At 41.4% G+C, this 40701-nt stretch carries 44 protein-coding genes, 1 rRNA gene and 1 pseudogene; 2 read left to right on the top strand and 44 right to left on the bottom strand.

Annotated elements, in window-relative coordinates; translation table 11 throughout:
* Positions 1-54 precede the first annotated feature (54 nt).
* The 27 genes and pseudogenes from H625_RS0111875 to H625_RS0111745 form a co-directional block, all read right to left on the bottom strand.
* Positions 55-1032, bottom strand: coding sequence for a nuclease-related domain-containing protein (locus H625_RS0111875; protein ID WP_026860114.1), 978 nt, complete (start codon positions 1030-1032; stop codon positions 55-57).
* 204 nt (positions 1033-1236) lie between these two features.
* Positions 1237-2724 (bottom strand): lysine--tRNA ligase, encoded by a 1488-nt coding sequence (gene lysS, locus H625_RS0111870; protein ID WP_026860113.1) that lies wholly within the window; start codon positions 2722-2724, stop codon positions 1237-1239.
* Positions 2725-2769: 45 nt separating this feature from the next.
* Positions 2770-3246: a 2-amino-4-hydroxy-6-hydroxymethyldihydropteridine diphosphokinase gene (gene folK / locus H625_RS13145; RefSeq protein WP_035785988.1), complete on the bottom strand. Its 477-nt coding sequence runs from the start codon at positions 3244-3246 to the stop codon at positions 2770-2772.
* On the bottom strand, positions 3237-3611 hold the full coding sequence (folB, locus tag H625_RS0111860) for a dihydroneopterin aldolase (RefSeq protein ID WP_026860112.1): 375 nt from the start codon (positions 3609-3611) through the stop codon (positions 3237-3239). Before folB ends, folK begins: the two co-directional genes overlap by 10 nt.
* Entirely contained in the window at positions 3604-4398 is a 795-nt protein-coding gene (folP, locus tag H625_RS0111855) for a dihydropteroate synthase (RefSeq protein WP_026860111.1), read from the bottom strand. Before folP ends, folB begins: the two co-directional genes overlap by 8 nt.
* A gap of 147 nt (positions 4399-4545) precedes the next feature.
* The gene (gene cysK, locus H625_RS0111850) at positions 4546-5481 is read right to left on the bottom strand and encodes a cysteine synthase A (protein WP_026860110.1); all 936 of its coding nucleotides are present in this window, start codon (positions 5479-5481) and stop codon (positions 4546-4548) included.
* 70 nt (positions 5482-5551) lie between these two features.
* Positions 5552-6424, bottom strand: coding sequence for an Hsp33 family molecular chaperone HslO (gene hslO, locus H625_RS0111845; protein ID WP_026860109.1), 873 nt, complete (start codon positions 6422-6424; stop codon positions 5552-5554).
* A 142-nt stretch (positions 6425-6566) separates the two neighbouring features.
* Positions 6567-8666, bottom strand: a complete 2100-nt coding sequence (gene ftsH, locus H625_RS0111840; RefSeq protein ID WP_026860108.1) for an ATP-dependent zinc metalloprotease FtsH — start codon at positions 8664-8666, stop codon at positions 6567-6569.
* Between the two features lie 72 nt (positions 8667-8738).
* Positions 8739-9281, bottom strand: coding sequence for a hypoxanthine phosphoribosyltransferase (gene hpt, locus H625_RS0111835; RefSeq protein WP_425402161.1), 543 nt, complete (start codon positions 9279-9281; stop codon positions 8739-8741).
* Complete coding sequence (tilS, locus tag H625_RS13140; protein ID WP_051239093.1) at positions 9265-10521, bottom strand: tRNA lysidine(34) synthetase TilS; 1257 nt, start codon at positions 10519-10521, stop codon at positions 9265-9267. The genes hpt and tilS overlap by 17 nt, the downstream gene beginning before the upstream one ends.
* Before the next feature lie 71 nt (positions 10522-10592).
* The gene (locus H625_RS0111825; RefSeq protein WP_026860106.1) at positions 10593-10973 is read right to left on the bottom strand and encodes a S1 domain-containing RNA-binding protein; all 381 of its coding nucleotides are present in this window, start codon (positions 10971-10973) and stop codon (positions 10593-10595) included.
* 81 nt (positions 10974-11054) lie between these two features.
* Complete coding sequence (locus H625_RS0111820; RefSeq protein WP_026860105.1) at positions 11055-11444, bottom strand: FtsB family cell division protein; 390 nt, start codon at positions 11442-11444, stop codon at positions 11055-11057.
* A 77-nt stretch (positions 11445-11521) separates the two neighbouring features.
* Positions 11522-11794 (bottom strand): RNA-binding S4 domain-containing protein, encoded by a 273-nt coding sequence (locus H625_RS0111815; RefSeq protein WP_026860104.1) that lies wholly within the window; start codon positions 11792-11794, stop codon positions 11522-11524.
* Positions 11781-12959: a MazG nucleotide pyrophosphohydrolase domain-containing protein gene (locus H625_RS0111810; protein WP_026860103.1), complete on the bottom strand. Its 1179-nt coding sequence runs from the start codon at positions 12957-12959 to the stop codon at positions 11781-11783. The genes H625_RS0111815 and H625_RS0111810 overlap by 14 nt, the downstream gene beginning before the upstream one ends.
* Positions 12956-16426 carry a transcription-repair coupling factor gene (gene mfd, locus H625_RS0111805; RefSeq protein WP_026860102.1) on the bottom strand — a complete coding sequence of 1157 codons (3471 nt, stop codon included), beginning with the start codon at positions 16424-16426 and terminating at the stop codon, positions 12956-12958. The genes H625_RS0111810 and mfd overlap by 4 nt, the downstream gene beginning before the upstream one ends.
* The gene (gene pth / locus H625_RS0111800; RefSeq protein WP_026860101.1) at positions 16419-16991 is read right to left on the bottom strand and encodes an aminoacyl-tRNA hydrolase; all 573 of its coding nucleotides are present in this window, start codon (positions 16989-16991) and stop codon (positions 16419-16421) included. Before pth ends, mfd begins: the two co-directional genes overlap by 8 nt.
* 64 nt (positions 16992-17055) lie before the next feature.
* Positions 17056-17691, bottom strand: a complete 636-nt coding sequence (locus H625_RS0111795; RefSeq protein ID WP_026860100.1) for a 50S ribosomal protein L25/general stress protein Ctc — start codon at positions 17689-17691, stop codon at positions 17056-17058.
* A gap of 115 nt (positions 17692-17806) precedes the next feature.
* Positions 17807-18748 (bottom strand): ribose-phosphate diphosphokinase, encoded by a 942-nt coding sequence (locus tag H625_RS0111790; protein WP_026860099.1) that lies wholly within the window; start codon positions 18746-18748, stop codon positions 17807-17809.
* 56 nt (positions 18749-18804) lie between these two features.
* Positions 18805-20160, bottom strand: a complete 1356-nt coding sequence (gene glmU / locus H625_RS0111785; RefSeq protein WP_026860098.1) for a bifunctional UDP-N-acetylglucosamine diphosphorylase/glucosamine-1-phosphate N-acetyltransferase GlmU — start codon at positions 20158-20160, stop codon at positions 18805-18807.
* A 297-nt stretch (positions 20161-20457) separates the two neighbouring features.
* Positions 20458-20710, bottom strand: a pseudogene (spoVG, locus tag H625_RS13940) (septation regulator SpoVG); the annotation flags it as partial.
* An 80-nt stretch (positions 20711-20790) separates the two neighbouring features.
* Positions 20791-21165: a RidA family protein gene (locus H625_RS0111775; RefSeq protein ID WP_026860097.1), complete on the bottom strand. Its 375-nt coding sequence runs from the start codon at positions 21163-21165 to the stop codon at positions 20791-20793.
* 30 nt (positions 21166-21195) lie between these two features.
* Positions 21196-22026 (bottom strand): pur operon repressor, encoded by an 831-nt coding sequence (purR, locus tag H625_RS0111770; RefSeq protein ID WP_026860096.1) that lies wholly within the window; start codon positions 22024-22026, stop codon positions 21196-21198.
* Positions 22027-22088: 62 nt separating this feature from the next.
* Complete coding sequence (gene ispE / locus H625_RS0111765; protein WP_026860095.1) at positions 22089-22934, bottom strand: 4-(cytidine 5'-diphospho)-2-C-methyl-D-erythritol kinase; 846 nt, start codon at positions 22932-22934, stop codon at positions 22089-22091.
* A gap of 224 nt (positions 22935-23158) precedes the next feature.
* A complete protein-coding gene (locus tag H625_RS0111760; protein WP_026860094.1) occupies positions 23159-23869 on the bottom strand; it encodes an ABC transporter permease in 711 nt (236 codons plus the stop codon).
* Positions 23870-24715: an ABC transporter ATP-binding protein gene (locus H625_RS0111755; RefSeq protein WP_156897240.1), complete on the bottom strand. Its 846-nt coding sequence runs from the start codon at positions 24713-24715 to the stop codon at positions 23870-23872.
* A 174-nt stretch (positions 24716-24889) separates the two neighbouring features.
* Entirely contained in the window at positions 24890-25591 is a 702-nt protein-coding gene (locus H625_RS0111750) for a hypothetical protein (protein ID WP_026860092.1), read from the bottom strand.
* A 17-nt stretch (positions 25592-25608) separates the two neighbouring features.
* Complete coding sequence (locus tag H625_RS0111745) at positions 25609-26514, bottom strand: LytTR family DNA-binding domain-containing protein (protein WP_035785985.1); 906 nt, start codon at positions 26512-26514, stop codon at positions 25609-25611.
* 173 nt (positions 26515-26687) lie between these two features.
* On the opposite strand from H625_RS0111745, the gene H625_RS0111740 reads away from it, so the two are divergent.
* Complete coding sequence (locus tag H625_RS0111740; protein WP_026860090.1) at positions 26688-27251, top strand: NADPH-dependent FMN reductase; 564 nt, start codon at positions 26688-26690, stop codon at positions 27249-27251.
* 48 nt (positions 27252-27299) lie between these two features.
* Here the strand turns inward: H625_RS0111740 and H625_RS0111735 are convergent, their stop codons facing one another.
* The 7 genes from H625_RS0111735 to metG form a co-directional block, all read right to left on the bottom strand.
* On the bottom strand, positions 27300-27863 hold the full coding sequence (locus H625_RS0111735; protein WP_026860089.1) for an NADPH-dependent FMN reductase: 564 nt from the start codon (positions 27861-27863) through the stop codon (positions 27300-27302).
* Positions 27860-28954 carry an LLM class flavin-dependent oxidoreductase gene (locus H625_RS0111730; protein ID WP_371814449.1) on the bottom strand — a complete coding sequence of 365 codons (1095 nt, stop codon included), beginning with the start codon at positions 28952-28954 and terminating at the stop codon, positions 27860-27862. The genes H625_RS0111735 and H625_RS0111730 overlap by 4 nt, the downstream gene beginning before the upstream one ends.
* Positions 28955-29069: 115 nt before the next feature.
* Positions 29070-29336: a Veg family protein gene (locus H625_RS0111725; RefSeq protein WP_026860087.1), complete on the bottom strand. Its 267-nt coding sequence runs from the start codon at positions 29334-29336 to the stop codon at positions 29070-29072.
* 75 nt (positions 29337-29411) lie between these two features.
* A complete protein-coding gene (gene rsmA / locus H625_RS0111720) occupies positions 29412-30296 on the bottom strand; it encodes a 16S rRNA (adenine(1518)-N(6)/adenine(1519)-N(6))-dimethyltransferase RsmA (protein WP_026860086.1) in 885 nt (294 codons plus the stop codon).
* Positions 30296-30850 carry a ribonuclease M5 gene (gene rnmV, locus H625_RS0111715; RefSeq protein ID WP_026860085.1) on the bottom strand — a complete coding sequence of 185 codons (555 nt, stop codon included), beginning with the start codon at positions 30848-30850 and terminating at the stop codon, positions 30296-30298. Before rnmV ends, rsmA begins: the two co-directional genes overlap by 1 nt.
* Before the next feature lie 117 nt (positions 30851-30967).
* Positions 30968-31732: a TatD family hydrolase gene (locus H625_RS0111710; protein WP_026860084.1), complete on the bottom strand. Its 765-nt coding sequence runs from the start codon at positions 31730-31732 to the stop codon at positions 30968-30970.
* Positions 31733-31748: 16 nt separating this feature from the next.
* Positions 31749-33713, bottom strand: coding sequence for a methionine--tRNA ligase (metG, locus tag H625_RS0111705; protein ID WP_026860083.1), 1965 nt, complete (start codon positions 33711-33713; stop codon positions 31749-31751).
* A gap of 225 nt (positions 33714-33938) precedes the next feature.
* Here metG and H625_RS0111700 point away from each other — a divergent pair, with 225 nt between their 5' ends.
* The gene (locus H625_RS0111700; protein ID WP_026860082.1) at positions 33939-34217 is read left to right on the top strand and encodes a transition state genes transcriptional regulator AbrB; all 279 of its coding nucleotides are present in this window, start codon (positions 33939-33941) and stop codon (positions 34215-34217) included.
* A gap of 39 nt (positions 34218-34256) precedes the next feature.
* Here H625_RS0111700 and rsmI read toward each other — a convergent pair whose 3' ends face one another.
* The 10 genes from rsmI to rrf form a co-directional block, all read right to left on the bottom strand.
* Positions 34257-35069 (bottom strand): 16S rRNA (cytidine(1402)-2'-O)-methyltransferase, encoded by an 813-nt coding sequence (rsmI, locus tag H625_RS0111695; protein ID WP_035785983.1) that lies wholly within the window; start codon positions 35067-35069, stop codon positions 34257-34259.
* A gap of 2 nt (positions 35070-35071) precedes the next feature.
* Complete coding sequence (locus H625_RS0111690; protein ID WP_035785981.1) at positions 35072-35329, bottom strand: GIY-YIG nuclease family protein; 258 nt, start codon at positions 35327-35329, stop codon at positions 35072-35074.
* On the bottom strand, positions 35313-36053 hold the full coding sequence (locus H625_RS0111685; RefSeq protein WP_026860079.1) for a tRNA1(Val) (adenine(37)-N6)-methyltransferase: 741 nt from the start codon (positions 36051-36053) through the stop codon (positions 35313-35315). The genes H625_RS0111690 and H625_RS0111685 overlap by 17 nt, the downstream gene beginning before the upstream one ends.
* Before the next feature lie 38 nt (positions 36054-36091).
* Complete coding sequence (locus tag H625_RS0111680; RefSeq protein WP_026860078.1) at positions 36092-36403, bottom strand: initiation-control protein YabA; 312 nt, start codon at positions 36401-36403, stop codon at positions 36092-36094.
* On the bottom strand, positions 36403-37212 hold the full coding sequence (locus tag H625_RS0111675; protein ID WP_026860077.1) for a PSP1 domain-containing protein: 810 nt from the start codon (positions 37210-37212) through the stop codon (positions 36403-36405). The genes H625_RS0111680 and H625_RS0111675 overlap by 1 nt, the downstream gene beginning before the upstream one ends.
* A 9-nt stretch (positions 37213-37221) precedes the next feature.
* Positions 37222-38127 carry a hypothetical protein gene (locus H625_RS0111670; RefSeq protein WP_026860076.1) on the bottom strand — a complete coding sequence of 302 codons (906 nt, stop codon included), beginning with the start codon at positions 38125-38127 and terminating at the stop codon, positions 37222-37224.
* A 1-nt stretch (position 38128) separates the two neighbouring features.
* On the bottom strand, positions 38129-38458 hold the full coding sequence (locus H625_RS0111665; protein ID WP_026860075.1) for a cyclic-di-AMP receptor: 330 nt from the start codon (positions 38456-38458) through the stop codon (positions 38129-38131).
* A complete protein-coding gene (gene tmk / locus H625_RS0111660; protein WP_026860074.1) occupies positions 38458-39087 on the bottom strand; it encodes a dTMP kinase in 630 nt (209 codons plus the stop codon). Before tmk ends, H625_RS0111665 begins: the two co-directional genes overlap by 1 nt.
* Complete coding sequence (locus H625_RS0111655) at positions 39084-40328, bottom strand: Orn/Lys/Arg family decarboxylase (RefSeq protein WP_051239090.1); 1245 nt, start codon at positions 40326-40328, stop codon at positions 39084-39086. Before H625_RS0111655 ends, tmk begins: the two co-directional genes overlap by 4 nt.
* A 116-nt stretch (positions 40329-40444) precedes the next feature.
* Positions 40445-40559 (bottom strand): 5S ribosomal RNA (rrf, locus tag H625_RS0111650).
* Positions 40560-40701 lie beyond the last annotated feature (142 nt).

Raw genomic sequence — 40701 nt, 5'->3', positions numbered from 1 at the left:
CTTTCTCGGGAATGACAGCCGCTCATTGCGGAGCAAACGTCCAAATAAGGAATTTCATGACTGAATTTTATCCTTATACCGCTGATTATGTTTTATTTGTGCAATCGGCTCCTCCCAATCATAATATTTAAAGGTATATGTCGTCTTTTTAGCCCTCAAATTAATATGACAATACTTTTTAAGAAAACGATAAGCACCATCTTCTGAAATTTGATAATCAATTAAATACAGCAGCGACTGTTTAGTTATCGGCTGATTGTAAAACAGAAACTTATGATCGCTCATCGTGCGGAGCAGATGTGTTTCGTTGCTTTCGATACTTCCGCACGATGCACATGTATATTGGAAACGCCCTTTTATCAATTCGAAACTTCCACATGCACCACAGTATAAGCCACGCTGCAGTCTTGAAATATCCACCTCCTCTTCAAAATAAGGGTTTTCTGCTATCGCATTTTTAATATGTCTCACAATACTTTTAGCTTTGTCACCGATACGGTCGTCTTTAAATTCCCTGAAGTAATTTCTCAACTGGTTCAGCATCACTGTTTCGCTCCAAATATGATCGCTTTCGGTCGTTAATCTGAAATCATCTCCCGTAAATATTACAGCGCCTTCCACATTAAAATGTAAACCCGCCTCATCTCTCAGCTGAATAATTTTGCCTTTGGCACGACTCAACTGGATATGTGCATTATCTTTCAACTGTTTACCATTGCGATACCAGGCGTTATTTTCATAAAGGTAATCGCCCGAATAGTTTTTAATTTCATTAACTACTACACGGTCCATGCTGATAACAATACTGTCAAACTGAGTAATCGACTTGCCTGCTTTTAAATGAAGACCCCTTAAAACATAGACACTCTCATGACCAATTTCATCGAATATTTTATCGTACAAGCATTCACCGTCAAAACCCTTCTCAATATTATACAAATTACGTTTCTCTTTAAAATTTAATTCCGTTCTCTTTTCAAGCGCTTTATAATATAAAAATTCCGATGACATCAGACGTTTATTTAAAAACATTCAATCTCCTCCTAGAATAATCTTTCTTACTCTATATAATAGTCGAAAATATCGGTTTTATTTCAAATAATTTACTTAAACACAAAAATAGCAAAACTGGCTCACCTTTAGCCAAAACCTCATTACTTTTTCCTTTTTATGTAAGCTTTCACCATACAAAAAAACACCGCTCTCCCCTAAAGGATTACGGTGTTTCCATATATATTATCTTTCACGCATTGATGGGAATAATAATACGTCTCTGATTGATGCTGAATCCGTCAATAGCATTACCAGGCGGTCAATACCAATGCCGAGTCCGCCTGTTGGCGGCAGGCCGTATTCCATTGCTTCAAGATAGTCTTCATCCATCTCGTGTGCTTCGTCGTTACCTGCATCACGTTCTGCGACCTGTGATTCAAAGCGTTCTCTCTGATCGATCGGGTCGTTAAGCTCTGTAAATGCGTTCGCGTGTTCGCGGCGTACGATAAACAGCTCGAAACGGTCTGTGAAGCGCGGGTCTTCATCGTTTTTCTTAGCCAGCGGCGAAATTTCTACCGGGTGGCCGTAAACGAATGTCGGCTGTACTAATTCTTCTTCGACTTTCTGCTCGAAAAATTCGTTCAGAATATGGCCGTAAAGCATGTTGTCATTAATTTCTACGTTATGTTCTTTCGCTGCAGCTCTCGCTTCTTCAACTGTTGTAATATCGTAGAAGTTTACGCCGGTATATTCATTGACGATATCCACCATGTGCACGCGTTTCCACTCAGGCGTTAAGTCAATTTCTTCACCGTTGTACGTCACTTTCATCGTGCCGTTTACTTTCTCAGCAATATAAGCAACCATTTCTTCAGTCAGTTTCATAATGTCTTTGTAGTCAGCGTATGCTTCGTATAATTCCATCATCGTAAATTCAGGGTTGTGGCGTGTAGAAACACCTTCGTTTCTAAATACGCGACCGATTTCATACACTTTTTCAATACCGCCGATAACGAGGCGTTTCAAGTGTAATTCTAAAGCGATACGCATGAATAAGTCTCTGTCCAGTGCGTTATGGTGAGTGATGAACGGACGTGCCTGAGCACCGCCTGCGATTGAATGCATCATCGGTGTTTCCACTTCCAGGAAACCGATTCTGTCCAGGTAGTTACGCATTTCCTGAATGATTCTGCTGCGTTTGATAAACGTCTCTCTCGATTCTTTACTTGTAATCAGATCGAGATAACGTTTACGGTAGCGTTCTTCAACGTCTTTTAAGCCGTGATATTTATCCGGCAGCGGACGAAGTGCTTTCGTCAGCAGCGTAAATTCAGTCGGCTTAACAGACAGTTCTCCCGTGTTTGTTTTAAACATCGGACCTTTAATTCCAACGAAATCTCCTAGATCTGCCTGGTTCCAAACTTCAAATGCTTCATCGCCGATTTGGTCTTTTCTAACGTAAATCTGAATCTGGCCTGTAATATCCTGGATGTGTGCAAAACCGGCTTTACCTTTACCACGTTTAGTCATAATACGGCCGGCAATTGCTGTTACCGATTCATTTTCTTTTTCTTCAAGCTCTTCTTTTGAAAACTCATCCCAGTCGGCGAGCAGTTCTTCTGTATATGCCAGACGTTCGAATCTTTTACCAAACGGATCCATCCCCTGGTCTCTTAGGTGCTGCATTTTCTCGCGGCGGACAGCTAATTGGTCATTAAGTTCTTCACTCACTATACTCCACTCCTATATATGTTGTAATAATATGTTTTATTAAAGTCACTCTGCTGACTGACTTTTATCTAACTTCTCTTTAATTTTTTCTACTGTCATGTGCAGTGACGGGTGTTCTCTTTTCGGTGCAATTTCATTCAGCGGATCGATAACGAATGAACGCAGGTGCATCTCCGGATGCGGTACTTTTAAGTCTGTTAACTGCAGCTCCAGATCTTCGTACAGCAGCACATCGATATCGATGCTTCTCGGACCCCACACTTCAGTTCTGACACGTCCGAGCTCATGTTCAACACCGAGGACTGTCTCAAGTAAATCGAGTGGAGTTAGATTCGTATCCACTTCTATTGCCATGTTCATAAAGTCAGGCTGATCTGTTTTACCATAGGGTTTTGTTTCATACTGCGATGAAATTTTCGTCACTTCTATACCCGGTACTTCGGATAATTTAGCAATTGCATTTTTTAAGCTGACTTCTCTGTCTCCGATATTGCTCCCGAGTCCGAGATAAGCTATTGCCATGATGTTTCCCGCTTTCCGTGCAGCGTGATTGCCACGCTGTCATAATTTCCATCTATTGGTGGATTAGGTTTAGTAATAGTTGTTTCTACCTCTATTATTTTATCATACCGGTCAAATAATTCCGCATTGATTTTCCCCGCCAGACGTTCAATTAAACTTACCGGCTCGCCTTTAACAATCTCTGCCACCAGATTATAAACTTCACCGTAATGTACAGTTTCCGACAGATCATCGGTTTTTGATGCGTTCGTTAAATCAAGGTGCAGCACAAGATCGGTAATAAAATACTGCCCGAGTACACGCTCTTCCTGAATCGCACCGTGATAAGCGTACGTTTTTATTCCGTTAATATGAATTTTATCCATTAATATCACCTTTTAGTTTCATATAGACATCTGCTGCCTGACGGTTCATTTTCACATTGTGAACTCTGACCGCTTTAACGCCTGCTTCAATTCCAATAATTGTCGTTGCAAGCGTGCCTGCATCACGGTCGTCAGCATCAGTTTCTCCGCCGATCAGTTCTTTGACCATGCGCTTTCTGCTCGTTGCGAGGAGTACCGGGTAGCCTTCAGCTGTAAGTTGCTCAAGGTTTCGCATCACTTCTATTTCTTCTTCTCTCGATTTAACAAAACCGATACCCGGATCCAGCCAGATATTTTCTTTTTTAACACCGTGTTTTAACGCGAGGGCAGCTGACTCTTTCAGCTCTCTGATCATATCTTCTGTGACGTTTTCATAAGTGCTGTGGTCATTATTGTGCATTAAGAAAATCGGTGCATCAAATTCCGCAACTACATCCAGTATTTTTTCATCAAAAATACCGCGCCACTGATCATTAATCATCGTCGCACCCGCTTCCAGTACCGCACGCGCAACTTCACTTCTGAACGTATCGACTGAAATATCCACGGTTACGCCGGCTTCTCTTATCGCTTTTACTACGGGTACCGTACGTTCGATTTCCGTCTCAGCTGTGATTTCAGTATATCCGGGACGCGTTGAATAGCCTCCGACATCAATAATATCCACACCCTCTTCGACCATTCTAAGCGCACGCTTTACAGCTGCCTCGACCGAGTTGTATTTACCGCCGTCGCTGAATGAATCCGGCGTGGTGTTTAAAATGCCCATCACTTTCAGTCTTTCCATTAAAATCTACCTCTGCTTTTACATAAATTGAATAGTCATATTATAACATGTTTAAAGATGAATACTCCCCCAAATATTTCCGTTTTGAAATAATCAAAACGCCAAAAAACTCCGTCTGCATCACAGACGGAGTTTTCTCTATTTTAATTAGTCTTCAAAGTTAAATAATGGTGTTGATAAATATCTTTCACCGTTTGAAGGAAGTATAACAACGACATTTTTGCCTTTGCCGAGATCTTTTGCAACTTGAAGACCTGCTTTAACTGCAGCGCCTGAAGAAATACCACCGAGGATACCTTCTTGTTTCGCCAGTTCTCTTGCAGTGTCCATTGATTCTTCATTTTCAATTGTAATGATTTCATCATAAATATCAGTGTTCAGTGTTTTAGGAACAAACCCTGCACCGATACCCTGGATTTTATGCGGACCAGGTTCTTTCCCGCTTAAAATCGCTGAATCCGTCGGTTCAACCGCAACAACTCTCACATTATCAAAATTTTCTTTTAACACTTTACCAGCACCGCTGATTGTTCCACCTGTGCCGATACCTGAGACGAATGCATCGATTGTAAAGCCTGATGAATTCGCCTGTTCAACTAATTCTTTACCAGTTGTTTTAGCGTGAATTTCAGGGTTTGCAGGATTCTCAAATTGCTGAGGCATAAAGTATTTATCTTTCTCAGCAAGTTCCGCTGCTTTTTTAATTGCACCTTTCATTCCGTCTGCACCTGGAGTCAGAACAAGTTCTGCACCATATGCACGCAGTAAGTTGCGGCGCTCTTTACTCATCGTATCAGGCATTACTAAAATTGCTTTATAACCTTTTGAAGCTGCTACCATAGCAAGGCCAATGCCTGTGTTACCACTTGTCGGTTCCACAATTGTCGTACCGGCTGTTAATTCGCCTGATGCTTCCCCTGCTTCAATCATTGCCAATGCAATACGGTCTTTAACCGAGCTTCCCGGGTTCATAAATTCTAACTTTACATAAACGTCCGCGCTGTTCTCTTCAGTTAACTGGTTTAATTTTACTAATGGCGTGTTGCCGATTGCTTCTGAAATGTTGTTGAATACGTTGCTCACAATTAAACACTCCTATTCCTAGTTAATAACTATGAATAATATACCATTAAAATGCTGCTTTTTCAAATATTTAGTGTGTAATAAGTTCCTGTAATTCTTCTTTCGTAATCCACTCTTTGTTGCGGCAGAAATGACAATCCGCTTCCGCGCCGCCATCTTCTTTAATCATCGACATAATATCTTGTGGATCTAATGCACTGATTGCATTGATAAAACGTTCTTTTGAACAGCTGCATTCGAAGCTGACCGGCATGTTATCAAGTGATCTCCAGTTTTCTGCACCAATTGCTTCATCGATAACCTGTTCAGGCGATAAACCTTCCGCAAGCAGTTTAGATACCGGTGTCATTGTTTTCGCACGCTCATTCAGCCATTCAATTGTTTCATCGCTTGCTGACGGCAATACCTGAATAACGAATCCGCCTGCAGCCTGTATTGTATTATCAGGATTTACTAAAACACCAAGCGCTACGATTGAAGGTACCTGCTCACTTGCATAGAAGTAGTAAGAAAAATCTTCTCCAAGCTCTCCTGAAATTAATTCAACAGAACCGACAAAGTTATCTTTTAAGCCGATATCTTTCGCTACACGTAGAGATCCGTCTGTACCGACAGCGCGTTTCACATCAAGTTTACCGTGGTCGTTTAAGTCAAAGTGTACTTCGGGATTGCCGAGGTATCCTCTGACGTGTCCATGCGCGTCACTGTCGACAACGATCGCACCAACCGGTCCGCCGCCTTCGATTGTAATTGTCGCTTTGTCATCACCTTTAAGCATTGCGCCCATTATAACACCAGCGCTCATCGAGCGTCCAAGTGCAGCAGATGCTGTCGGTAATGAACCGTGACGGCGTACTGCTTCATTTATAGTTTCTGTTGTATCAACAGCAAATATCCTTACTTCATCGTTAAGACCTAAACCTCTAATTAAATAATCACTCATTCTATATTCCTCCATACGGAAATTCTTGTCATTTTATATAATAAACTATGTTCACTATCATGCATAATAAATCATACGTCAAAGATAGTCAATTTCATTGCCTGCCTTATAAAAAAAGCTGCCCAAAAGGCAGCTCAGTTTTCTATCTGTTGTTCTGATCATCGTTATTTCTATCCACTGGACGATTGTCTTCAGTGTCAGTGTCCGGTTTTGGCGGTTCCACCATTTCCGGACGTTCTTCAGGCTGTTCTTCCTGACTGTTTTGTTCATCAGCATCTTCACTGTCCATCTTGTCTTTAACCTCATCATAAGATGCACCGACTTTATCGTCATCCTGTGAATCATTTTCGACAGCAATTGCTTCATCTTCCACCGGTTCATTCTCGAAATTACGTTCCGGTAATTTACCGTGGTAGAACAATCCTTCAATCTGACCTCTGTCGAGTGTTTCAATGTCAAGCAGTGTTTCAGCTATTAATTTCAGCTGTTCCTGATGTTCAGTCAGAATCTGACGGCAGCGCTCATATTGTGTCTTCACAATATTTTGCATTTCCTGGTCAATTTCGTAAGCGATGCTGTCTGAGTAGTTCGAGTCATTCGACATCTCTTTACCTAGGAATACCTGGCCGTTTGATTCACCGAATTGAATCGGTCCGAGTCTGTCACTCATACCGTATTCAGTGACCATGCTGCGTGCAATGCCTGTCGTTCTCTGGAAGTCATTATGTGCACCTGTAGAAACTTCACCAAATGTAATTTCTTCAGAAACACGTCCTCCGAGAAGACCGACAATTTTATCTTCCAGCTCAGGCTTAGTCATGAAGTAACGGTCTTCTTTCGGAAGCATTACTGCATAACCGCCGGCCTGGCCGCGCGGTACGATTGTAACTTTGTGCACTGTCTCTGCATCATCCAGCACCATACCGATAACAGTATGTCCCGCTTCGTGATAAGCGACGATATTACGTTCTTTCTTACTCATGACACGGCTCTTCTTAGCCGGTCCTGCGATAACACGGTCTGATGCTTCATCAACATCACGCATATCAATTTTCTTCTTGCCTTCACGGGCAGCAACAAGTGCCGCTTCGTTTAAGAGGTTCTCAAGGTCTGCACCTGAGAATCCAGGCGTACGCTGTGCAACTGCTGCAAGATCGACTGTATCATCTAAAGGCTTATTGCGGGCATGTACTTTAAGTACCGCTTCACGTCCTTTAACATCCGGACGGCCAACTTGAATCTGTCTGTCAAAACGTCCCGGACGCAGGAGCGCAGGGTCAAGAATATCAGGACGGTTAGTCGCTGCAATCATAATAACGCCTTCGTTTGCTGCGAATCCATCCATTTCAACAAGCAGCTGGTTAAGTGTCTGCTCACGCTCATCATGACCGCCGCCGACACCTGCACCACGCTGACGCCCTACAGCGTCAATCTCATCGATAAAGATAATACATGGCGCATTTTTCTTCGCATTTTCAAACAGGTCACGTACACGTGACGCACCGACACCGACGAACATTTCGACGAAGTCCGAACCACTGATTGAGAAGAACGGTACACCAGCTTCACCTGCAACCGCACGTGCGATAAGAGTTTTACCTGTACCCGGCGGACCGACTAACAGTACCCCTTTAGGAATACGAGCACCAATTCTGTCGAATCTGCGCGGATCTTTTAAGAAGTCTACAACTTCTACAAGTTCTGCTTTTTCTTCATCGGCACCGGCGACATCATCAAATTTTACATTTGATTTGTCTTTTTCATGAAGCTTCGCTTTACTCTTGCCGAAGTTCATCATTTTACCGCCGCCGCCTCCGCCGCCCTGAGCACGGCTCATAAGGAAGATAAAGAGGAAGAATATAAGTAATAATGGAACGAAAGTCACAAGCATACTTGCCCATGGACTTGGTTCTTCTTCTGGTGCAACCGTTAATGACAGACCTTCCTGACTGCGGGCTGTATCCGTAATCTGGTCTAAATCAGATGCACTATTGTATGGAACTACAGAAGTAAATGACTCCTGTTCGTCCTGGTCAGCTAAGCGACCTGTAATTAAATAAACGTTATTCTCTGGCTGAATCGTTAATTCAGCAACTTCTCCGGCCTCAAGCGCGTTTAAGAATTCATTATACTGCAATTCTTCTTCTGTAGCGCCAGTGCCATTAAAGCGTTGGAAAATACCAAACATAACAACTGTTAGAATGGCTATAAGTAATATGTTACGGCCAGTATTTTTCGGCATCCGTAATCCTCCATTTCTAATGCATTACAAAAAATAGTAACAAAAATTCCCTGTAACTTCCACTCATATGATTTAACTGTAAAATTCAGGTTTTAATAATCCGATATACGGCAGATTGCGGTATTGCTGATCGAAATCAAGTCCGTAGCCGACGACGAAGCCGTCAGGAATTTTAGTTCCGATGTACTTCACTTCAACATTAAGTTTTCTTTCAGGTACCGGTTTGTCGAGCAGCGTTACAATTTCAATTGATGCCGCTTTGCGGTACGTTAAAAATTCGATGATGGAGTTTAAAGTTGTGCCTGTTTCTACGATGTCTTCGACGATAATTATATGTCTGCCTTCTACAGATGTAGATAGATCTTTCAGGATTTTTACTTCTCCTGTCGATTTAGTGCCGACGTAGCTCGAAACATCCATAAAATCAATTTCCATATGTGTATCGATATGTTTAATTAAATCTGCCATGAACATAATAGAACCTTTCAGGAGTCCTACCAGCACCGGCTTTTTACCTTCGTAGTCGTTCGTAATACGTTCGCCGAGATTTTTGTTAATTGTTTCTATATCTTCAACCGATAACACAATCTCGCTTATATCATTTTGAATTGTCATCATTAAACTCCTTCGTAATTCTTAATAGTCTGTTTTCAGATGGTTCAATTATATTATAAATTGTTCCAACTGCAATAATAATACCGTGTGAATTTACCGCAACCGGCATTTTCAGCCGTTCATCCGCCGGAATTTTTTTATCGATAAACAGCCGGCTGATTTTTTTCGTGCCGACGTTGTCAATATGAACTTTGTCACCCGCTGACTTCATACGCAGTGTCAGCGGCAGTTCAGACTCCGGCAAGTTAACAGTAATATGATAGTCATTATAAATAAACTCGCCGTTATGCTCAATAGATAAACGGGATTTCACCGGCTCTTCTTTTGCTGTTTTTGTATAAAAACAGTCGTATTCAATATGCACAGCGGCATGTCCTGCATCAAATACAGTCTGAGCAACCGTTCCCCGAAGGACGGCGTCGAGCGAGTCCAGTGCCTGACGGCTGATCCGCACCCCTCGTTTGTTCAGCATTACCGTCAGAATATACCTTCTGATTATTGCGCTATGTTTCATATATTCGCGTCTAGACAGCTTGCTGTTCTTTCCCTCGATAAATTCTTCAGCGTAATTATAAGCAAAATCACTGAGTTCATTCATATCTTCCCTGACATAATCCAGCTGTCCGATATCCAGTGCAGCTGATTGTTTTATCTTGGGAATAATATGATGTCTCACATAGTTCCTCGTATAATCATCACCCGAGTTGCTCGCATCTTCAAAGTACGTGATGTTATGCAATTCCTGGTATGACTGAATATCCGCTTTAGTCACTTTCGTAAACGGACGGACAATCGTATAGGCTCCTTTGTCCCGCATTGCGGGAATCCCTAAATTCCCGTACAGGTGACGTCCGGTCAAGAGCTGCTGCAGCACAGTTTCATACTGGTCATCCCGATGATGCCCCATCAGTAAAAAGCTGATTTTTGAATCTTCCAGCACACTGCGGAAAAATTCGTAGCGTTTTACTCTGCCCGCGTCCTGCGAAAAGCCTTCTGTGAAATTCAGCACCGCCGTTTCACAGCAGACACCGTCTTCTTGAGTCATGTTTTTTATATATACCGCTTCTTCTTTTGATGCTTCTCTGACATTGTGATTGACGTGAATGACCATCAATTCATTATATGTATGTTTGTATTCATTGGTCAGGAGGTGATACAGCACCATAGAATCTATGCCGCCCGACAGCGCCAGTGCGATATCGTCATCCACGTCCCACGCAGTATCGATCTTCAGTTCCATCGTTCACCGCCTCCTTATTCCAAATAAATAATAAAAAGGCTAGAGCGAATTGCTCCGGCCTCTTAATTTGATTATTTACGACCGCCGCCGCCGCGACGTGATTCAGTTTGTCTTTTAATTGTAGACATTCTTTCTTCACTGTCTTTCAGAAAACCTGTTAATTTCTTTTCAAAGTCTTCCGGAGATGGTGTTTTCACACGTGGTTTCGGTTTTGGTTTATCCTGCGCTTTTTTAATCGATAAGCTTATCTTATTATCGTCACCGATCGTTAGCACCTTGACTTCGATTTCATCTCCGACTTTTAAATGTTCGTTGATGTCTTCTACGTACTTATCTGCTACTTCACTAATATGAACTAATCCTGTTTTGCCGCCTGGCAATTGAACAAATGCACCAAATGGTTTGATTCCTGTTACTTTGCCGATTACTTTACTGCCCGCTTCAACTGACATATCTTATTATTATCCTCCCAAAATCATTATACATTTCTATATTACCATTAAATAAAAGAATAATCATTATATAAGCAATGATTATTCTTCACCCTGCTGCTGTTCTTTTTCCTCTTGATCAGGAAGATTAAAGATCAATTCTCCTTCTTCCGATAAAAAGAATTCACTGCGTGCGATGCGCAGAATGTAATTATCATCGTTAAGCTGTCTGATCTGCTGTTCCAGATCGGAGTGCTGTTTATTTTTATCTTCAAGCACTTCAGTGGTTGCCAGTACTTCGTTATGCAGTTCTTCATTTGCCTGTTTCTGATTGAATGCCACGAGCAGAAGTACAATGGCGACCCCGAGAAGGATACCTCCAAAGAACATCGTACGGCGGCGTGACACACGTGATTCACTCGCTAACTGCTTCTTTTCGCTATCGCGTTTTTTCGTATAGTTATTCAGGAGCCGGACTACCTTGTTGCTCACATTGTCACATCCAATCTTTTAGTCTTGTATTCACTATCTATTATATACAAGATACAGGAAAAATAGGTGACAATCTATTAAAAATCTGATTCTTTTTCAATTTTCTCTTCATTTAGAACTTTGTACATACGTTCCGCTTCTTCTTTTTTCGCTTTTTCATTTAATTCCAGTATTTCGTACGTCATAATACTGCGTCCGAAACGAATTTTAAGCGTATCGCCGGCAGCAAGTGCAGTACTTGCTTTAGCTGCGCGGCCATTCACTTCAATTCGGCCCTCGTCACTGATTTCTTTCGCGAGCGTGCGGCGTTTAATAATTCTTGATACTTTTAAAAATTTATCGAGTCTCATGAATATCATCCTCTGTAATAATTTCATTCAGCGGTTTCTCATGATGAATTGTTTCCTTCATCCACTTCAATACCGATACCGCATATTCTTTTTCATGCTTAACTTTTGGTTTCTTGCCTTCTGCTGCTTTAGCTTTCGCCCAGACTTCATTCAGCTCATCCATATTGTTCACTGTAGCATTGCCGAAAACATGCGGGTGACGATGCACTACTTTCTTATTCAGCGAACTGAGCACGTCATAAAAATCAAAGTAGCCGTCTTTTTTGCCGATTGCTGCATGCAGTGCAACCTGGAGCAGGATATCCCCGAGCTCTTCTACCAGTCCGTCATCATCCTGCTTTTCAATCGCTTCGATTACTTCGTATGATTCTTCCAGAAGGTAGCGTTCCAGCGATTCATGAGTCTGTGTATTATCCCATGGACAGCCGTCTTCGCCGACAAGTGTATCGAATACATTGATCATATGTCCGATTGTTTTGTTCTCATACATTTCCCCGGATACTTTTGGCATAAACATGCACAGGAGATTCGAATCCGGTACATGGAAGTCTATCTCGGCAATTGTACTTTCGATAATGTTTTCATCGGCACTCCCTGCTTTATCGACTAAATATACCAGCGCATCATAATCATAGTACTCCAGCAGTGTTACTTTTACTTCGCTGACAGACAGCTGATCGTAGACTTGCGTAATCAGCGTATGTTTACGGTAATCGAGATCCCGCATATCGAGCGCTGTGCCGTCCAGCAGCTGGAAGTTTTCATTCACTGGTATTTTAAGTGCCGTAATCACATCGTCGATAAAACTCTGGCCCCCGGCAATTTCAACATTCACTTCGCCTCTGTCCGCCGCTTCAAGAAGACGCTCTGTCGTCGTCTCATAGACCATCGGGTGACCCGGGACAGCGTAGAGTACATCTTCCGTTCTGGCAGCTGTCAGCAATGCTGTTGTAATCTCTTCATACGTATCCTGAAACGTGTCTTCGCGCTCGTAGTACGAATCAAAGCTCGTAATTTCCACGCCTTCATCCTGCAGCATTGCAACTGCCGGATGATCCATCGTGCGCACGAATAATTTCTTCGTATTTTTAAGCTCTTTATAAATGCCAAGCGGCATTTTATCTGTATCCGATGTGCCGAGTCCGATAATTCTTACAGTATTCATCTGACTGCCTCCATTCTGCTGTCTTGTATTGCACTCATAATACTAACGAGTTCTTTAATGTTTTTAGAGCGGATTGTTAAATGAATTTCCCCATCTTTAACTGAAATCTTCAGTATTCTGCTGTAATCCTGTGTATCCTGGAATAATTTCTCGCCGCTGATTTCTTCCGTTGCCGATTTAGATACGTTCAGATAATAATGACGTGCATCCTCAGACACTTTGTATATGCCGTACATCAGTGCGTACACTTTTACTTTAACCAGTTCGATTAAATTCACCACTTCTTCAGGGTATTCACCGAAACGGTCGATCAGTTCATCTTCAATATCCTGAATATCTTCAAGCGAATTCGCTTTTCTTAAACGTTTGTAAATATCGATTTTCGACTGTTCATGCGTAATGTACGTCGCCGGAATATAGGCATCTGCTTCAATATTAATTGGAATACTGACCGGTTCTTCCACTTTTTCAATACCCTGTTTTTCCTGCACTGCGCTTTCCAGCATGTCGCTGTACATTTCATAACCAACCGAGTCGATAAACCCGGACTGGTTTTTACCGAGCAAGTTGCCCGCCCCGCGGATATTAAGGTCGCGCATAGCGATTTTAAAGCCGCTGCCGAGCTCCGTATATTCTTTAATTGCTTCAAGACGTTTTTCCGCTACTTCCGTCAGCACTTTATTCGGCTGGTGGAAAAGATATGCATAACTGATTCTGTTGCTTCGTCCGACACGGCCGCGAAGCTGATAGAGCTGGCTTAAACCGAAGCGGTCGGCATCTTCTATTATCAGCGTATTAGCATTTGGCACATCCACACCGGTTTCAATAATCGTCGTAGTTACGAGCACATCGAATTCGCCGTTAACAAAAGCGAGCATCGTCTCCTCAATTTGCTTTTCAGTCATCTTCGCGTGCATGACACCGACCGATGCATCCGGGACAAGCATTTCAACGTGTGCCTGCTTGTTATAAATCGTATCGACTCTGTTGTGCAGGTAAAACACCTGTCCGTTTCTGGAGAGCTCGCGCTCAATTGCTTCCTTAACAAAGTTGCCGTTAAATTCGAGCACGTACGTCTGTACCGGGAAGCGGTTTTCAGGCGGTGTTTCTATAACCGATAAATCCCGAACTCCTGTCAGACTCATATGAAGTGTTCTAGGAATCGGTGTTGCTGTTAAAGTCAGCACATCAACGTTATTTTTTATCTGTTTAATCGCTTCTTTATGCTTTACTCCGAAACGCTGTTCTTCATCGACGATTAACAGTCCCAGATCTTTATATTCAATCGATTTGCCGAGTATTTTATGTGTCCCGACAACGATATCGATGCGGCCTTCTTTTAAGCCTTCCGCTGTTTCACGGTTTTCTTTTGCTGTTCTAAAACGCGACATCATCGCAACATTGACCGGATAATCTTCAATCCGTTCAATTAAACTTTCGAAATGCTGCGCTGCAAGAATCGTCGTCGGCACGAGAAAGGCGACCTGTTTGCCGTCCTGCACTGCTTTAAACGCTGCACGGATGGCAACTTCGGTTTTACCGTAGCCGACGTCGCCGCATAAGAGACGATCCATCGGTTTCGTATCTTCCATGTCTTTCTTAATTTCATTTACGCTCGCAAGCTGATCCGGTGTCGGTTCGTACGGGAAGCGCGCTTCAAATGCATCCTGCATTTCCGTGTCCGGACTGAACTGGAAGCCTTTGGCCTGTGCACGTTCCTGATACAGCCGTATTAATTCTTCCGCGATATCATTAACATTCGATTCCACTTTAGCTTTGGTTTTCTTCCATTCAACACCGCCGAGTTTGTGCATTTTAGGCGAACCGTCGTCACTTGCAACATATTTCTGCACGAGGTTCATCTGGTCAACGGGAATATAAAGCTGGTCTGTACCTTTGTACTGCAGCTTCATATAATCGCTGTGAATACCGCCGACCTGCAGCGTTTCTATTCCTAAATATCTGCCGACACCATGATGCACATGGACGATATAATCTCCGACGTTTAGTTCCTGATAAGATTTAATCTTTTCAGCGTTGGAAATTTTCTGTTTGCGCTTTTTACGTTTTTGAACTTTATTGTACAGCTCTTTCGATGTTAAAATCGCAGCGCTCATATACGGCAGAATAAACCCTGTCGCCATGCTGCCGATTGTCAGAACAATTCCTGAGTTTTTCGGAATATCTTTAATAAAACTTGGAATTTTTAAATCTTCAAGCAGCTGTTTTGTCTTATTGAGTTCATCCTCATCACGGAGAATAATATTGACCAGATAGTCATTTTCCAGCATACCGTTCAAATTCGATGCGAGAATATCATACTGGCCGTAATAGATTTCCGTCGGTTTTACAGAAATCTTAATCATTTCACCAATTGAAACGGGCATGCTTTTCATGAATAAATTGAAGTACGTTACACCTTTAATATTTAACAGGCGCTCGTACTGGCCTTCCAGATAATTGGCAGCACCCGTAAACATCTGGCCTGCTTCAAGCACAGAGCCGAAATAGTTATGCACTGCTTCAAATTCAGCATCATATGATGATTTTACCGCACCGACATCATCGACAAAAACCCGGTGCCGGGCCGTTAAATAATCGAGCAGTGATTTGTCGTGACCTTCCAAGAGATGCGCAAACTGCACGAGATGGTTTACCAGCTGATCCGGATGCGTAACGACATCATAATATTCTTCGAGTGCATCTTTCGTCACACCTTCAAGTCCCGCTGAAGTCTTTTCGTATAATTCATCGATTTTATCGAGCAGCTCTTCGCGCTCGCTTGCCTCGACAATATATTCTGCATACGGTTCAAGTGTAATGCTGTCGATATTATTCAGTGAGCGCTGTGTTTCAGGATCGATTAACCGGAGCGAATCGATTTCATCATCAAAAAGTTCGAGACGAAGAAATGCATCGTGCATATATATATCAAAGATATCACCGCGCACTGCAAATTCTCCGAAATTCTGCGCCTGGTTCATACGTTTATAACCCAGGCTGACAAGGAATTCTATCAGTTCATCATAATTCACCGTACCGCCGAGATTCAGTGTTCTTTCGTAGGACAGCAGCTTCTCTTTCGGCATTAAAGGTTTTAAAAGGCCGTGTACAGGTACGATAAAGAGCCCTGGTTTCTCATGAGCAAGTGCATATAATGCAATCATTCTTGCTTTCATAAAATCAGGGCTTTGCTTTGATAAACTTTCAATCATAATGTCGCCGACCGGGAATGTATATACATTATCCATCACGTCCATCATGCTGTTCGCCAGTTTTTCCATATGATGATTGTTTTCAACGAAAACGACATGCGGTTCTGCCGAAAGCTCTGTCAGCTCTTTCAGCAGTACCGGTTTAAAGTCATCATTCACACCTGTGACGAGCAGGTTTTTATCACTCTTATAATTGACAATACTTTTGACACGTTCATCATTTAATATTCTATCACTTATTTTTTTATGCATTGACATCACCATTGTATTCATTCATCACGTCTAGGAACGGCCCGGAGACAAAGCTCTGACATGCTTTACTCGACACATCTAGCACCTTATCCAATGTTTTTGAATCCGCTTCAGGGAATCTGCCGAGCACATAATTTGTTACCGGCATACCTGCAGGCGGGCGTTCAATACCAAGACGGATACGATTATATTTTTCACTGCCGAAATGCTGCGTGAGCGATTTAATGCCGTTATGTCCGCCGCCGCTTCCTTTTTGGCGCAGACGAATTCGTCCAAGCGGTAAATCGAGATCATCATAAATAACCACGATATCTTCAAGTTCAATATTGTAATAATCAACGAGCGGACGCACACCTTCGCCTGATAAGTTCATAAATGTCTGCGGCTTAACGAGCATCACTTTTTCCCCGTTTAATAATCCTGTGCCGAAAGTACATTTAAATTTAGTTTTATCAAGTTCGATGTTAGTATCGCTGCTCAGTCTGTCTATCGCCATAAATCCGATATTATGACGAGTCTTATCATATTTGGGGCCTGGATTACCAAGACCGATAAAACACTTCATTCCATCACCTCATAAACGTTAAAAAAGGCGATGGAAAGTCCACCGCCGTTGTTATTTTTAATTATTATTCTTCGTCTGCTTTGTCATTTTTCTGAGCAGTCGCTTCTACTTCAACACTTTGTTCTTCAGCATCTTCGTCTACTTCCGGCTCTTCAGTTGGAGCGCTTATGATTACTAATGCATCAGCATCTTCGTTTTCGATAACGAAGTTGCCTTTAGAGCGGATGTCTTCAACGTGAATTGAATCTCCAACATTAAGGTCAGAAATATCTACTTCAATAGTTTCCGGAATGTCAGCAGGCTTAGCAGTTACAGACACTTCGAATAATGGCTGTTCAAGAACGCCGCCTTCTTTTTGTCCTGGTGCTTCACCAGTTAATTCGATTTGTACCTCAACCGTTACTTCAGTCTGCATGTTAATTGCAATAAAGTCGATGTGAGTAATTTGGTTCTTAAGTGCATCGAACTGGTATTCGTTAACCATTACCTGAGTTACGCCATCAGCGATTTCAAGGTCGATAACACCGTTACGTCCGACTTCGCGAATTACTTTAATGAATTCGTTCTCGTCTACCGATAATGATGTATTTTCTGTTTCAAAACCATATACTACAGCAGGTACTTTACCTGTGTTACGTAATTCTTTAAGTTCTGATTGTTTTGATTTCTCAGCTCTTGAGTTTGAGGCTAATTTAGCCATAAATATTTCCACCTTTCATCTAATACAAGTCTTTTATAATAACGCCTATCCTAACACATAGCCACGCATTATAATACCACAAAATACACAAGTTTGTAAAAAAACTGTTAAATTATCATGTTTGGTCGAATAAAATACTTACCGACTCCTGCTCGTGAACTCTCACGATAGCCTGTGCAAGCAGATTGCCAACAGACAATTCCGTAATCTTGTTAATTTTCTTTTCTTCAGGAAGCTGAATAGAATTCGTTACGATAAGTTCTTTAATAACAGACTCTTCGATACGTTCTATTGCAGGACCTGACAGCACCGGGTGCGTACAGCATGCGTAAACATCTTTGGCACCTTTGTCCACTAATGCCTGCGCTGCAGTTTTAATCGTACCGCCTGTGTCGATAATGTCGTCGATAATGATCGCTGTTTTACCTTCGATTTCACCAACAATATTCATTACTTCTGACACGTTCGGGCGCGGGCGGCGTTTATCGATTATTGCAATCGGAGCTTTCAAACGGTCTGCCATGCGGCGGGCGCGGGTTACTCCGCCGTGGTCAGGTGACACGATAACCACTTCATCCAGATTAATATCTTTATGGTCAAGGAAATAATCGCTTAAAATTGGCACTCCCATCAGATGATCGATTGGAATATCAAAGAACCCCTGGATTTGAGGTGCATGAAGATCAAGTGCAATTACACGGTGTGCACCTGCAGTTTCAATAATGTTTGCAACAAGCTTCGCTGTAATTGGTTCACGTGCACGACTCTTACGGTCCTGGCGGGCGTAGCCGTAATACGGCATAACAATATTAATCGTGTTAGCCGATGCACGTTTAAGTGCATCAATCATAATTAATAATTCCATCAGGTTTTCATTTACCGGCTGGCTTGTCGGCTGAATAACGAAAACGTCACAGCCGCGCACACTTTCTTCGACGTTGACCTGTACTTCTTCGTCTGAAAAACGGTTTACAGTGCACTTACCAAGCGGAATACCGATATGATCCGCGATTTCATGCGCTAGGGGTTCGTTACCTGTCAACGTAAATAATTTCATCTTACCAGAGTGTTTGTTTTGATTACTAGAAGCTAACATTCTTGATCCTCCAAGTATTATTTTTTATAATATCCTTCTTTTGTCGTCTGCTTATTTCGTGCAATCGCCAAACTATCAGCCGGAACATCATCTGTAATCGTTGACCCTGCCGCCGTTATAGAGCGATCTCCTACCGTTACAGGAGCAACAAGGTTCGTATTACAGCCGATGAATGCATCCGCACCGACTGTCGTTTTAAACTTATTGACACCATCGTAATTAACAGTAATTGCGCCGCATCCGATATTCGCCCGTTCGCCGATTTCCGCATCGCCGATATAGCTCAAATGTGATACTTTTGCGCCATCTTTTAATTCCGATTTTTTGACTTCAACAAAGTTCCCGATTTTCACAGCGCTGCCGAGTTTCGCTCCCGGACGCAGCTGTGCATATGGACCGACTGTCGTGCCGCTGCCGACTTCTGCATCGGTAACAACAGAATGTTTAATTTCTGTGTTATCACCAATCATACTGTCGCTGATTTCACAATTGGCCGAAATAATCACATTTTCACCGATTACCGTATCGCCTTTAATAACAGTGTTAGGATAAATAATAGTATCCATCCCAATTCTAACACTTTCATCGATGTATGTGTTCGCCGGATCGATAATTGTTACACCTTGTTCTAAATGTTTCTCATTAATGCGCTTTCTTAAAAGTTCTGACGCACGTGCGAGCATAATTCGGTTATCCACATTAATAATTTCATCATTATCCGCGGTAACAAACACACCGACACGGGCGCCTTTGCTGCTCAGCAGCCCGATTGCATCGGATAAATAGTACTCCTCGTCCGGATTGTCATTCGATATTTTATCAAGTACTTTAAATAATTCGCGGTTATTAAAAACCGCCGCACCAGCACTGACTTCTTTAATTATTTGCTGTTCTTCTGTAATCTCAGTTTCTTCCAGTATCTCTTTTACCGTACCGTTTTCTTTGCGGATTACACGGCCGTAATTTTTAGGATTATGTGCATATGCTGATAATACTGTTGCTTTTAACCCTGTCTCATTGTGATCAGCTATCAGATTACTGATTGTTTCCGGAGAAATAAGCGGTGTATCGCCGAAGATTATCAATGTACTGCCTTCAGACCCGCTAAGTTCCGGTGCTGCACTGCTGACTGCATGCGCTGTACCGCGCTGCTCTTTTTGAACCGCGACTTTAACATCATCAGGTAAAATTTCAGTTACCGCGTCATGCCCTGAACTTGACACAACGTGAATATCGCTGATTCCAGCAGCCTTCACATTATTAATTACTCTCGTAATCATCGGGATTCCACAGACCTCGTGCAATACTTTCGGTTTCTTTGAATTCATTCTCTTGCCGACACCTGCAGCAACAATAATCGCTCTCGTTTGCATAATTAACCCCCATTTTAATACGATAAACTAATTATATTTCAGTCTATGTTATCTTTCAAGACGAAACTCAGGCCAGGCCATACCGGCCCGGCCTGAGTTGTTCTTTTTATTTACTCTCTCCAGCAGTATCCTCCGATACTTCCGGTGAGTCTTCATTTTTTACGCTCTCTTCTTTAGCAGCATTTGAATCCGCAGCTTTGTCTTCATCAACCTGTTCTGCTGTTTCTTCATCCTCTGCAGGATCCGATTCAACAGTCGGTTCACTTGCCTGTTGCTCTTTGTCTTCAGCTGTATCAGCAGTTTCTTCATACACACGCATCACTTCTTCCTGCACATGTTTACGCATGTCGGAATTAATCGGATGGGCAATGTCTCTGAACTCTCCGTCAGGAGTGCGTTTACTCGGCATTGCGACGAACAGTCCATTGTTACCGTCTATTACACGTAAATCATGAATAACGAATGACTCATCAAATGTGACAGAAACAAGAGCTTTCATTCTTGTATCCTGATTATTGACTTTTCTTAATCTTACGTCTGTTATTTTCATGTGTCTGTTCCTCCATAGATTTATGTTTTAGATCTTTTGTGTAAAACCTATCTAGCTGAGAACCCCACTAAAATCAACAGTTACTCGAAAGATGCAACAACCTCAATCTCCACTTTTGCATCTAATGGGAGACGACTAACCTCTACACATGATCTTGCAGGTAGTTTACCCGTAAAGTACTTCGAGTAAACTTCATTGATGACTGCAAAGTCATTCATATCAGCGATGAAAATAGTTGTTTTGACAATATTACTGTAGTCCAGTCCGGCCGCTTCAAGCACGCCTCCGATATTATCGAGAACCTGTTTTGCCTGTTTCGCAACATCGTCTGAAACAATTTTACCTTCCATTGTTAACGGCACCTGGCCTGAAGAATAAAATAAATTCCCCGTTCTTACTCCGTGGCTGTATGGTCCTACTGCTGCTGGTGCTTTGTCAGAATTAATTGGCTGCATCTTAATCATCCTCCGTAATTTGAATAAAATCTATTTGTCTGTAATGTAATCTAAACAGTTTCCCTCTTCAACTACAAATGATTCGTTATATTCATCGATTTCCGATACTTTAAGCAGTGATGTGTAATCGTTAAATCTGCGGTTCGCTACTTCTTTTGCTTCAACGAGCACGCTGACGCCTACTACTGTCGCATTGAACTCCTCCATCAGATTCGTCACACCGGTAATCGAACCGCCCGCACGAAGGAAATCATCTACTACAAGGACGTTCGAACCTTCCTTAAGTGTGCGTTTTGATAAGACCATCGTCTCGATTTTACGCGTCGAGCCGGAGACGTAATTTATCGATACTGTCGAGCCTTCTGTTACTTTGTTATCTTTACGGATAACAGCAACTGGCACATTCAGCTTACGGGCCACAGCATTTGCGAGCGAAATTCCTTTCGTTGCAATCGTCACGACTGAATCGATTTCCAAATCGCCGTACATTGTGGCGATTAAATCGCCGATATCGTTCATCATTTTCGGGTTGCCCATAATATCAGACATATATAAGTAGCCGCCCGGAAGCAGACGTTCATTCGCTTCAAGATCCGTTTTGAACTCTGCAATGATATCTTTTGCGCGTTCCACACTGATTTTCGGAATGAACATTGCGCCGCCGTTGGCACCTGCTGTCGTTTGCAGCACCCCTAAGCCTTCAGCATTGAAGACATCTTTAATAATGCGGATATCTTCACTGATTGAAGACTTCGCCTGGCTGAATTTATCTACGTAAGTTGTTAATGGTATCAATTTGTTTGGATTTGTAATTAAATGCTGCGTCATGTAGACGAGCCGTTCACTGCGTTTATATTTCATAACCTAACCCCTAAACCGTATTATATGTACTAATTTTACCATATAAGTTCGGATTTTAATACTTATCCAAGCAATCTAATCCGATAAACTTCAGCACAGCATCCCTTCATTGCGTTGTACAAATGTACAGACTGCCTTTCCTTTCTGACAATACCGAACACTGTCGGTCCGCTGCCGCTCATCAGTGCGCCGTCAGAACCAGATTCTTTCATATTGCTGAGCAGTTTTCTGACCTGCGGATATTTTTTAACTGTTACTTCCTCAAGATCGTTTTTTAATGTGCCGAGTATTTGTTCATAATCTTCATTTACAATTGCCTGTTTCATTAAGTCTGACGCTGGTTTGTTTTTACCCGGCTTCAATGCGCCGTAAATTGTTTTTGTCGACACGCTGATAGACGGCTTTGCAAGTACTACCCAGGCGTGCGGCGGCCTGGGCAGACGTTCGATAATCTCACCGCGTCCGGTCGCAAGCGCCGTTCCACCGTATACACAAAATGGAATATCAGAACCGAGTTCGCTGGACAGCTCTGCCAGTTCATCGAGGCTGATGCCGAGATTATACAGCGCGTTCATCCCCCTGAACGTCGCGGCGGCATCGGCAGAGCCTCCGGCTAGACCTGCAGCAATCGGAATATGCTTATCAATATTAATGGTAACACCGGTTTTAATCTTATAACGGCGCATCATTAATTGAGCCGCCTGATACGCTAAGTTGCGTCTGTCAGTCGGTACAAACTGATGATCTGATTCAATGATGATTCTTCTGTCCTTACGCTTTTCAAACGATAAATTATCGTTCAAATCGACAGTCGTCATAACCATACTGACTTCGTGATAACCATCATCGCGTTTATACAGCGTATCCAATGTTAAATTAATTTTTGCTGGTGCGATTTCATAATGCATAATTCATAGTCCTTTGCCAGATTTTTTTCGAAATATATATGTGTTATTTTATCATATAACAAAGATGAATATTGCTGATATTTTCAGGTTGTGATATTTGGATGCCGCTGCCGGCTTTGACGAAGACGTTTAAATGCCTTTAAGTGTTGTCGTTCATCACGACGAAGACGTTTATTAAATAAAAACACCGGACCCCCTTTAGGGTTCCGGTGCGCAATTATTAGTTACTCATCATTTTTACGTTTATTAAATGCCCACAATACAAGCAGGAAGCTGACTGCAACCCATGCAGCAAGAATGATAAATTCCATCGCTCCGCCGTTTCCTTCAAGGACAAACATATGCTGATAAATCGGGAAGTATTCTGCAATTTTAATCGCTATGCTGTCAGGATCTGTAATAAGCATTTCTATATAAGGTGTAAAACCGAAGATGAACATAATCGGAATAATATACACGGACGTTGTAGCGACTGATTTTACAACAAGTCCAAGTCCAATTCCCATATTCAGGAAAAATAGACCCGTCAATACAAGGCTGATTATGTTTTCCAGCGTCCAGTAGTTTTCAGGACCGATAATCATAATTGAAGCGACGAGCGAGATAATTGTCATTAAAGTAACCACCATGCTCTTGCCGAGAATAATATCGATAATTGTTGCCGGTGACTGCAGCAGTCCTCTTAACGTATCTTTCTCATTTTCTTCAGCAATCATCGTCATCACTGAACTGAATATTACTGCCGAGAAGACAACACCTGCCAGAATCCCGAGTATTTCTGGAGGCATCTCACCTTCTGCCCCAGCTCCAACGCCGACTCTCGAGAAAAACACTGCCATCAGTACCGGAATAAGCACCGATGTAAACAGCATCATATTTTTCATAAATTCTTTTAGATCTTTTTCAAATATGGCCATCATTCTTGTCATGTTCATTTAAACCAGCTCCTTACCAGTTACTTTTTTAAATACTTCTCCGAGTGTCGGGAAATCCGTTCTGACATCGGCAACTTCTGAGTTGAACAGCACATTATCAAGCAGCTGTTTGTTCTTCGCAGTTCTCTCTACTGTTTTCACCGTGCCGTCAGTGTACGTAATATGCACTTCATCGCGTTTATATTTATGTCGTAGGTCAACAGGCGCACCTGAATCCTGAATTACACCCTGATATAAGAATGCGACGTTATCGCAGAGACGCGTCGCTTCATCCATATTATGTGTCGTCAGTAAGATTGTCGTACCGTCATTTCGCAGCTCTTCCAGCATGTCGTGAATTTTCTCAGTTGTCGTCGGATCGAGTGCCGAAGTCGGCTCATCCAGGAATAAAATCGCAGGTCTGTGAATGACCGCCTTACATAACAGTATCCTCTGCTTCATCCCTTTCGATAATTTCGACACTGTTTTATCGATTTCACTTTCGAGACCTACATCTCTTAACACTTTCTCGACCGACCCTTTTGGTGCATTGTAGAGCTTCCTGAACAGCTCCAGGTTATCTTTGACCGTCAGTCTGTCATATAAAGAACTTTTATCCGATAAAATCCCCAGGCTGCTGACGTAGTCGTTTTTACTGAACTGTTTATAGCTGTAGCTGTTCACATGAACATCCCCGCCCGACGGTTTGAATTCACCTGTCATTATTTTAATCGTCGTTGTTTTCCCCGAACCGCTCGGCCCGAGCAGTCCGAATATTTCACCGCGCTCTACATTAAAAGTAATACCGCGAAGGGCATCTTCGCTGCCGAATGATTTTTTTAACCCATCTACCTGAATCATACTCATATTGATAACCTCCATTTATTTTGTTTGCTGATGTCTTAACTAAAGTTTACAGGCAAAATAAAAACACCGCGATATAATCACGGTGAGTTGTAGGAAAGCAATATTGAGCTGTATAAATTTAATGTCTGCTGTACCTGTCTATTTTCAAAGTGTACTCCAGACAACTGAACTGTACTACAGTGTTTTAGTACGCTTCAACACCGCAATATAGACTAGGAATACTGTTGCGATAAGCCAAATCGTTAAAATAACGCAGGGCATTATTCCGGCGTTATTATGTATCGCCATCATTTGATACACGGGAGTCAGTCCCGCGATAGCAATAATAATATTCCCCGCCGGCAGATTCAATGTTTCAACAATTGGTGTCATACCGAGGAAGAATAAAATCATCGCGCCGTAAACTGTAGATGTTGACTGCAGTTTAGCAAGCAATCCTGTCCACAGTCCGAGATTTAAAAATATTACTGCAGCTGCTGTATACCCAATCATTATTTGAAAGCTGACGATATACAAGCCGTCTATAATAATGAGGGATACCACAGTCACTACTGCGGTGACGATCAGTGTCAGTATGCTTCTTCCAATAAGGCCGTTCATCAGATCACTCTTCGTATGGGTCACAAGTTTTAAAGTCCCGTGTTCATTTTCTTCTGCATACAGCATCAGCGGAATATTTGTTGCCATTGCCGACAGCGCGGTGCCAAGTACAACAAAAATCATAATATCCGGTATCTCTGTTCCCTCAAGGCGCGGAGTCATGCCGTATAAGCCAGCCATGGCAGGCGGCATAATGAGCAGTATCAGTACCGCATAGTTCGTTAAAAACTCCCTCAGATCTCTGTAAATCGTCGCCCGTATTTTATATATATTCATATCGTCACCTTTTTATTTTATAGTTTTACCAGTTTCTCCTGAATTTCATTAAATTTTGCGCGTGACAGCGGGATTTTTGATTTTTCCGGGTTGTCGATAATTACTGAGTAAGTATTCTTTGACCACGTAATAATCTCTTTTACTTTATGAAGATTCACTACATAAGAACGGTGACAGCGGTAAAATCCATGCTGCGTGAGCTGGCTTTCAGCACTTTGCAGCGTCGATTCCATCACGAACTTCTCCGCGCCGAGATTAAGATACACTTTGCCATCCTGGCTCTCCAGATATTCAATATCTTCAATTGTAACGAAGATTGTTTTATCGTGTGCTTTCACTTTAATTTTACTCACGCTTCCATCCGGATCATCATCGGCGTTATCCGTCGTCTCCACTATATGAAGTCCCTGTTCATTTATTTTCATAACATCAGGCTGTGCGATAAATGCATCTTCCAGTCTGGATGCTGCAACAAGCAGTGATTTCCCTTGATTCATGAGCTGTTTTTTCATCTTATGAAACAAATGAATGTTATCATTAACTGTATTTAAAAAAGGATCTATAAAAACAATGTCTTTGTTGCCGCTGAGCAGTGCATGAATGTAATCTAATTTTTGAATTTCCGTCCTGTTCAGCTTCGACAGGCTCGTAGAAGCATCGGAAATATTAAACTGCTGTATTAAATCTGCGGTTTTTAGAGGACTGTTGTACCATTTTCTTAAGTATTCAATATGAACTTTTAAATTCAGCCGTTTATAATACATTGGCTCACCGGAAAACACATGTACCCCAGCATTATGTAATGAACCTGAAAATGATTCGAGGAGTTCATACGGTATTTGTACAGCGAGACTTTCACTATCGGTCATTTTAAGTCTTTGTTCTGATGGACGACCGGTTATTTTTTGAATTTCTATATCCATATTTATTGCTCCTAGTGTATGAAATCTATTTAAATTTACCATGTAAACGTAATCATGACAATTTATCCAAAAAAATTGAGCAAAGGCCTTTATTTCTATATCGAAATGCTGTATATTGATAAATAGTTACAAAATGTAACTTGATTATAATAACACACCGGAGGAATTATATAATGACTAAAATTGGTATCGTTACAGGTAGTACACGTGAATCACGTGTTAACATGCAAGTTGCAGAGTGGCTTAAAGACTTTGCTGAAAAATTAGAAACAGGTGCTGAATTCGAAATCGTCGACATTAAAGATTACGACGCACCATTATTCAAAGAAGCTTTACCACCGGCAATGGCTAACAAACAGTACGGTTCTGAAGTTATTAATAACTGGTCTGCTAAAGTTGATTCACTTGATGGTTTCATCTTTGTTACTCCAGAATACAATAAAGCAATTTCACCAGCACTTAAAAACCTTCTTGACTACATCGGACCTGAATTCGGCAACAAAGCAGCAGGTATCGTTGGTTACGGTTCAACTCTAGGTGTTGCAGCAACACTTTCACTGCGTCAGATCCTTTCTAACTTCAACATGGCAACTGTTGGACCATTTGGTGCTTTCAGCTTGTTCACTGATTTCGAAGAAATGTCTAAATTCGCACCTGCTGAATTACACACCCCGACTATCGAAGCTGTAATCACTACTACAGTTAACTGGTCTAACGGACTTAAAACAATTAGATAATTATAGATTAAAAAAGCGTTCAGGATTATATCCTGAACGCTTTTTTCGTTAAAATCCGAATGAATCATCAAATTTTTCAAGTACTGTCTTATGTGCTTCTGCATTATTAAATGTATTGTCAACGAGTGCATCCAGTCTGAGCATGATATCATCATTCTCAATACCTTCTGCATTGAAGTCCTGATCCAGAATATATACATAGCCCGGTACAATATTTGCTTTCATATAGGACAGAATAGGTTTCATCTGCTGTTCCGGTACCAGATAATGCCTGAGTGAGCCGGCAGTAATAATCATACTGACCGTTTTATTCAGAAATGCATTCGGCGGCAGCAGATCAAATAAGTTTTTTAACGGACCCGGAATTGACGCCTGGAATATCGGCGTACCGATATATACAACATCCGCTTCCATTATTTTAGTCAAAGCTTCAGTTGTACTCCCTCCGTAATCCAAATAATTTCTGCCATCGCTAAAAGGCATGTCATATTCTTTTAAATCGATATACTCTATTTCATGTTTATTTAATAATTCAATTTTCTCTTTAAGTGCGGTCGTCGCTTTACGCGTTTTGCTCCCGACAACTGAACCGCTGATGATGACTGTTTTCATTCTTGCTCCCCCTGTGGTTTTGTATATTTTTTAATCGCGGGCAATATTTTATTCCCAATAATGTCTATGTTACTTTTAATGTCATCTAATGTCACGCCGCCGAAATCGAGCTGTGCAATATAACGGTCATGATTAAATAGTTCATGCTGATAAAGTATTTTTTCGATAATGAGTTCCGGATCGCCGACGTTAATCACACTGCGATAATCCTGCCCCTGTGCGAAGCCCTGTTTCGGAAAGCCCTGTCCGTTTGATTTCTTCATACCTTCATTAATATGAGGATAGTATTTTCTGTATGCTTCCAATGTGTCATCGTGTGTAAAGAAGAAGCCTGCTGTTGCTACAGGCAATGCTTCTCTATCATACCCTGCTTCAGCTGCTGTCTGGCGGTATAAATCAATACGGCTCTTAAAGGCATCAGCCGGTCCGCCTAAATGTGCCTGATACATCGGAACTCCGGCAAGTCCTGCTTTATGAGCAGAAGCCATTGAACCGCCGACCGCACGCCATATCGGCAAACCGTTCTCATTATTTTCAGGACGCGGAATAACGTGGGCATTATTTAACGGCTCGCGGAATTCACCGCTCCAGTTCACATACTCATTTTCATTTATATTTAATAAAAGTTCAAATTTCTCTTCGAACAAAGCTTCATAATCATTCAGGTTATAGCCGAGCAGTTCATACAATCCGACACGAGAAGCACGGCCTGCGATAACTTCCATACGCCCGCCCGAGATTAAATCGATTGTAGACGCATCTTCAAACACACGCACAGGATCCGACGTACTGATAATCGTTGAGCCGGAGGCGATTTTTATCTTCTTAGTTGCCTGTGCAATTGCCGATAAAATAATCATATGAGCCTGGGATGCAAAATAGTCCTGATGGGATTCTCCGACCTGAAACGTATCGATCCCGGCCTGCTCTGCGTATTCCGCAGTTTCAATAATTTCTTTAATACGCTGACTTGCAGGAATTCTTTTTCCTGTATGCGGATTCGGCAAATGATCTCCGAGCGTATACAGACCAAATTCAAGTCCTTTGCTTTTATCAATTTTAGGCATGATATGAGGATTATTGTTTTTCATAAGTCACACTCCATCTATTATATAATGTTAATCATATATATATTTAAACTGGCATGCTCAATATCCGCTCATAAAACAAAAAAACCATCCTTTCGGATGGTTTTTTTGTTTTATGTTATTGAATTAAAAATTCTTCTGTAAAATCGTCGTTATAGAAAGTTACCTCTACATTTGATGTAAGTACATCTGTGTATGTATAAGATACACGCTCAAAATTATGCTCGTCTTGATCTAGCTCGACTACGAAAATCGATGGATATGTTTCTCTTAAAATACCTTTTCTTTCAATCAACTTCTTGCGGCCTCCGTTTGCACGAAGTACACATGGATTTCCTAACTGACAATCAAGAATCTTTTTGATGTCGATTAATGTTTTTGGCATTATACCCCACCTCACTAAGTCCATTATAGCAAGTTTACATAATTCTGTCAAAAATTAGCCAATTTCTGAATATTTTTAAGCGAAATCCAAGTCGCTTTTCTTGAAAGCATCGTAAATTTCTTTATAATCTTCAAGCGATAAACTTTCACCGCGGCGGACAGGCTCAATACCAGCCTCTTCAAACAGCGCTCTGATATCATCTTTCCTTTGTTTTCCATCAGCAAACAGCGTCTGATAATTATTTAAAATCGTTTTACGCCGGTGGATAAAAGCACCTCTTGTTAATTTGAAGAAAGTGTCTTCATCATCCACTTCAATTTTTCTTTCGGGCCGAGTCTTCAGCTCAACGATAATAGAATCGACGTTCGGGGGAGGCATGAATACTGTTCTCGGTACATTCTGCACGGTTTTAGCTTCAGTATAATAATCAATCGCAATCGATAAAGAACCGTACGCCTTAGAATTCGGTGATGCGCTGATACGTTCTCCGACTTCTTTCTGCATCATTACATAATAACGTGAGATTGGTAAATGCGCAGTCAGGAAATTCATCAGTATTGGTGTCGTAATGTAATACGGCAGGTTCGCTACAACAACGATATCATCGCAATCGCTCAAATATTCTTTTATCCGGGCCGGAACATCTGCTTCCAGTATATCCTCATTGATTACTTTAACATTGTCGTATGCACTTAACGTATCATCGAGTACAGGAATCAAACGCTGATCAATTTCAAAAGCCAGTACTTTTTTCGCACTGATTGCGAGGTGCTCCGTCAGTGAGCCAATTCCCGGGCCAACTTCGATAACTCCTGTATTTTCATTAATATCCGCTTTATGAATAACTTCTTTAATGACGTTGGAATCGATTAAAAAGTTTTGTCCGAGACTTTTCTTAAATTTAAAATGGTGTTTATCGAGTATTTCTTTAGTACGTCCTACAGTGGAAATATGTTTCATCACTTATTCACTTCCAGCTCATTTAATATTTCTGCAACTTTTTCAGGTGAGATACTGTAACGATTCAGTTTTTTACGCAGCTGTGTTGCGTTTGCATAACCGATATTCAGCTGTTCCGTTAAATACTCACGGCGCTCTTTGGCGGCGGCATTACCGGATAAGCGTAAATACTGCATATCCTGAATTGTAATCAGTTCTTCTTCGATTTGCTGGCTCGTCTGGCAGTTTTCGAGTGCTGCTCTGATATCGTCAAGACGGGCATGCTCTACGCCGACACTATTATGCCCGAGCGCTTTATGTTTTGGCAAAAACGCCTCTTTAATATTAGGGAAACGTTCAATAATCGTATTTCTTATTTTATGGCCGGGGAAATCAGGATCTGTAAAAATAATTGCGCCGCGTGTGTTTAACGCAACTTCAATTTCTTCCAGTGTCCGTTCATTAATTGCAGATCCGTTCGTTTCAATCGTTTCACAGACAACCGCTTCTTTTAATCTGCGTGTATCATCTCTGCCTTCAACGACAATAATTTCTTTAATCACAGGTTTTTCCATACATCTTCACCTCATATACCTCGTTAAGTATCATACCATATTTTTATATTTCTTATCTTCGAAGACGACAAAAAAAGTGCTTCACCTCAACCAAAGTCAAAGTGAAACACTTTCATTTTAGATGTTATATAATCTCTTTGCATTCTCTGTCGTTGCACTTGCAAGTTCTTCATAACTCATCCCGCGGAGCTCAGCAATTTTCTCGGCCACCAGTTTTACATGTGCCGGTTCATTCCGTCTACCGCGGAATGGATGCGGTGTTAAATAAGGGGCATCCGTTTCAACCAGTAAGCGGTCGAGCGGTACATGAACAGCCATGTCTTTTGGCAGTTTTGCATTTTTAAATGTCACAGGGCCGCCAAGCGATACATAGAAGTTCATAGCAATTATTTCATCGGCAGTTTTTTCATCTGCACTGAACGCATGCATAATACCGCCGATTTCATGTGCATTTTCCTCTTTCAGAATTTCCATACAATCTTCCGTCGACTCACGGTTGTGAATAATAATCGGCAGACCGACACGTTTAGCAAGTGCCAGCTGACGTCTGAATAACTTTTTCTGCACATCTTTCGGTGATTTATCCCAGTGGTAATCCAGACCGGTTTCACCAATGCCGACAATTTTCTCATGAGCGGATAATTCTTCAATCCACTGGAGATCTTCGTCGGTACAGTCGATTGCATCTACCGGATGCCAGCCGATAACACCGTAAATATCATCGTATGCTTCAATGAGTTCCATCGTGCGTTCAATCGACTTACGGTCACAGCCGATAACGACCATTTTCTCGAGACCGTTCTCACGTGCACGTGCAATAACTTCTTCAAGATCTTCGTCGTACTGTTGTGCATTCAGATGTACGTGTGTATCGATTAACACATAATCACTCCTTGATTTATTTTACAACACTGCCGTTTTCAATGCCGTCAGGCACATCGATTAACGTTAAACGGCTGCCTTTTTCTGCTGTTAAAATCATTCCTTCTGATTTTTCACCGCGCAGGTTTACAGGCTTCAGATTCGTCACGACAAGTACTTTCTTGCCGATAATATCTCCCGGTTCATAATGCTCGTGAATACCTGAGACAATCTGACGTTCTTCAGTGCCTAAATCCACTTGAATTTTCAGCAGTTTTTTCGCTTTTTTCACAGCTTCAGCTGCAATAACAGTCGCAACTTTAATTTCTACTTTGTTAAAGTCATCAATTGTAATTTTTTCAGCCGCTTCTTCCGGCTCTTCTTCAGCTGCTGGCGGACGCATCTGTTCTTTAATGTGCGTCACTTCTTCTTCAACATCCAGTCTTGGATAAATTGGTGTCGGTTTAGTCAGCTGTCCGGCAGGTTTTACAGTACCGTAGTTTAATACTGATTCATAAGTCTGCTGGTTCTCATCAGTAATATTCAGCTGCTTAAAGATTTCTTTTGGTCCGTGCGGCAGATACGGGCTTAACAGCACCGCTGCGATACGGATATTTTCCGCTAAGTGAACCATCACATTCTCTAATGCTTCTTTGTTCGCTTCATCTTTCGCCAGCACCCAGGGTGCAGTTTCATCGATGTACTTGTTCGAGCGTCCGATAATCGTCCACACTGCTCTTAAAGCATGGCTGAACTGCATTTTTTCCATTGCAGTTTCATATTCCAAAACACTGTCTTTCACTGCAGTTTCAAGACTTTTATCAAAATCGGTATGCGAGCCTGTGTACGCTGGCACATGTCCGTCGAAGTATTTGTTAATCATCGAAATTGTACGGTTAACCAGGTTGCCAAGATCGTTTGCCAGGTCAAAGTTCGTACGTTCGATAAATGACTCCGGTGTAAATACGCCGTCAGAACCGAAAGGCACTTCGCGCATTAAGTAATAGCGGAGTGAGTCGAGACCATAGCGTTCAACAATCTGATCAGGGTAAATAACGTTCCCTTTAGATTTCGACATCTTGCCGTCTTTCATTAAGAGCCAGCCGTGTCCGAGTAATTTTTTTGGCAGCGGCAAGTCAAGCGCCATCAGCATAATCGGCCAGTAAATTGCATGGAATCTTACGATTTCCTTACCGATCATGTGCACATCTGCCGGCCAGTATTTTTTAAACAGCTCGTCTTCATCTGTCGAGTAGCCGAGTGCTGTAATATAGTTTGCCAATGCATCAATCCATACGTAAACAACATGTTTAGGGTCCGATTGAACCGGTACACCCCATTTGAATGTCGTTCTCGATACAGCGAGGTCTTCAAGTCCCGGTTTAATAAAGTTGTTCAGCATTTCGTTCTTACGTGCTTCCGGCTGAATGAAATCAGGGTTATCTTCATAATACTTCACAAGACGGTCTGAGTACTTGCTCATTCTGAAGAAATAACTCTCTTCTTTAACCAGTTCGACATCGTGTCCGCTCGGGGCTCTTCCGCCAATCATTTTACCGTCTTCATCGCGGTAAACTTCGTCGAGCTGTGTTTCTGTAAAGAATTCCTCATCCTGTACAGAATACCAGCCTTCATATTCACCAAGGTAAATATCGCCCTGCTCAAGCAGACGTTCGAATATGTACTGGACAGCTGCTTTATGTTTATCGCTTGTCGTACGGATAAACTGATCGTAAGTAATATCTAAAGACTTCCATAAATCTTTCATATTCTGAGCCATGTCATCGACGTAGGTCTGAGGTGAAATCCCCATGTCGTCAGCTTTCTGTTCTATCTTCTGACCGTGTTCGTCAGTACCTGTCAGGTAGTATACGTCAAAGCCTCTAAGGCGTTTATAACGTGCCATTACATCACATGCAATTGTAGTATATGCGTTTCCGATATGAAGCTTTCCACTCGGATAATAAATTGGCGTAGTGATATAAAATGTTGGTTTAGTCATGGGACATCCTCCTATAATATACTTATCTAATATATCTAATTTATGTATGTTTTTCAATTCTGAACAGTTTTTAATAGTTTTCCCATTATTTTTGTGCTATAGTCATGAATATCCAATTTCCGACAATAGTTTCACAGCTTATATTTTTTGTTTTCTGCTGTTTTATATTTCACGAGTTGGATATCATCCATTATATTTTGGTTAACTATGTAGGAGGAATCACTAATGAAATCTACTGGAATTGTGCGTAAAGTCGACGAACTTGGACGCGTTGTTATTCCAATTGAACTGCGTCGCGTACTCGATATCGAAGTCAAAGATGCACTGGAGATTTTCACAGATGACGATAAAATTATTTTGAAAAAATACCAGCCGCGTATGACTTGTGCAGTAACCGGCGATGTGTCAGATGACAACTTGTCACTTGCTGATGGTAAAATCGTCCTCAGCAAAGAAGGCGCAGATCAGCTAATCAAAGAAATTCAAAGAAAAATTAATAAATAGTTGCATGTATTAAGCCGTGAATATTTCATTCATGGCTTTTTATTTATGAAACACATCGTACACTTCCTGCTTTTTCAACCCACGCAGTTCCGCGACGAGTTTTATTGCATCTTTTGGGCGCATGCCCTCTTCTACAAGTTCGGTCACATGCTCTTTAGGCGTACCGGTAAATTCAGCTTGTTCTTCTTCATATCTATCTATAACTACGACAAATTCACCTTTTAATGGAATATCATTATCCAGTTTTGATAATAATTCATCAGCTGTGCCTCTGACATGCTGCTCAAATTTCTTCGTGATTTCTCTCGATACACTGACGATTCTGCTGCTGTCGATGTTACTTATTTCCGTCATCAGATTTTTCATTCTGTGCGGTGATTCATACAGCACTGCTGTAAATTTATGATGCATTATTTCAGATAGTTTCTCTCTTTGTTTAGATGAACTCTTCGGCAGAAATCCAAAGTACGTAAATTCGTAGCTGGCGATTCCGCTCGCGACAAGTGCCATCGTAAAAGCAGAAGCTGCAGGAATAACGCTGTAAGGCAGGTTTTCATCCTGCATGCGGCTGACGAGTTCAAAACCGGGATCTGATATTACGGGCATGCCCGCATCGGTCACAAGTGCATAAGTTTTACCATTCTGGATATCTTCTATAATAGATTCCGTCACTTCTTCTTTATTAAAATCATGATAACTTTTAAGCGGTGTATCAATCTCGAAGTGAGTTGTTAATTTACGTGTGATTCGTGTATCTTCGCAAAGAATTACATCAGCTTCTTTAAGCGTTTTTATCGCTCTGTATGACATATCATCTAAATTGCCTATCGGCGTCCCGGTAATATATAACATTATTATCCTCCAATTAATGATAATTTCTGTTTTTTAGTCAGCTGCTTAATCGCATACTCACGTTTCAGCGCGCCGCTTTTTGAATCAAATACTTCTATGTAACGCAGCGAGACAGGAAGTCTGCCACGTGTGTATTTCGCACCAAGGCCTTCATTGTGCGTTGTTATGCGCGCATCTATATCCGTTGTATAGCCAGTATACAGGCTGTTGTCGCTGCATTCGATAATATAGACATAATATCTCTTATCCTCTGTCGTCACCGTAATACACCTCAAGCATTTCATCCGAATAAGTTTTATCCGCATTATAAATATAAAACGGAGGCAGTATATCGGCGTAAGCATTTGAATTAAATATTGCTTCCAGCACGATAAACATCGCATTTTTACTGTTTATATCATTATAGACATACTGCACCCGCCTGACTCTGAATCCATGGTTATGCAGCTCAGTAAACACTTCAGCGCTGCGTTCTGCACGGTGGACCATATACAGTCGTCCTTTGTTCGTTATTAAATAACGGCATGCCTCGACGATACCTTTTAAATCAATATGCAGTTCATGTCTTGCGATACTCTGATGCCCTTTATCTTTTAACGGCTGGTTGCTTGTAAAATAAGGCGGATTAACTGTAATCACATCATACGAAGAATGTTCCATGGAAGTTTTAAGCGCTTTAATATCAAGATTATACATTGTAATCTGGTTCGTCTTTTCATTCATTTGAATGCTGCGCTCCGCCATATCAACGAGCACACCCTGTATTTCAACAGCATCGATCAGCTGATTCACGCGATGAGATAGCAGCAAAGGAATAATTCCGTTTCCGCTGCACAAATCCATAATTTTATTATCGCGTTTATTTACTTTCACAAAATTGCCGAGCAGCAGTGCATCGACGGAAAATGAAAAAGTTTCACTGCTTTGAATAATACGCATATTTTCCCTGTACAGTTCGTCTATCCGTTCATGTGGTTTTAACATTGATTTCACTCCAAAAAGAAAAGCAGCTGATCGCTGCTTTAACTTTGTCTTTCATTAAAAAATGCCTGGCAGAATAAACAGTCGTCTCCGTGCCTGTGTGTACCAAAATGAATGCTGCATACATGAAATCCTTCATCGTATAAACTTTTTAATGAGTTTTCCTTAAATGGTGAATCTGCTGTTTCTTTATCATTTAAAAGCTGCTCATAATTTTCTTTTTCAAGTTCCAAACTGACATTTTCTTCGACCAGTTTTACGGTAAGTTCTTTCAGTGTCTGCACTTCTTCATCCATCATTTTGATGTTGCGTTCAAGCTGCTGAATATGGAGGAACAGTTTTTCACGATCCATTAATTCACAACCTCTAGTTTATCAATATCTTCTTCTCCGTACTCTTCAATATAATCGTCTGAACCTTTAACTCTGACAGCAAGATCCAGTATGTTAATACCGATTACTTTGCCGATACCCGCCGGTGTTTTTACTTTCGCACCGACATCAGGCAGTTTTATACGTGCATCTTCGTAATATTCGTCTTCGTAATTTAAGCAGCACATCAGTCGTCCGCATGCTCCTGATATTTTACTTGGAGAAAGCGATAAATCCTGGTTCTTCGCCATTTGGATACTTACTGGTACAAAGTCTCCTAAAAACGTTGAACAGCAGTGGGCACGGCCGCAGGGACCAATCCCGCCCAGATACTTCGCTTCATCCCTGACACCAATCTGACGCAGTTCGATACGTGTTTTAAAACGTGTCGCAAGTATTCTGACAAGCGATCTGAAGTCTACTCTGTCATCTGCAGTAAAGTTAAAAATGAGTTTCTTCATATCGAGAGTGAATTTAGCATTCACCAGATTCATATCAAGTTTTTCATCTTTAATCGCATTGGCACAAAACTCCATTGCAGTTTCAGATTTATCTTCATTCGCTTTAAATTTCATTAAGTCTTCTTCAGTTGCCAGACGAAGAAATTTACCATCGGGTTCAACAATATTGTCTTTTGGAATTTCATAAGTTCCTTTCACTACGTTTAGCAGTTCGAGGCCTCTTTTTGTTTCTCCGACAATATAATCGCCGCGTTCTATGGAATCATCACTGCATGTGATGTACAGATTATCGTAATAATCAAGTTGCGTGACCTTGATGATTTTAAGCATATTTATTCATCAACCTTTCGCACCTATGACCATACCTTCAAAAACAAGCATTGGATTAACGTTAAATGATAGCAGCTGGTTCGCTTTTTGAATCTCTTCGAGCATCCGTGTCAATTTAACCGTATTGACATCATTACCTGTCGGCATTGGTGTTTCGAACGGTTTAAAATTATCCAGACCGATAGTCTTATGCAGTGCCTGACGGATAAATCCGGCAAGGAGCTGCAGCATCATTTCATAGTCTTTTCGATCATCACAAATATCGACTAACTTTTTTGCATCGATTAAAACAAGCGGATGATTATGTATCCAGCGCGTCCCGAAGCTCATTGCTTCATTCCGCATCTCACTGAATTTATCAGCCATCTCATTGACGTGATGCGCGTTCAGTGCAAGAGCATTGACGGTTTTAGTTTCAGCTTCACTTAAGTTAGGCAGTGAATCCTCACGGTCACCGTCTTCTCCCTGGATATGGATATGCTGGCTTCTCGAATGAATCGTAGGCAGTATGCCGCTTTTATTAATCGTTAATAAAATTGCTATTGTTTTTTCAGGCGGTTCTTCTAAAAATTTGAGTATACTGTTTTCGGCTTGCGGAGTCAGCTTTTCAAACTGCTCAATAATATACACTTTGTAATCAGACTCTATTGGTTTCTGGTTCATCTGGCGGACCAGCTGTTCGATTTCTTCTTTCTTAATCGTGTTTTCAGCTGTCGATAAATAATATAAATCCGGATGATTGCCTGAATCTATCAGCATCTCATTACGTGTATTGCTGCCGAAAATATGCAGCGCAAAAAATTTGCTGTATTTGCGCAATGTTTCTATTGCATCACCTTCGAACATATAAGTATGACTCAGCTTATTGTTCTCGATAATTTTTAATAATTGTTTCTCTACAATACTGTTATTCATCTTAAAATCTTTCGAATTGTTCTATCGGTAAAACAAATACAGTAGCGCCGCCGACTTCAACTTCAACCGGATAAGGAATATAAGAATCCGCATTTCCGCCCATTGGCGTAACCGGGGCAACAGTCTGCTCGCGGTTTCCGCAAGTATCGTCGATCAGTTTAAGAAGATCGTCCACACGTGCATCTTCCACACCACATAGGAACGTAGTGTTACCCGCACGCAGGAAACCGCCTGTGGAAGCGAGTTTCGTATTACGGAAATCATTTTTTGTTAATTTATCATTTAATCTTTGGCTGTCATGGTCCTGGACAATAGCTATTACCATTTTCATTATTCTTCACCTCTAGATTGTATATAAGTATTTATAATATTTAATGTATCACTGACAACGCTATCGATAGACTGAGCTGCATCAACAACTTTAATTCTGTTCGGGTATAACTCCGATAACTCATTATAACCCAAGACTACTTTTTTATGAAAGTCTATAGTTTCTTCATCCAGACGATTGTTTTCACGTGCATTATCGCGGATTCTCTCTAAGCCTGTTTCCGGCGCCAGCTTTAAGTAAATTGTTAAGTCAGGCATATGAGTTTCAATGGCGAATTTATTTATCGCCATTATATCATCAAATCCAATGCCGCGGGCAATGCCCTGATAAGCTAACGAACTGTCGACGAAACGGTCGCAGAGTACAATTTTTCCTGTCTCAAGTGCCGGTATCACACGTTCCACCAAATGCTGTCGGCGCGATGCTGCAAAAAGCAGCGCCTCCGTACGGCCATCCATTTCATGTCCTTTAGTCAGCAGTACGTCACGAATTTTTTCGCTGATTGGTATACCGCCGGGCTCCCGTGTTTTTACAACTTCATACGAGTCCGATAATAATGTTCTGATACGTTCTATAACCGTTGTTTTCCCAGATCCTTCAGGACCTTCAAAAGTGATGAAGTAACTCATAATTCTGCCTCATTCATATAATAATTGATGTTGTAATCTATACCCTCTATTTTAACATGATTAACTTGATAGTGCTTTATCCTTTTAATATCCCCGCTGGTAATCACATTTCCTTTTAATACAAGTGGTACTCCCGGTGGATAAGGTACGATATTTTCAAGACATATCTTACCTTCGAGGACAGCGATATTTTTAATCTCGGCAGTATTGTCTGCTGCCGGCGTTAATTTTGTAATTTTATCGAGCAGTTCTTTAAAAGGATAGCTGTCATCTTCGTGCCACAGCGGCAAGCACCACAGCACACCTTCTTCTGTAACCATCTCCGAATATATACCTTCATCCCTTAAACTGCGTTCAAGGTTATACGGGCCCTTTGATGACGTCAACATGAGTTTTCCAGGATCATCCGGTTCAGCCACCTTAATCCCGTACTCTTTCAGATGATTAATTAAAACTGTTCTTTTTTTAAAGAACACAGTGTCATCATAATTGTTATAAAACTCCTGTGCATATTCAATAGATGCCAGTACAAGATAAGACGGACTCGATGTTTCAAACTGATTAATGTAATGCATAATACGCTGGTGCAAATCTAAGTCTTTAGTAAACAAAACTGATGCCATCGTCAATGCGGGGAGCATTTTGTGATATGACTCAATTACTGCATCCGCCTCTGATGTCAGCAGAGATTCCTTAAAGTTCTCTGTAATAGATAAATGTGCACCGTGCGCTGCATCTATAATACTAAAAGCTTTATTATTTCTGATAAAATTTATATGCTCTCCTATATTCTTAACAAGAGTCCCTGTGTATGAGGGAGATGTGAATATTACACATGTATTCTTCACCTTAACTTTATAAAGTTCTTCTATAGAAATAATACTGTAGGATGCATTCACTAATGAGACTCCGTGATATACAGACTTATGTGCTTCTCCGACAATGTAAAAATGACTTACAGTTTCATTCAGTGCATAGATACTGGAGATGATCCCATTTGTTGTTCCGTTCACCATTGCTTGTGCATAATATCCTTCTCGTTTTAATGACAGCTTGTCATTGAGTTCTTTCAATATCTCAGCAGGATCATGCAAATCATCAAGCCCCGGTATTTCAGTTAAGTCATATTCCGGCTTAATTATATCTGTCAGCTTTCCAATTGTATTATTTTTATGCCCCGGTACATGCATTGATATAATACCTTCACTATGAAGTCCTTTTAATTTATTAATAAGAGACATATATACCTCCATTAAAGTTATACCGTTATTATACTATATAAAAAAGAACAAAAAAAAGAGACCTCGAAAGGTCTCAATGCGGCTCATCGCATCCATTTTGTAAATCTTATGTAATCGCCTGGCAGCGTCCTACTCTTGCGGGACGTCAGTCCAACTACCATCGGCGCTGGAGAGCTTAACTGCTGTGTTCGACATGGGAACAGGTGTGGCCTCTCCGCCATCGCCGCCAGACTATTAGTGAATGTATATACATTCAAAACCGGATAGAAGTATCGAGAAGAGTGAACGCACTCTTTTAATTTCTGATGTTACATTTGAATAAGTCATCGATGGATTAGTATTTGTCCGCTGAATGTGTTGCCACACTTACACG

The organism is Jeotgalicoccus psychrophilus DSM 19085, from assembly GCF_000425845.1.
Classification (GTDB): domain Bacteria; phylum Bacillota; class Bacilli; order Staphylococcales; family Salinicoccaceae; genus Jeotgalicoccus; species Jeotgalicoccus psychrophilus.
Note: the sequence above shows the minus strand (reverse complement) of the source record. Positions and strands in the feature narration are given on the sequence as shown.

What these genes read in the sequence shown, in the direction of transcription:
- H625_RS0111875 (WP_026860114.1), bottom strand. Translation starts at nt 1,032, where the DNA reads ATGTTTTTAAATAAACGTCTGATGTCATCGGAATTTTTATATTATAAA.
- folK (WP_035785988.1), bottom strand. Translation starts at nt 3,246, where the DNA reads ATGGCAATAGCTTATCTCGGACTCGGGAGCAATATCGGAGACAGAGAA.
- folB (WP_026860112.1), bottom strand. Translation starts at nt 3,611, where the DNA reads ATGGATAAAATTCATATTAACGGAATAAAAACGTACGCTTATCACGGT.
- folP (WP_026860111.1), bottom strand. Translation starts at nt 4,398, where the DNA reads ATGGAAAGACTGAAAGTGATGGGCATTTTAAACACCACGCCGGATTCA.
- hslO (WP_026860109.1), bottom strand. Translation starts at nt 6,424, where the DNA reads ATGAGTGATTATTTAATTAGAGGTTTAGGTCTTAACGATGAAGTAAGG.
- ftsH (WP_026860108.1), bottom strand. Translation starts at nt 8,666, where the DNA reads ATGCCGAAAAATACTGGCCGTAACATATTACTTATAGCCATTCTAACA.
- hpt (WP_425402161.1), bottom strand. Translation starts at nt 9,281, where the DNA reads ATGACAATTCAAAATGATATAAGCGAGATTGTGTTATCGGTTGAAGAT.
- tilS (WP_051239093.1), bottom strand. Translation starts at nt 10,521, where the DNA reads ATGGAACTGAAGATCGATACTGCGTGGGACGTGGATGACGATATCGCA.
- H625_RS0111825 (WP_026860106.1), bottom strand. Translation starts at nt 10,973, where the DNA reads ATGTCAGTTGAAGCGGGCAGTAAAGTAATCGGCAAAGTAACAGGAATC.
- H625_RS0111815 (WP_026860104.1), bottom strand. Translation starts at nt 11,794, where the DNA reads ATGAGACTCGATAAATTTTTAAAAGTATCAAGAATTATTAAACGCCGC.
- H625_RS0111810 (WP_026860103.1), bottom strand. Translation starts at nt 12,959, where the DNA reads ATGAATACTGTAAGAATTATCGGACTCGGCACATCGGATACAGATAAA.
- mfd (WP_026860102.1), bottom strand. Translation starts at nt 16,426, where the DNA reads ATGCATAAAAAAATAAGTGATAGAATATTAAATGATGAACGTGTCAAA.
- pth (WP_026860101.1), bottom strand. Translation starts at nt 16,991, where the DNA reads ATGAAGTGTTTTATCGGTCTTGGTAATCCAGGCCCCAAATATGATAAG.
- H625_RS0111795 (WP_026860100.1), bottom strand. Translation starts at nt 17,691, where the DNA reads ATGGCTAAATTAGCCTCAAACTCAAGAGCTGAGAAATCAAAACAATCA.
- H625_RS0111790 (WP_026860099.1), bottom strand. Translation starts at nt 18,748, where the DNA reads ATGAAATTATTTACGTTGACAGGTAACGAACCCCTAGCGCATGAAATC.
- glmU (WP_026860098.1), bottom strand. Translation starts at nt 20,160, where the DNA reads ATGCAAACGAGAGCGATTATTGTTGCTGCAGGTGTCGGCAAGAGAATG.
- H625_RS0111775 (WP_026860097.1), bottom strand. Translation starts at nt 21,165, where the DNA reads ATGCAGCCAATTAATTCTGACAAAGCACCAGCAGCAGTAGGACCATAC.
- purR (WP_026860096.1), bottom strand. Translation starts at nt 22,026, where the DNA reads ATGAAATATAAACGCAGTGAACGGCTCGTCTACATGACGCAGCATTTA.
- ispE (WP_026860095.1), bottom strand. Translation starts at nt 22,934, where the DNA reads ATGCATTATGAAATCGCACCAGCAAAAATTAATTTAACATTGGATACG.
- H625_RS0111760 (WP_026860094.1), bottom strand. Translation starts at nt 23,869, where the DNA reads ATGAACATGACAAGAATGATGGCCATATTTGAAAAAGATCTAAAAGAA.
- H625_RS0111755 (WP_156897240.1), bottom strand. Translation starts at nt 24,715, where the DNA reads ATGAGTATGATTCAGGTAGATGGGTTAAAAAAATCATTCGGCAGCGAA.
- H625_RS0111750 (WP_026860092.1), bottom strand. Translation starts at nt 25,591, where the DNA reads ATGAATATATATAAAATACGGGCGACGATTTACAGAGATCTGAGGGAG.
- H625_RS0111745 (WP_035785985.1), bottom strand. Translation starts at nt 26,514, where the DNA reads ATGGATATAGAAATTCAAAAAATAACCGGTCGTCCATCAGAACAAAGA.
- H625_RS0111740 (WP_026860090.1), top strand. Translation starts at nt 26,688, where the DNA reads ATGACTAAAATTGGTATCGTTACAGGTAGTACACGTGAATCACGTGTT.
- H625_RS0111735 (WP_026860089.1), bottom strand. Translation starts at nt 27,863, where the DNA reads ATGAAAACAGTCATCATCAGCGGTTCAGTTGTCGGGAGCAAAACGCGT.
- H625_RS0111730 (WP_371814449.1), bottom strand. Translation starts at nt 28,954, where the DNA reads ATGAAAAACAATAATCCTCATATCATGCCTAAAATTGATAAAAGCAAA.
- H625_RS0111725 (WP_026860087.1), bottom strand. Translation starts at nt 29,336, where the DNA reads ATGCCAAAAACATTAATCGACATCAAAAAGATTCTTGATTGTCAGTTA.
- rsmA (WP_026860086.1), bottom strand. Translation starts at nt 30,296, where the DNA reads ATGAAACATATTTCCACTGTAGGACGTACTAAAGAAATACTCGATAAA.
- rnmV (WP_026860085.1), bottom strand. Translation starts at nt 30,850, where the DNA reads ATGGAAAAACCTGTGATTAAAGAAATTATTGTCGTTGAAGGCAGAGAT.
- metG (WP_026860083.1), bottom strand. Translation starts at nt 33,713, where the DNA reads ATGACTAAACCAACATTTTATATCACTACGCCAATTTATTATCCGAGT.
- H625_RS0111700 (WP_026860082.1), top strand. Translation starts at nt 33,939, where the DNA reads ATGAAATCTACTGGAATTGTGCGTAAAGTCGACGAACTTGGACGCGTT.
- rsmI (WP_035785983.1), bottom strand. Translation starts at nt 35,069, where the DNA reads ATGTTATATATTACCGGGACGCCGATAGGCAATTTAGATGATATGTCA.
- H625_RS0111685 (WP_026860079.1), bottom strand. Translation starts at nt 36,053, where the DNA reads ATGTTAAAACCACATGAACGGATAGACGAACTGTACAGGGAAAATATG.
- H625_RS0111680 (WP_026860078.1), bottom strand. Translation starts at nt 36,403, where the DNA reads ATGGATCGTGAAAAACTGTTCCTCCATATTCAGCAGCTTGAACGCAAC.
- H625_RS0111675 (WP_026860077.1), bottom strand. Translation starts at nt 37,212, where the DNA reads ATGCTTAAAATCATCAAGGTCACGCAACTTGATTATTACGATAATCTG.
- H625_RS0111670 (WP_026860076.1), bottom strand. Translation starts at nt 38,127, where the DNA reads ATGAATAACAGTATTGTAGAGAAACAATTATTAAAAATTATCGAGAAC.
- H625_RS0111665 (WP_026860075.1), bottom strand. Translation starts at nt 38,458, where the DNA reads ATGAAAATGGTAATAGCTATTGTCCAGGACCATGACAGCCAAAGATTA.
- tmk (WP_026860074.1), bottom strand. Translation starts at nt 39,087, where the DNA reads ATGAGTTACTTCATCACTTTTGAAGGTCCTGAAGGATCTGGGAAAACA.
- H625_RS0111655 (WP_051239090.1), bottom strand. Translation starts at nt 40,328, where the DNA reads ATGTCTCTTATTAATAAATTAAAAGGACTTCATAGTGAAGGTATTATA.